Genomic DNA, 56,574 nt, shown 5'->3' with positions numbered 1-56,574 from the left:
CCCCCGGGCTTCGCGGTCTGTCAGCTCCTGGGGTAGGTCGCGGTGAGCAGGGGCTTTCCGGAGCCGGCCGAGGGGTCGTTGACGCAGGCGGAGCCGACGAGGTAGGCGTCCACGGAAGCGGGGTCGCCCGGGTGGGGCAGGACGACGAGGAAGACGTCCTTGCCCTCGTAAGTGCCGGACTCGAAGCCCAGGGGTGTTTCGGTTCGCCCGGTGGCTTCCTGGATGCAGGCGGGTGCCCTGGGCGCCTCGCCGTTGCCCGGGGCGAGGCTCGGTTCGGACTGAGGGCTGTTCTCCACTCCGAAGGTGTTGTTCTGCTCCCCCGCCGCCTTGTCTCCGGGGGCGGCGGACGCGAGGAGCTGGCGCACGGTGCCGGGCAGCCCCTGAGCGGTGTACTCGGGGGTGCCGGATCCGGACTGCGCGGTGGATGTGTCGCTCTTCAGGGAGTCCTGGCCGGGGTGGTCGCCGGACGCCAGGCTGAACACCAGGACGCCGGCGGCGCAGGCCGCGAGCAGTCCGCCGGCGAGGGCGATCCGGCGGCGTGCGCGACGCCGTCCGGGGCCGGTTGGGCCGGCCGGGTGACCGGAGGGCCGCAGGGCGGCGGTTTCCCCGGGCGGGGCGGAGGACGTTTCACGTGAAACAACGGGACCGGGGGCCCCGGCGGCCGTCCGGGCGGGGCCGGCGGGTGCTGTGAGGTCGGTGGATTCGGGCTCCCCGTGCGGGGTGGTGGCGTCGAGGAGCGCTTCGGCGGCGAGGGCCGCGTCGATCCGGCCGGCGATGTCGACGGGCATCCGGGCGGGGCCGGGCAGGGTGCCGAGCAGGGCCCGGATCTCCTCCAGGGAGGCGCGGACGTCCGCGCACAGGGGGCAGCCGCCGAGATGGCTGCGGACCTCCGCCGTGCGGGACGGGGAGAGGAGGCCTTCCGCCAGCTCGGAGATCTCCGAGACGTCGGGGTGCCCGATCGTGCCGGTCGTGCCGGTTGTGGGGCTCACGCTCGTCCACCTCCGCCCTTCACTGCGTTGGGATCCCGGTCCGGGTCCTCGCGGTCTGCCGCCGGTGGGACGGTTGTCCCCGGTGTCCGGTTCCTTCCCCGCTCGGTATCGGTGTTATCCCCGGTATGTGTGCGCAGATGAGTGAGGAGCGGGACGAGTTTCGCCCGGCCCCGGGCGCAGCGGCTCTTCACGGTGCCGACGGGGACGTCGAGGACGAGTGCGGCCTCGGCGACGGGATAGCCCTGCATGTCGACGAGGATCAGGGCGGCCCGCTGATCGGCCGGGAGGGTGCTCAGGGCCGCCAGGAGCTGCCGGTGGAGGTCCTGGCGCTCTGCGGGCGCCTCGGCGGACTCGTGGGGCTCCAGGAGGCGCTCCAGGCGGTCCGTGTCGTCGAGGGGGGAGGTCCTGCGGGAGGCGGCCTTGCGGGCCCGGTCCAGGCAGGCGTTCACGGTGATCCGGTGCAGCCAGGTCGTGACGGCGGATTCGCCGCGGAAGGTGTGCGCGGCCCGGTAGGCGGAGACGAGGGCGTCCTGGACGGCGTCGGCGGCCTCCTCCCGGTCGCCGAGGGTGCGCAGGGCCACGGCCCACAGCCGGTCGCGGTGCCTGCGTACGAGCTCACCGAAGGCGTCCGGGTCTCCGGCGGCGTGCAGCGCCAGGAGTTCCTGGTCGCTGCGGCCGCCGATGGGTGTTGCCTCGTCCAACGCCGCCCCCTTCGCTGCTGCCGGTCAGCCTGTGAACTTCACGTCGGTGATGGCCTGCTTGTACCCGGCACCGCTGCCGCCCTCGGCGGGAGCCCACGGCATGGCGGTCATCCACAGCAGGATGTACCGGGTCTTGACCGGCTTGTTGACGGTCAGGGTGAAGCTGCTGTCGGAGGTTTTGGCCGTGGCCAGCCTCGGCATGGAGGAGACCGTGCCGGAAGGGTCGAGGGAGTTGGCCGCGTAGAGCGTGGTGGTGGTGTGGTCGCCCGCGAACCGCAGCGCTATGGAGGCACTGGTGACCTCTTGCTCGGATCCGAGGTCGTAGACGATGCCGACGCCGGTCTTGATGGACGGCTTCAGATCGGGACCGTCGAGGTAGTACATGGTGCGCCAGTGCGTGGAGGAATCCCCGTCGTAGGTGTTCTTGACGGATCCCGCGCTCTGGGGCCTGCCATCGGGCGCGTACTCGCGTGCATCGGTGATGGTCAGGGGTACCGGTACCTTCTTCTGCTCGATGTCCTCGGGCTTCTGCTGGGCGTTCTGGCTGCCGCTGCTGCTGCCCTGGTTGTTCCGGTTGAGCAGGGTGTCGGCCAGCTGCCAGCTGCCCAGTCCGAGGGCGGCGATCAGCAGGGCCGCGACGCCCCACTTGAGGACGCGGCCGGTACGGCTCTGCAGGGGCGGCGGCGGAGGGACGACGGTGAGGACCTGGGCGGTGGGCATGCCGGGGCCCTGGGGCCTGCCGTAGCTGCCCTGCTGGTACGTGGTGTGCTGGTACTCCGGAGGGGCCGTGAAGGTGGGCTCCGGCGGGCGGATGCGGGGCATCGCGGCCACCGCCTTGGAGAGCTCCTCCGGGGTGGTGCAGGCGGGCTCCTGCCGCGAGGCGGTGGCTCCGTCGTTGGCGAGGGCGCGCATGGCCAGCTCGCCCAGCCCCCGGTGCACGCCCGCGCGGACCTGGTCGGGGGCGATGAGACCGACGCCCTTGGGCAGGCCGGTGAGGCCGTAGGCGTCGTTCTCGTACGGCCAGCGCTGGGTCAGCGCGGCGTACAGGAGGGCGCCGATGGCCTCGGTGTCCGCGCGTTGCGGGGTCTCGCTGGTGATGCCGCGCAGGGCGGCGTTCACGGCGAGGCCGCGGATGCGGTACTGGCCCGTGGAGGTGCGCAGTATGGCGCTGGGGGTCAGGCGCAGGTGTGCCAGGCCCTCGCGGTGCGCGGCGGCCATGGCCTGGGAGACCTGGCTGACGAGCTGGTAGGCCTCGTGCGGCTCCATGGGGCCCGCGGCGAGGACCGCGGTGAGCTCCGTGGCGTCGGGGAGCCACTCGTGGACGACGTAGACGAGGTCGTTCTCCTCCACGGCGTCGAGGACCTGGACGAACCGGGGGTCGCCGAGCAGGGCCGAGGAGCGGGCGGCGGCCAGGACGGACCGGGCCCGCGCGTGGTCGGCGGGCAGCAGGTGGACGCCCACGGCCCGGCGCAGCTTCTCGTCCATCGCACGCCAGCTGCTGAATCCGTCCAGACGGGTGACGCACTCTTCGAGCCGGTAGCGTCTGGCCAGCTTGTGGCCGCTGTGCAGCTCGGGCGCGGCGGTGGGTGCCGGGTTACCGCGCTCGCCGTCCTTCTCGGGCATGGTTCCGTCCGCGGCTTGTCCGTTCTGGGTGTCCACCCCGTCGGCCGTGGCCTGGACCGTCTCCGCGGCCAGCGGCTCGTCGCCGCTGTTGTCGGCCACGTCGACGGCAGCCGTGCTACGTTCCGCCACCGTCGTCCCCGCCTCCCCATCCGTTGCGCGCTGTCGGCCAGTCTGCGAAGCCATGCCAATTGTGCCCACAGTCCACCGATCTGCACGACACGCCAGGGACGGGGAAGGTTGTACGCATCAGCGTCCCAGGCGCCCGCGGACCATCCCGACCATGGCGTTGAGTTCCTCGATGCGCATGCGCTTGGCGGCGACGAGGAACACGGCCGCCAGGGCGATGCCGCCGGCCACCAGGGCGGTGAGGGAGCCGAGGGCTCCGCTGCCGATGAACCGCAGGACGGCGAAGGCCACGGCGCCCGCCACGGCGGCGGCGGGGACGCAGGCGCCGATGAGGCGGGTGTAGGTGCGCATCACGTGCGCCCCGTCGAGGTCGCCGCCCAGGCGGGTGCGCAGCCGGCGCCAGGCGACACCGACGCCCACGACGTAGCCGAGGCCGTAGGCGGCCGCCATGCCGACGACGGCCCAGCGGGCGGGGAGCACGAAGAAGGCCACCGCGGACATGCCCGCGTTGACGGCGGCCACGATGACGGTGTTGTAGAAGGGCGTCCGGGTGTCCTCGTAGGCGTAGAAGCCGCGCAGGACGACGTACTGGACGGAGTAGGGGATCAGTCCGAGGCCGAAGGCCATCAGGATGAAACCGATGTTCTGGGCGCTCTGCGTGCCGGAACCGGCGTAGAGCAGGCCGGCCATGGGGACGCCCAGGGCGAGGAAGGCGAAGGCGCAGGGCACGATCGCGACGGCCGAGGTGCGCAGTCCGTAGGAGATGTCGTCGCGGACCGCGGCGGCGTCGCCGTCGTGAGCGGAGCGGGAGATGCGCGGCAGGACGGCGGTCATGACGGAGACGGTGATGATGGCCTGCGGCATCTGCCAGAGCAGCAGGGCGTAGTTGTAGCCGGTGATGCCGGTACCGCCGTGGCCCTGCTTGTCGGCCACCTCGCCCGCCCAGGTGGCGAGCTGGGTGACGACGATGAGGCCGAGCTGGTTGGCGAGGACGAAGAAGAAGGTCCACTTGGCCAGTCCGGCCGCCTTGCCGAGGCCGTGGCCCTTCCAGTCGAAGCGCAGGCGCGGCCTGAAGCCGGCGTCGCGCAGGTAGGGGAGCATCGCCAGGGACTGGACGACGAGGCCGAGCAGGGTGCCCAGGCCCAGCAGCCGGACGCCCTCGGGGGTGATGCCGGCCTCGGTGACGCCGGTGGTGGTGAAGCCGCCGAAGGCCCAGATGAAGGCGCCGAAGGTGGCGATGACGACGATGTTGTTGAGGACCGGGGTCCACATCATCGCGCCGAACCGGCCGCGGGCGTTGAGGATCTGACCGAGGACCACGTGCACGCCCATGAAGAACATGGTGGGCAGGCAGTAGTGGGCGAAGGCGACGGCGACGTCCATCCGGGCCGGGTCGTTGGCGATCTTCTGCGACATCATGCCGATGAACAGCGGTGCCGCGAGCACGCACACCACGGTGACGGCGCCGAGCAGGACCATGACGAGGGTCAGCAGCCGGTTGGCGTAGGCCTCTCCCCCGTCCTCGTCGTTCTTCATCGCGCGCACCAGCTGCGGGATGAAGACGGCGTTGAGGGCGCCGCCGCCGACCAGGACGTAGATCATCGTCGGCAGGGTGTTGGCGACCTGGTAGCTGTCGTTGAGGGTGGCGACGCCGATCGCCCCGGCGATCACCAGGGTCCGCAGGAAGCCGGTGATGCGGGAGACGATGGTGCCGGCTGCCATCAGGGCGCTGGACTTGAGCAGGCTGGAGGCGCGTCCGGCGGGCTTGCTCGGTGCCGGGGCGGCGACGGGCGCGTCCTCGGCGGGGGTGCGGGGTGCCGCGTCCTGGTCCCGGTAGAGGTGGGCGAAGGCGTCGGGGCGGGGGTCCTGGTCCTGGTCGGCGGCCTTGGTCACGAGGGAGTCCACGCCGACGAACTGCGTGGTCGTGGCGTGGTCCCCGTAGGGCAGGTGCCGGGACGGGCCGTCCGGTTCGGGCGGCGGGGTCTGGGCCCACACCCGCGGGTCCGGGGCGTACGAGGGGGCCGGCGGGGCCGCGTAGAGCGGACCGGGCTCCTGGAAGGTGCCGGGCGGCGGTGGCGGGTGCGAGGCCCGGTCGTAGAGGACCTCCGCCACCGGGTCCTGGGCGGAGAGGTCCTGGGCCCGGTACGGGTCGTAGGCGTAGGCGTCCTGGACATACGGGTCGTGGTCCGGTGCCGGCGCGGGTGCGGGCACCTGTCCCGGCACCGGGGCGCCGGGGGCAGTGCCCTGGGAGGGCGCGGGCCCGCCAGTGCCCTGCGCGCGGTCACCTTCGTACGGCGCGTTCATCGAAACCCCACCTCATCGTCCCCAGGCCGACCGGCCACGGCATCGCTCAACGGTCCACTGTCTCACCCGTGCCGGACGGGTCCGCGCTTTGCGGTCCGGTGTCCGGGGACTCGTCACTCTGCTGCGTGTTCTCCTCGGCGGCGGCGCGTGCTGCGACACGCTTGCGGGTGGCGTACATCTTGATGCCCGCCAGCACGAGGAGGAGGACCCCGCCCGCGATGACGAGCATGACGGTCGGGGTGACCTCGGTGGCTTCGACGGTGAACTTGCGGGCCTTGCCGTAGGGCACGCCGTCGGTGGTGAAGAGCTGGGCCGTGACCTCGACCGGGCCGCTCGCCGTGGCGTTGGCGGGGAACTTCACGGTCTGGCTGTGCCCGCCCTGGATGGAGACCTCCTGCTGGGCCTCCCCGCTGTCGCCGAACATCAGCCGGGTCGGGTTGGCGGAGCGCAGCCGGAGGACCAGGTTGTGGGTGTCCTGGACGAGGCCGTTCTGGACGGTGACGGGGATGGTCGCGCTGTGTCCGGAGAGGGTCGCGTCGGACTTGGGGATGATCTTGACCTTCTCGGTGAGCCGGACCAGGTACTGCTGCACCTGGTCCCGGTACTCCCGGGCCGCGTCGGGGCGGCCGCGCCAGGAGGTGGACATCTCCCGGTTGGTGGTGTTGCCGAAGGGGATCTCCACGCGGTCGGGCGCGGTCAGGATCACCTTGAAGTGGTCGAGGGTGGTCTCGGTGGCGCGGATCTTCTCGAAGGCGGAGACCGGCAGTTCCTGCTTGCTCAGCGCCTCGGGGTACTGGCCGGCTCCGGGGACCTGGGTGGCGGCGCGGGGGTCGGGAGTCGCGGCGGCCGCCGCCTCCAGGTCCACGGCCTGGCTCCAGCGGCCCGACTGCAGACCCCGTATGGCGGCGGCCATCGTCTGTGCCTGACTGGCGCTGGGCGTCCGCTGCGGGGCGACGACGAAGCTGCGCTGGCTGTCGGCCTTCTGCAGGTTCAGGGCGAGGGTCTGGGCGAGGAACTGCTGCACCGAGAGGGTGGAGTTCCCGGCGCGGAGCATGTCGCCCTCGAACGCGGTGGAGAGGTCGGCGTCGGCGACCACGGCCGTGGTGCCCGCGCCGATGGGCCGCGCGGCCGACGGGGTGTAGCCGAGGGCGCCGGTCTCCTGGAGGCTGTCGCTGCGGGTGAGGACGTTGTGGGCGCCGGCCGACGTCGCGACGTTGACGATCGAGGGGTCGATCGCCCCGTTCACGGGCCAGGAGAAGTCGGTGCTCGCGGGGACGTGCAGGACGGTCTCGACGGCGTCCTTCGCCTTGTCGGTGGCCGGCCGCAGCTGTCCGAGGGTGCCGGAGACGTCCTTGCCGCGGTGGGCGAGCGAGGCGATGTCCGGATCCGCGAAGGGCAGCGCGACGACCTTCTTGCCCTGGACGGCGTTCTCCAGCGAGCTCAGCCACTGCTCGGCGATGGCCTTGTTCTTGCCCGCGACGGTCCGGCCGTCGGGGGTGCGGACCCGGTAGCCCTTGGTCATCGCGTCGACGGTGTAGAGCAGGTCCGGGTCGATGACCCAGGTGATGGGAAGGTCCTTGCCGAGGGTGACCATCTGTTCCAGGCGGCCGCCCGGCTTCAGCTCGTCGGCGAGGCCGTCGTCGAGGAAGACGGGGGTCTGCAGCTCGTCCGAGCCGGTCTCCGAGGTCAGGTGCGTGGTGGAGATCAGGGGCCAGACGTACGCGAGCTGGGAACGCTTGGCGGCGGCCTCCGGCTGCCAGGGCAGGAAGGTCCGCTTGATGCCGAGGACCTGCTCGTACTGGCGGCTCGCGGTCTCCCCGGACAGGGAGACGCCGAGCTGGTAGACGCCGTCCTCGTCCAGGTCCAGCTTGTTCACCGGAACCTTGAGGGTGAACGGCTGGCTGACCTTCGAAGGCAGCGAATCGATCTTCACGGCGAACTCGGCGCCGACCTCCGCAGGGTCGGTACCGGCCCGGAAACCGCCGCGCTCGGCGGCTTCCTCGATGGAGGTGCGGTCCCCCAGCGCCGGCCCGACCCGCAGACCCACGTGCGCGTCGGTGATCTTCTCGGTGCCGTTGTTGGTCACGGTGCCCGAGATGGTGAGGGTGTCGCCCTTGACCGGGGCGCTCGGCGTCAGCCCGTCGAGCTGGACGTCGACGGCGGCGGCCGCCGTGTCGGCGGCCTGGGCTTCGGGAGCGTGCGAGTAGACCAGGCCGGCGAGGACCGGCGTCCCTGCGAGCAGGACGACCGCGCGCCGCAGCCACCGTCGCCGGGCAGGAGCGAGGGGCGCCCCCTGGATGTCTGCCGCCTCGGCCAACGCGCTCGTCCGTCCCTCGGAGTGTCAGTGGTCGTCGTTTGTGCGTCCACGCATGGTAACGAGGCCCGCTGTGCGCGAGTGCCGCGCCTTGCTCCACATGATCGGCTCCGCCCCGGAGCGGCCGGGGGCCGGGGTGGCCGCGAAACACGGGAGCTCCGGGCGGGCCGGGCACGTACCCTTTTCTGTTGTGCCGAACGCCAACGAAGACAACCCCAGTGTCCTGAATCACGGGCAGGCCCGCGCGGTGAGTGAACTGCTGCGGATCGCCCCTGTCGCCGACGAGCTCGGCCGCCGTTTCCAGGAGGCGGGTTTCCGTCTCGCCCTGGTCGGCGGGTCCGTCCGCGACGCGCTGCTCGGGCGCCTCGGCAACGATCTGGACTTCACCACCGATGCCCGCCCCGAGGACGTTCTCAAGATCGTCAGGCCGTGGGCCGACTCGGTCTGGGACGTCGGCATCGCCTTCGGCACGGTCGGTGCGCAGAAGGACGCGCGCGTCGGGGACGTGGATCGCAGCTTCCAGATCGAGGTGACCACGTACCGCTCGGAGTCCTACGACCGGACCTCGCGCAAGCCCGAGGTCTCCTACGGCGACTCCATCGAGGAAGACCTCGTCCGCCGTGACTTCACGGTGAACGCGATGGCCGTCGCGCTCCCCGAGAAGGAGTTCGTGGACCCGCACGGCGGTCTGGAGGACCTCCGGGCGGGCGTGCTGCGGACCCCGGGCACGGCCGAGGACTCCTTCTCCGACGACCCGCTGCGGATGCTGCGGGCGGCACGGTTCGCCGCCCAGCTCGACTTCGAGGTCGCCCCGGACGTGGTGACGGCGATGACGGAGATGTCCGGCCGCATCGAGATCGTCTCGGCCGAGCGGGTCCAGGGAGAACTGAACAAGCTCCTGCTCTCCGCGCACCCGCGCAAGGGCCTGGGCCTCCTCGTGGACACGGGGCTGGCCGAGCACGTGCTGCCGGAGCTGCCGGCGCTGCGTCTGGAGAGCGATGAGCACCACCGGCACAAGGACGTCTACGACCACTCGCTGATCGTGCTGGAGCAGGCGATCGCGCTGGAGGACGAGGGCCCGGACCTGGTGCTGCGGCTCGCGGCCCTGCTGCACGACATCGGCAAGCCCCGGACCCGCAGGTTCGAGAGCGACGGACGGGTCTCCTTCCACCACCACGAGATGGTGGGCGCGAAGATGACCAAGAAGCGCATGACCGCGCTCAAGTACTCCAACGACATGGTCAAGGACGTGTCCCGGCTGGTGGAGCTGCACCTGCGCTTCCACGGGTACGGGGACGGGGAGTGGACCGACTCCGCCGTGCGGCGCTACGTCCGTGACGCCGGTCCGCTGCTGGACCGGCTGCACAAGCTGACCCGTTCCGACTGCACCACGCGCAACAAGCGCAAGGCGAACGCGCTCTCCCGCACCTACGACGGGCTGGAGGAGCGCATCGCCCAGCTGCAGGAGAGGGAGGAGCTGGACGCGATCCGGCCCGACCTCGACGGCAACGAGATCATGCGGGTCCTCGACGTGGGCCCCGGCCCGGTGATCGGCAAGGCCTACGCATTCCTGCTGGAGCTGCGGCTGGAGAACGGCCCGATGGAGCACGACGCGGCGGTGGCCGCGCTCAAGGAGTGGTGGGCGGCACAGGGCTGAGGGCCGGGGTGGGCCGATGTTTCCCGTGAAACATCGGCCCACCGGTCGTGCTGCGGCCGGTGGTCTGCGGTCAGGGCGATGTTTCACGTGAAACATCGCCCTGACGCGTATCGCTCTGACGCATGAGGAGTGCCGCGGTGGCGGTGTAGAGCACCGTCACCCCGAGGACCAGGGGGACGGAGTGCCCGTCGAGGGGGAGCACGAGAGCGGCCACCCCAGCGGCGCCCACGAAGGCGGCGTTGAAGAGCACGTCGTAGACGGAGAAGACGCGGCCGCGGAAGGCGTCGTCCACCTGGGACTGCACGACGGTGTCGGTGGAGATCTTGGCCCCCTGGGTAGCGAGGCCCAGCACGAAGGCGGCCGCCAGCATCGGCCCGGGCGCGAAGAACAGGCCGAGTGCGGGCACCAGCACCGCGGCGCCCGCGGCGCACAGGGTGATGGAACCGAGGGCGCCCAGCCAGCCCACCAGCCAGGGAGTGACGACGGCGGCGGCGAAGAACCCCGCCCCGGAGACGCCGACCGTGACGCCCAGCAGCGCCAGCCCGTCGGCCTCGGTGTCCGACCAGGCGTAGCGGCAGAGCATGAGCAGCATGACGAACAGGGCCCCGTAGCAGAAGCGCATGACGGTCATGGCGGTGAGCGCCCGGGCCGCCTCGCGCCGGGAGGCCAGGTGCCGCAGGCCCTCGGCCAGTCCCCGCAGGGTGAGGGCGACCCCCTGGCCGATCGTCGGGTTGATGCGGCCGGGAGGGTGGTCGGGTCCGAGGAGGTCCAGGGCCAGGCGCAGGGAGACCAGGGCCGCACACAGGTAGAGGCCGGCTCCGAGGAGTACGACCAGGGCGTCGGAGTCATCGGCCAGTACCCGCACGAGGAAGGCCAGGCCCCCGCCGGCGACGGCGGCGAGCGTTCCCGCGGTGGGTGAGAGGGCGTTCGCGGTGACCAGCTGGCCGGGTGCGACGACCCGCGGCAGGGATGCGGCGAGCCCGGCCAGGACGAAGCGGTTGACCGCGGTCACGGACAGGGCCGAGGCGTAGAAGAGCCAGTCGGGAACGTGCGCGACGATCAGCATGCCGGTGACGCAGGCGAGGAAGGCCCGCAGCAGGTTGCCGTAGAGGAACACCTGGCGGCGCCGCCAGCGGTCAAGGAGGACTCCGGCGAAGGGGCCGATCACCGAATAGGGCAGCAGGAGCACCGCCATGGCCGAGGCGATGGCGGCCGGCGAGGCCTGCTTCTCCGGGGAGAAGACGACGTAGGCGGCCAGCGCGACCTGGTAGACCCCGTCGGCTGCCTGGGAGAGCAGCCGTACGGCGAGCAGATTGCGGAAGTCCCGCAGACGCAGGAGTACGCGCAGATCACGTACGACAGCCATGAGGGAAAGGGTCACACACGCGGAGGGTCCCCGGGCGCATTGCCCGGGGACCCTCCGCGGAAGAACCGCCGAAGTCCAGGCGTCCTGGAGGACGCCGGGGTTCGACTAGCGCTCGACCTCGCCCTTGATGAACTTCTCGACGTTGGCCAGGGCCTCGTCGTCGAAGTACTGCACCGGCGGGGACTTCATGAAGTAGCTCGAGGCCGACAGGATCGGGCCACCGATGCCGCGGTCCTTGGCGATCTTCGCGGCGCGCAGGGCGTCGATGATGACACCGGCCGAGTTCGGGGAGTCCCACACCTCGAGCTTGTACTCGAGGTTCAGCGGGACGTCGCCGAAGGCACGGCCTTCGAGGCGGACGTAGGCCCACTTGCGGTCGTCGAGCCACGCCACGTAGTCGGACGGGCCGATGTGGACGTTCTTCTCGCCGAGCTCGCGGTCGGGGATCTGCGAGGTGACGGCCTGAGTCTTGGAGATCTTCTTCGACTCGAGGCGGTCGCGCTCCAGCATGTTCTTGAAGTCCATGTTGCCGCCGACGTTGAGCTGCATGGTGCGCTCAAGACGGACACCGCGGTCCTCGAACAGCTTCGCCATCACGCGGTGCGTGATGGTCGCGCCGACCTGCGACTTGATGTCGTCGCCGACGATCGGGACACCGGCCTCGGTGAACTTGTCGGCCCACTCCTTGGTGCCGGCGATGAAGACCGGGAGGGCGTTGACGAAGGCGACCTTGGCGTCGATGGCGGCCTGGGCGTAGAACTTCGCCGCGACCTCGGAGCCGACGGGGAGGTAGCAGATCAGGACGTCGACCTGGCGGTCCTTGAGGATCTGGACGATGTCGACCGGGGCCTCGGCGGACTCCTCGATGGTCTGGCGGTAGTACTTGCCCAGGCCGTCGTGGGTGTGGCCGCGCTGAACGGTCACGCCCGCGTTCGGGACGTCACAGATCTTGATGGTGTTGTTCTCGCTGGCGCCGATGGCGTCCGAAAGGTCGAGGCCGACCTTCTTCGCGTCGACGTCGAACGCGGCGACGAACTCGATGTCGCGCACGTGGTAGTCGCCGAACTGGACGTGCATCAGACCGGGGACCTTGGCCGCCGGGTCGGCGTCCTTGTAGTACTCGACGCCCTGCACCAGCGAGGCGGCGCAGTTGCCTACGCCGACGATGGCTACGCGAACCGAACCCATTCCGGTTGCTCCCTGTTTGTTCTCGGACGAGGCCTGCGAGATGCAGACCTCACTTTGCAGTTTCGTCGGACGGACCGGGTCGTCTCTGATCCCGTCCCGCCCGCTCACTCTCGATGAGCTCGTTCAGCCAGCGCACTTCGCGCTCCACGGATTCCATGCCGTGGCGTTGCAGCTCGAGCGTGTAGTCGTCGAGCCGCTCGCGTGTGCGAGCCAGCGAGGCGCTCATCTTCTCCAGGCGCTCCTCAAGGCGGCTGCGACGGCCCTCCAGAACCCGCATGCGTACGTCTCGTTCGGTCTGGCCGAAAAAGGCGAAGCGGGCGGCGAAGGACTCGTCCTCCCAGGCATCGGGGCCCGTGTGGGAGAGGAGCTCCTCGAAGTGCTCCTTACCTGCTGCCGTCAACCGGTAGACGATCTTGGCGCGGCGCCCTGCGAGTGAAGCGGCGAGAGCGTCCTCCGGGGCATTGCCCGGCTCTTCGATCAACCAGCCGTTGGTGACGAGCGTCTTGAGGCAGGGGTAGAGCGTCCCGTAGCTGAACGCTCTGAACACCCCCAGTGAGGTGTTGAGCCGCTTGCGCAGCTCGTAACCGTGCATGGGGGATTCGCGAAGCAGGCCGAGAACAGCGAACTCGAGGATGCCTGAGCGCCTGCTCATCCGCTTGCCCTTCCCCCGCCTCGGAGTCTTTATGTCGAGCTGATGTATCGACTCGATACATCCAGACGATAGAACGGGTAGCCGTCCGCTACAAGTGGTGACACGGTGACCGGCGTCACATCACCGATTTGCACGAGGCAAGTTGCCTGATTTGGGGTGAACTTCGGCACTGATTGGCTTTTGCGTCTGCGTAGTCTGTGCGCCATGACACCGGGGGGACCGGAACTCACCTGCCGCTTCCAGGCCACTCGCCTGCCCGAGGAGTAGTCGTTCGATGAGCGAGCACCGCCGCAAACAGCAACAGCCCCAGGGCGGCGGCCGCGCAGCCGCCCGCAAGGCCGCCCAGCAGCGCCCTGCCAGGGGCGCCGGTTCCGGGCGTGACGTCCCCACCGGGTCACCCAGCGGCCCGTACGGACAGCAGCCGCCTCACGGCAGCCGGTCGGAGGCCCGCAGAGCCGCCGGCCGAGCCCCGGCGGGCCGGGGCGCCGGCCGCCCCAAGCGGTTCATCAACTATCCGCGCGGCGAAAAGGTCGGCTGGAAGCGCTTCGTCCCGTCCTGGAAGCTCGTCAGCGGCACGACCCTGGGCTTCTTCGCGATGATCACCCTGGGCGCCGGCATCGGCATCGCCATGGTGGACAAGCCCGACGCGAACAAGACGGCCAAGGCACAGAACAACGTCTTCTACTGGTCCGACGACACCCAGATGGTCGCGACCGGCGGCTCGATGAACCGACAGATCGTCCCCATCGGGAAGATCCCCCGGTCGATGCAGAACGCCGTGATCGCGGCGGAGAACGCGTCCTTCGAGTCGGACAAGGGCGTCGACCCGATGGGCATCGCCCGCGCCGTGTGGAACATGGCCAAGGGCGGATCCACCCAGGGCGGCTCCACGATCACCCAGCAGTTCGTGAAGAACACGTACCTGGACGCCGACCAGACGCTCAAGCGCAAGGTTACCGAGCTCTTCATCTCGATAAAGCTGGGCGTGAGCGAGGAGAAGAACACGATCCTCGCGGGCTACCTGAACACCGCCTACTACGGCCGTGACGCCTACGGGATCCAGGCGGCGGCGCGCGCCTACTTCGGCAAGGACTGCGACCAGCTCACTCCCTCCGAGAGCGCGTTCCTCGCCGCCGTGCTCAAGGGCCCGAACCTCTACAACCCCGACGGCGGCATCGGCTCCGCGGCCACGCCCGAGGCGAACAAGGACCGGGCCGTGAAGCGCTGGGCCTGGGTGCTGGACCGCGAGGTCGAGGTGGGCCGCATGCAGAAGGCCGAGCGCGACCAGTACACGGCCTTCCCCACCCTGATCGAGGCCCCCGAGGCCGCCGGCATGTCCGGCCAGATCGGCTACCTGGTCGAGACGGCCAAGCTGTACATGCTGAAGAAGAACGGCATCAAGGTCGAGGACCTGGCCAAGGGCGGCTACCGGATCTACACCACCTTCGACAAGACGAAGGTGGACGCGCTGGTCAAGGCCGTCGAGGGCACCCGCGACGGGATGCTCGACGAGAAGAAGCGACCCGACACCGACACCTTCGTGCAGTTCGGCGCGGCCTCGGTGGACGTGAAGACCGGAGCCCTCGTCGCCCTGTACGGCGGTCCGGGCATCGACAAGAAGCACTTCAACAACAACGCCAACACCTCGGGCGTCCAGGTCGGCTCGACCTGGAAGCCCTTCGTGCTCGCGGCCGCGATGGAGTACGGCACGCAGAACTCGAAGGGCAAGGGGATCTCGGCCGACAGCAAGTACATGGCCAGCGACCTCACGGTGATCAACAACCGTGCGGGCCAGCCGCTGCGCGACGGCTCCGGCAAGCCCTTCCGGCAGAAGAACGAGAGCCCGACCGACTACGGCTACGTGACCCTGAACAAGGCGATGGAGGACTCGATCAACGTCCCCTTCGCCCAGCTCGTCTTCGACGTCGGCCACGACAAGGTGAGGGAGGTCGCCAAGTCGACCGGCATCCTCGAGGAGTCCTTCGACCCGAACCCCAACGCCTCCTTCGCCCTGGGCACCTCGACCCCCAGCGCCATCCGGATGGCCAACTCATACGCCACCTTCGCCGCCTCCGGCACCCACCACGAGCAGTACTCGGTGCGCAGCGTCAAGAAGGACGGCAGGGACGTCCCCGGCTTCGACCCGCCCAAGGCGCAGCGCGCCATGGACAACTCCGTCGCGGACAACATCACCAAGGTGCTGCGCAACGTCGTCGAGAACGGCACCGGTACCAAGGCCAAGAAGCTCGGCCGGCCCGCCGCGGGCAAGACCGGTACCACCGACAAGAACATGTCGGCCTGGTTCGTCGGCTACACCCCCGAGCTGTCCACCTCCGTGGCCCTGTTCCGCTCGGACCCGAACGCGGAGAAGAAGGAACTCATCTCGATGAGGGGCGTGGCGGGCATTCCCTCCCTCCACGGTGGTGACATCCCGGCCGAGATCTGGACCAAGTACATGAAGGAGGCGCTGAACGGCGTCCCGGAGTCGAAGTTCCCGGAGCCCGAGGAGATCGGCGTCATCGCGGACGCCTCCGGTGCTCCCTCGCCCTCCCCGTCGCCTTCCCCCTCCCCCTCGCCGTCCCCGTCGAACTCGCCGTCGCCGACCCCGTCGCCCAGCCCGAGCCCCTCGCGCACCGGCGGCAAGCCGACCTGCAAGCCGTGGGCCATCTGCGAGCCGGACCCCAGCCCCAGCTCCTCCCGGTCGCCCTCGCCCTCGCCCAGCAAGTCGGGCGGCAGGCCCGGCGGAGCGACCAACGGCGGGAGCGGAGGCTTCCCGATAGGGGGCTCCACGGGCGGCTGACCGTACGCCCCACGACACGGTCGAGAGGGCCGTCGCACCCGGTGCGGCGGCCCTCTCGCACGCTCTCATGGGCGGCGGCCCCGCCGTACGGCAGGATGTGCGCATGACGAAGGTGCACGAGGACAGCCCCGTACTGCCCCCCGTACTGCCCACCCGGCAGGACGAGGTGGCCGCCGCGGGGAGCGAGTTCATCGGCGGCCCGCTGGGCCGCTACGCCCGGCTCGGCGGCCACTGGCTGAACCCGGTACGGGTCGTCGTCCTCGTGACGCTCGGGATGTTCGCGCTGGGCATGGCGCAGAAGCTGCCCTGCTACAACTGGGCGTGGTTCCGCGGGGCCGGCTCCCAGTACACCCACGCCTGCTACTCGGACATCCCGCACCTCTTCGTCGTACGCGGCTTCGCCGACGGCCTCACCCCGTACTTCGACCGGATCCCCGGCGACATGCAGTTCCTGGAGTACCCGGTGCTCACCGGGCTCTTCATGAAGGTCGCCTCCTGGATGACCCCCGGCAGCGGCTCCATGCAGCACCGGGAGCAGATGTACTGGATGGTCAACGCGGGCATGCTGATGGTCTGCGCCGCGGTGATCGCGGTGTGCGTGGCCCGCACCCACCGCCGCCGGCCGTGGGACGCCCTGCTCTTCGCGCTCGCGCCCGGTTTCGCACTCACCGCGACCATCAACTGGGACCTGATGGCCATCGCGCTGACCGCTGCCGCGATGCTCATGTGGTCGCGGAGCCGTCCGCTGGCCTTCGGTGTCTTCCTGGGCCTGGCCACCGCGGCCAAGCTCTACCCCGTCCTGCTGCTCGGGGCCGTGTTCGTGCTCTGCTGGCGGGCCGGGAAGTGGCGTGCCTTCGGCGCGGCGGTCGGCGGCACCGCGGCCTCCTGGCTCGCGGTGAACCTGCCCGTCATGCTCTTCGCGTGGGAGGGCTGGACGAAGTTCTACACCTTCAGCCAGGAGCGGCCGATCGACTTCGGATCGGTGTGGCTGCTGATCTCCCAGCGCTCCGGGAACCCGCTCGAAGACGCCAACACCTACGCGACGGGCCTGACGCTCCTGCTGTGCGCGGCCATCGGCGCGCTCGCGCTCACCGCACCCCGCCGCCCCCGCTTCGCCCAGCTGGCCTTCCTGCTGGTGGCCGCCTTCATCCTGCTCAACAAGGTCTACTCGCCCCAGTACGTGCTGTGGCTCATCCCGCTCGCCGCGCTGGCCCGGCCGCGCTGGCGGGACTTCCTGATCTGGCAGACCGGCGAGGTCATCTACTTCCTGGGCATCTGGTTCTACCTCGCCTACACGACCAGCGGCGACAAGCACCAGGGCCTGCCGCTGGAGGGCTACCAGCTGGCCATCACGGCCCACCTGCTGTGCACGCTCTACCTGTGCGCGGTGGTCGTACGAGACATCCTGCTGCCCGACCGGGACGTGGTGCGGCGCGACGGCTCGGACGACCCCTCGGGGGGTGTCCTGGACGGTGCCGAGGACGTCTTCACGCTCGCGCAGACGCCGAAGGCGCCGCAGGACGCGGCGCCTTCGGAGGGTCAGCGGGTCGACTGGGGCGCACGCCCCGGGGAGTGACTCAGGCGTCGAGCACCCGGTCGAACTGCGTGGTGGTGTGGCGCAGGTGCGCCACCAGTTCGTCGCCGACCTTCGGCTCGGGAGAGTCCGACGGCACGAACAGGATGGACACCTGCATGTGCGGCGGCTCGGCGAACCAGCGCTGCTTGCCCGCCCAGACGAACGGCGACAGGTTGCGGTTGACGGTGGCGAGCCCGGCCCGGGCGACGCCCTTGGCACGCGGCATCACCCCGTGCAGGGCCTTGGGGGCCTCCAGGCCGACGCCGTGGGAGGTGCCGCCGGCGACGACGACCAGCCAGCCGTCGGAGGCGGCCTTCTGCTGCCGGTAGCCGAACCGGTCGCCCTTGGCGACGCGGGTGACGTCGAGCACCGCACCGCGGTACTCGGTCGCCTCGTGGTCGCCCAGCCACAGCCGGGTGCCGATGCGGGCCCGGAAGCGCGTCTGCGGGAACTGCTGCTGCAGCCGTGCCAGGTCCGACGCCTTCAGGTGGCTGACGAACATGGTGTGCAGCGGCAGCCGGGCGGCGCGCAGCCGGTCCATCCAGGCGATGACCTCTTCGACGGCGTCCGTGCCGTCCGGGCGGTCCAGCGGCAGGTGCAGGGCGAAGCCCTCCAGCCGGACGTCCTCGATCGCCGAGTGGAGCTGGCCGAGCTCCTGCTCGGAGATCCCGTGCCGGCGCATCGAGCTCATGCACTCGATGACCACACGGGCACCGACCAGGCCGCGGACCCCGTCGAGCGAGGACACCGAGCGGATGACCCGGTCCGGCAGCGGGACCGGGTCCTCGCCGCGCCGGAACGGGGTCAGGACGAGCAGGTCACCGCCGAACCAGTCCTTGATGCTGGCGGCCTCGTACGTCGTGCCGACCGCGAGGACGTCGGCGCCCATCCGGGTCGCCTCCTCGCAGAGCCGCTCGTGACCGAAGCCGTAGCCGTTGCCCTTGCAGACGGGGATCATCCCGGGGAACTGGTCCTGGATCTGCTTCTGGTGCGCACGCCAGCGCGCGGTGTCGACGTAGAGCGTGAGCGCCATGCCCGTCCGGAGCCTCTCTCGAAAAGCTGCGTGGTGCAGCGGTGCGGTGCGGTGCGTGTGGGGGTTCGGTGGGGTCAGCGGCGCGACATGTAGATGTCGAGCGCCTTGTGCAGCAGCTTGTTGAGCGGGAAGTCCCACTCGCCGACGTACTCGACGGCCTCGCCGCCCGTGCCGACCTTGAACTGGATCAGCCCGAACAGGTGGTCGTTCTCGTCCAGGGTGTCACTGATGCCGCGCAGGTCGTAGACGCTTGCGCCGAGCGCGTAGGAGTCGCGCAGCATCCGCCACTGCATCGCGTTCGAAGGGCGGACCTCGCGCTTGTGGTTGGCGGAGGCGCCGTACGAGTACCAGACGTGCTGCCCGACCGTCAGCATCGTGGCGGCGGCCAGCGGCTCCCCCTCGTGGGTGGCGATGTACAGCCGCATCCGGTTGGGGTCCTCGGAGTTGAGGGCCGTCCACTGGCGCTGGAAGTAGCTGAGCGGGCGCGGGCGGAACTTGTCGCGCTCGGCGGTGATCTCGTACAGCTTCTGCCAGGTCGGCAGGTCCTCGTAACCGCCCTGCACGACCTCGACGCCGGCCTTCTCGGCCTTCTTGATGTTGCGGCGCCACAGCTGGTTGAAGCCCTTGAGGACGTCGTCCAGCGAGCGGTTGGCCAGAGGCACCTGGAAGACGTACCGGGGCTGGACGTCGCCGAAGCCGGCTCCGCCGTCCTCGGCCTGCTGCCAGCCCATCCGGCGCAGTTTGTCGGAGACTTCGAAGGCGCGGGGCTCGATGACGGAGGCCTCGACGTCGCGCAGGCGCTTGACCTCCGGGTCCTGGATACCGGCCTTGATGGCGGTGGAGTTCCAGCGGCGGATGACGACGGGCGGGCCCATCTTCACGGTGAAGGCACCCTGCTGCTTGAGGTGCGTCAGCATCGGCTGGAGCCACTCTTCGAGGTTGGGGGCGTACCAGTTGATGACCGGGCCCTCGGGGAGGTACGCGAGGTACCGCTTCACCTTGGGCAGCTGTCGGTACAACACGAGTGCGGCACCGACGAGTTCGCCGGACTGGTCGAACCATCCGAGGTTCTCGGAACGCCACTCGTTCTTCACGTCGGCCCACGCCGGGACCTGGCAGTGGCTAGCCGAGGGCAGGCTCTGGAGGTAGCCCAGGTGCTGCTCTCGGCTGATGGTCCTCAGGGACAGGCTCATGCGGGGCGTCTCCTCGGCGGCTTCGCTGGCTATGGCGCGAAGCCTACTGCGACGGGGGCGCCACCCATCTGGGGGACAGGCCGGGCCCGGGCCGGTGGGAGGCCGGCGCCCCGTCGCGGAGGCACCCGGTCAGCCCAGCCAGCCGCCGAAAAGACCGCCGTGGGCCATACCGAGGAAGAACCCGATGGCCGAGGCTCCGAGGCCGATGATCAGTGCTGTGCGTTCGCGTGTCGTGGCGGAGATGAACTGGCCGTAGAGCCCGGTGATGATCCCGATCAGCCCGGTCCACGAGCTGAGCAGGTGCAGGTTGTGGAAGAAGGCCGTGATGAACGCCACGGCGCCGAGGATCAGGGTGACCGCCACCAGGGTGTCCTGGAGCGGATGGGGCTTGCCGTCGGTCGCGAAGAGCGAGATGGACTGGCGTTGCATTGCCTGTGCCATGGGAAGGCACCTCCTGGCTGCAGCAGAGCGGTGCTGCGGGCCGCCTCCGGCAGGTGCCGGGGGCTTAGCACCGAGAACACCCGATGCATACAGATTGTGGCCTCCTGGTGCCGGATTTCAACCGGAAGGAGTCGAGGAGGTAGTCTGTACAGCTGCGCGGTGTCTGCTCTGCAGATGCCGTGCGCACGCATCACGACCCTCCTGCCACGGAACGACCGTGGCCGCTGAGTCCAAAGGAGGTGGGTTCCACATGCGTCACTACGAAGTGATGGTCATCCTCGACCCCGATCTCGAGGAGCGCGCTGTCTCCCCGCTGATCGAGAACTTCCTTTCTGTCGTCCGTGAGGGCAACGGAAAGGTCGAGAAGGTCGACACCTGGGGCCGTCGTCGTCTCGCTTACGAGATCAAGAAGAAGCCCGAGGGCATCTACTCGGTCATCGACCTCCAGGCCGAGCCTGCGGTCGTCAAGGAGCTTGACCGACAGCTGAACCTGAACGAGTCGGTTCTCCGGACCAAGGTCCTTCGCCCCGAGACCCACTGAACTTCGGTTCAGCGGTAATCGGGACCGAGTAGCACAGCAGCCCAGCAGCAATCCCCGCCGAGAGGTTCATCCATGGCAGGCGAGACCGTCATCACGGTCGTCGGCAATCTCGTCGACGACCCCGAGCTGCGCTTCACCCCCTCGGGTGCGGCGGTCGCGAAGTTCCGTGTCGCGTCCACTCCCCGCACCTTCGACAAGCAGACCAATGAGTGGAAGGACGGCGAAAGCCTGTTCCTGACCTGCTCGGTCTGGCGCCAGGCGGCGGAGAACGTCGCCGAGTCCCTTCAGCGAGGCATGCGCGTCATCGTGCAGGGCCGGCTGAAGCAGCGGTCGTACGAGGACCGTGAGGGTGTCAAGCGCACGGTCTACGAGCTGGACGTCGAGGAAGTCGGCCCCAGCCTGAAGAACGCCACGTCCAAGGTCACCAAGACCACGGGTCGCGGTGGCCAGGGTGGATACGGCGGCGGTGGCGGCGGTCAGCAGCAGGGCGGCGGCGGTGGCAACTGGGGCGGAGCCCCCAGTGGCGGCGGCCCCCAGGGCGGCGGAGCTCCCTCCGACGACCCCTGGGCGTCCAGCGCGCCGGCCGGCGGCCAGCAGCAGGGCGGCGGCGGTGGCGGTTGGGGCGGAAGCTCCGGCGGCTCCGGCGGTGGCTACTCGGACGAGCCGCCCTTCTAGGGCAGCTCGCACCCCCACTTCTTGATTTCACAGGAGAGACACAATGGCGAAGCCGCCTGTGCGCAAGCCTAAGAAGAAGGTCTGCGCGTTCTGCAAGGACAAGACCGCGTACGTGGACTACAAGGACACGAACATGCTGCGGAAGTTCATTTCCGACCGTGGCAAGATCCGTGCCCGCCGCGTCACCGGCAACTGCACGCAGCACCAGCGTGACGTCGCCACGGCTGTGAAGAACAGCCGTGAGATGGCGCTGCTGCCCTACACGTCCACCGCGCGATAAGGAAAGGGTGACCGAATAATGAAGATCATCCTGACCCACGAGGTCTCTGGCCTCGGCACCGCCGGCGACGTCGTCGACGTCAAGGACGGCTACGCCCGCAACTACCTGGTCCCGCGTGGTTTCGCGATCCGCTGGACCAAGGGTGGCGAGAAGGACGTGGCGCAGATCCGCCGCGCCCGCAAGATCCACGAGATCGCGACGATCGAGCAGGCCAACGAGTTCAAGGCCAAGCTCGAGAACGTCAAGGTCCGTCTGGCCACCCGCGCGGGTGACGCCGGTCGTCTGTTCGGTTCCGTCACGCCCTCCGACATCGCCACGGCGATCGAGGCGTCCGGTGGCCCGAAGGTCGACAAGCGCCGCGTGGAGCTGGGCTCCCCGATCAAGACCCTCGGCTCGTACCAGGTCTCCGTGCGTCTGCACGCTGACGTGGCCGCGACCGTCGGCATCGAGGTCGTCGCCGCCTAAGGGCTGCGCATGAAGGGCCGCACCCCTGTGGGGGTGCGGCCCTTCTTCGTTGTTTCACGTGAAACATCGCTGCGGGCTCCGCGGCGGGTACCGGGTGCGGGCTGCCGGGTAGGGGCCGTCGCGGGCCGGCTACCGCGTGGCTCCGGCGACCAGCCAGCGGCCCGAGCGGGCGCGCAGCTGGAGGGTGACCATCCGGACCAGCATCATCAGGGTCATGGCGCACCAGAGGGCCGTCAGCCCGCCGCCCAGGGCCGGTACGAGCAGGGCCGCCGGGGTGAAGACGGCGAGGGTCAGCAGCATGGCCCAGGCCAGGTAGGGACCGTCGCCCGCGCCCATCAGGACGCCGTCGAGCACGAAGACGATTCCGGAGACGGGCTGTGAGAGGGCCACCACGAGCAGGGCCGGCAGGAGGGCGTCCTCGACGGCGGGGTCGCTGGTGAAGAGCGGGATGAACAGCGGGCGGACCGCGATCACGAGGAGCCCCAGGACGATGCCGGAGATGATCCCCCACTGCACCATGCGGCGGCAGACCGCCTTGGCCCCCTCGGTGTCTCCCGCGCCGAGGTAGCGGCCGATGATGGCCTGCCCGGCGATCGCGATCGCGTCGAGGGCGAAGGCGAGCAGGCTCCACAGGGAGAGCAGGATCTGGTGGGCGGCTATGTCGGCGTCACCCAGCCGTGCGGCCACGGCGGTGGCGATCAGCAGGACGGCCCGCAGGGACAGGGTGCGGACCAGCAGGGGGGCACCGGCCTGCGCGCAGGCCCGGATGCCCTCGGCGTCGGGCCGCAGGGAGGCGCCGTGCTTGCGGGCGCCCCGGACCACCACGACCAGGTAGGCGGCGGCCATGGTGCACTGGGCGATCACCGTGCCCCAGGCGGAGCCGGCGATGCCGAAGCCCGCCCCGTAGACGAGGGCGACGTTCAGGGCGCCGTTGAGGGCGAAGCCGCCGATCGCGACGTAGAGGGGGGTCCGGGTGTCCTGGAGGCCGCGGATGACGCCGGTCGCGGCGAGCACCACGAGCATCGCGGGGATGCCGAGGGCGGAGATCCGCAGGTAGGTGATCGCGTACGGGGCGACGGTGTCGGAGGCCCCGAAGAAGGAGATCAGGGTGGGGGCCGTGGGCAGCACGACGGCGACGACGGCCGCACCGAGGAGCAGGGCGAGCCAGATGCCGTCCATGCCCTGCCGGATGGCGGCCTGGAGGTCGCCCGCGCCGACGCGGCGGGCCACGGCTGCGGTGGTGGCGTAGGCGAGGAAGACGAAGATGCTCACGGCGGTGGTGAGCAGTGCGGCGGCGATGCCGAGACCGGCCAGCTGAGGTGTGCCGAGGTGTCCCACGATGGCGCTGTCGGCCATCACGAAGAGGGGTTCTGCGACGAGGGCGCCGAAGGCGGGGACGGCGAGCGCGAGGATCTCGCGGTCGTGTCGTCCCGGGGCAGCCTTCGGTGCGGTGGGGGCCAGTCTCATGTGCTCAATCTAATCTTCCACAGGTAATAGACACAAGGGTCTCTGGATCCTTACCGATACGCCGATTCGAGCGTTCGTCCCACCTCGTTGGAGGCGATCTTGAGACAGTGGCGAATATTTTTCTCCCCCACAGCCGGTGGAGGGAGAAAGGCCAGGTCAAGTGAGGTAGGTGGAGGGGGCAGGTGATTTTGTCCACAGCACCGTCCCCCGGTCCGTGCACAGCTTCCGGGGAGTTGTCCACAGCATTGGCGCCGTCATCCACACCTCATGCACACAGCCTGTGGATAACAGGATTGGCTGACGTCGCTCGCGGCCCTACCGTTGTTCGTTGTCCGACTCGCCGAGAGCCGATTCGGGTGCCCCAAATGTCAGAGCCGTGTCGTAGAAAGAGTGACACGGCAAGGTCCGCGTTGCGGACGGGAGGAGGCGGCCCGGTGAGCATGTCCGAGCCCATGGACGACCCCTGGGCCGACAGCGGTCCAGGTGACCGTCTGCCCGCCCGTCCGCGCCGGGGCGGCGAAGGCCGCGGCCGCGGGGACGAACAGAGCGACCGGGGCCGCGAGGGCGGCTCCTGGGACGGCGGAGGCGGCGGCTTCGAGCGGGTCCCGCCCCAGGACCTCGACGCCGAGCAGTCCGTCCTGGGCGGCATGCTGCTGTCCAAGGACGCCATCGCCGACGTGGTCGAGGTGCTCAAGGGCCACGACTTCTACCGTCCGTCGCACGAGACGATCTACCAGGCCATCCTCGACCTGTACGCCAAGGGAGAGCCGGCCGACCCGATCACCGTCAGCGCCGAACTGACCCGGCGCGGGGAGATCAGCAAGGTCGGCGGGGCCCCCTACCTGCACACCCTGGTCCAGTCGGTCCCCACGGCGGCGAACGCCGAGTACTACGCGGAGATCGTCCACGAGCGGGCGGTCCTGCGCCGGCTCGTCGCCGCGGGTACGAAGATCACGCAGATGGGCTACGCCGCCGACGGCGACGTCGACGAGATCGTCAACAGCGCCCAGGCCGAGATCTACGCCGTCACCGAGCAGCGGACCTCCGAGGACTACCTGCCGCTCGGCGACATCATGGAAGGCGCCCTCGACGAGATCGAGGCGATCGGTTCGCGCAGCGGGCAGATGTCGGGAGTCCCGACGGGCTTCACGGACCTGGACTCGCTGACCAACGGTCTGCACCCGGGCCAGATGATCGTCATCGCGGCCCGACCCGCCATGGGTAAGTCCACCCTCGCGCTGGACTTCGCCCGGGCCTGCTCCATCAAGGCCAACCTGCCCAGCGTCATCTTCTCCCTCGAAATGGGGCGCAACGAGATCGCGATGCGCCTGCTCTCGGCGGAGGCCCGGGTGGCCCTACACCACATGCGCTCCGGCACGATGACGGACGACGACTGGACCCGGCTGGCCCGCCGGATGCCGGACGTCTCCGCCGCCCCGCTCTACATCGACGACTCCCCCAACCTGTCGATGATGGAGATCCGGGCGAAGTGCCGCCGCCTGAAGCAGCGCAGCGACCTGTCGCTCGTCGTCATCGACTACCTCCAGCTGATGCAGTCGGGCGGTTCGCGCCGGCCCGAGAGCCGCCAGCAGGAGGTCTCGGACATGTCCCGAAACCTCAAGCTGCTGGCCAAGGAGCTGGAGGTCCCGGTGATCGCGCTGTCCCAGCTGAACCGTGGCCCCGAGCAGCGCACCGACAAGAAGCCGATGGTCTCCGACCTGCGTGAGTCCGGCTCGATCGAGCAGGACGCCGACATGGTGATCCTGCTGCACCGCGAGGACGCCTACGAGAAGGAGTCCCCGCGAGCGGGTGAGGCGGACCTGATCGTGGCCAAGCACCGTAACGGCCCGACGGCCACCATCACCGTGGCCTTCCAGGGCCACTATTCGCGGTTCGTGGACATGGCCAACACGTAGCGTCCGCCCCGGCGCGCGGGTGCTGCGCTCAGCGCCTGGTCCCGTACCTGGCCAGGACCACGCCGCCGGGAAGGGTCCGCGTCTCCAGCAGCTTCAGGTTCACCCAGCTGTCCAGGGCGGTGAAGAACGGGGTGCCGCCGCCCACCAGGACCGGATGGGTGGCGATCGCGTACTCGTCGATCAGCCCGGCGCGCATGGCCGCCCCGGCGAGCGTCGCCCCGCCGATGTTCATCGGGCCGCCGTCCCCGGCCTTGAGCCGGGTGATTTCGGCGACCGCGTCGCCGGTGACCAGGCGGGCGTTCCAGCCGACCTCGCCGATCGTCGAGGAGAACACCACCTTCGGCGTGTCCCGCCAGTTCCGCGCGAACTCGATCTCCGCCGCAGTGGCGCCCGGCTGCTGGTCGCCGGTCGGCCAGTAGGAGCTCATCGTCTCCCACAGCTTGCGCCCGTACAGCGACAGGCCGCACGCCTGCTCGTGCTCGAGCCACCACTGGAACAGCTCGTCGCCCGGCGGCCCGCCCCAGCCGATGTCGTCACCCGCCGCGGCGATGTAGCCGTCCAGAGTCAGGTTCATTCCGTAGATCAGCTTGCGCATGGCCCGGCCTTCCGTCCGTGGGTGATGCGGGCATCGGTTCCGTCGAGGACTGTGCCAGGGTCGGAGCATGGATGCTGCGATGGAAGACCTTGAACTCCTGCCCTCGACCAGGCGGGCACTGAAGCACCGGATCGCGGTCGCGCAGCGCGAAGGCCGGGCGCCGTCGCTGGTGGCGGCCGTGGTGCGGGGCGGGGCGGTGGTCTGGGAGGGTGCCCGGAGCATGGTCGAGGGGCATGGGCCCGACGGGAACGTGCAGTACCGGATCGGGTCGATCACCAAGACGTTCACCGCCGTGCTCGTACTGCGGCTGCGGGACAAGGGGCTGCTGGAACTGGGCGACCCGATCGAGAAGTTCCTTCCCGGGACCGGAGTCGGCGAGGTGACGGTGGGGCAGTTGCTGTCCCACACCTCCGGGCTGGCGGCGGAGACGCCCGGGGAGTGGTGGGAGCGTACGGCGGGCACGCTGCGGCCGGAGCTCTCGGACGTGCTGGGCGAGCGCCCCTTCCGCTTCGAACCCGGACGGCGCCACCACTACTCCAACCCCGGTTACACCCTGCTCGGTTCGCTCGTGGAGGCCGTCCGGGGGAAGCCGTGGGAGGACGTGCTCCGTGCCGAGGTGCTGGAGCCGCTGGGGCTGGAGCGCACGAGCGCGCAGCCGGTGGCACCGCACGCCGGCGGCTGGGCGGTGCACCCCTGGGCGGACGTGATGATGCCGGAACCCCTGGAGGACCTCGGGCTCATGGCACCGGCCGGCCAGCTGTGGTCCACCACCGGTGATCTGGCGAAGTTCGCCGCCTTCCTCGTACGGGGCGACGAGCGCGTGCTGAACGCCGGCTCCGTACGCGAGATGCGGACGTCGGCCACTCCCCCGGAGCCGGGCATCGCCGAGCTCGGATACGGGCTCGGGACCCAGCTGACGCGGAGCGGCGGGCGCCTGCTCGCGGGTCACAGCGGCTCGCTGCCGGGCTTCCTCGCCGGGCTGTGGCTGAGCGAGGCGGACGACGTCGCCGCGGTGGTACTGGCCAACTGCACCTCGGGGCTGCCCGTTTCGACGCTGGCGGCCGAACTGGTGGGCATCGTCGCCGAGGCGGAGCCGTGGATCCCCGAGCCGTGGCGGCCGTTGCGGGAGGCCGATCCCGTCGCCCTAGACCTGTGCGGCCCCTGGTACTGGGGCACGTCGGCCCAGGCCGTACGGCTGACCCACGACGGATTCCTGGAGCTGGGCCCGGTGGGCGGGAGCGGTCGCTCCGCGCGGTTCCGGGCGGAGCCGGACGGCAGCTGGACCGGACTGGCCGGCTACTACGCGGGTGAGTCGCTGCGGGCCGTACGGCGGCCGGACGGATCGGTGAGCCACCTCGACCTGGGCTCGTTCGTGTTCACCCGCGAGCCCTACGATCCGCAGGCCCCGGTGCCCGGCGGGGTCGACCCGCAGGGCTGGCGGGGCATCGGCTAGCACACCGCCGTCAGCCCGCGGTGAGTTCCCGCTCCAGCGGGGTGCGGAAGCGCGGGGTGATGCGGGCCTCCCCCACCCAGGCGGCGAGCCGGGCGGCCTCGGCGGCGATGGCCCGCTCGGCTTCGCCGCCGGGGTCGCCCAGCAGCCGGTGGACGATCTCTCCGTCGGCACGCTGGGCCCAGCCGCCGACGATCTCGCCGTTCCACCACACGGTGGGGCCGATGTTGCCGGAGTAGTCGAAGAGGGCCGGGCGGTGGGCGGGGTCGAGGTGGAAGCCCCGGTCCGCCCAGCCCATCGCGCTCGGATCGAGGGCGGGCAGCAGGGCGGCCCAGGGCTCCTGCGCCGGTTCTGGTCCGGTGTCGCCCGGGCTGACGAGCGCGGTGGTGCCGTCGTCGAGCCGGACCGTGTCGGGGCCGACCGCGGCGAGGGCCTTGCGCGCGTCCGTGAGGGTCCAGCCCGTCCACCACTTGAGGTCGGCCTCGGTGGCCGGACCGTAGGACAGCAGCCAGCGGCGGGCGAGCTCGGCCCGGGCCTCGGCCGGTGCCATGGCGGGCCAGGGCTCGGTGTGGACCCAGCGGTACTGGCTGGAGGTCCACGATCCCCGGGGCCGGTCCCGGCGGATGCGGCCGTCGGCGGCGAGCAGCCGGATGACGCGGGTGGCGACGCCCATCTCCGTCTCGTACTTCTTGCCCCGCTCGACGGTCATCTTCCGGCGCAGTGCGGGGACGGCCGCCGAGAGCTGGCTGCCGGTGGAGGGGCCCGTGCTGTCCAGGGCGTCGAGCGCGGCGCTCTCCGCCCCGGCGAGCCAGTCGGCGTCGAGGCCCTGACCGTCCTCGGCGAGCTGCTTGAGGAAGTGCCTCCGCTCCTTCGCGGCGATGGCCCGCGCGGTGGAGGAGTCGACGTACGGGGCGAGTCCGGTGGAAACGGCGAAGAGCGTGCGGCGCATGCTGAGCAGCCGTACGAGGCTCACGTCCTCGTACAGGGCCCGTTCGACCACGTCGGGTCCGCCTTCGCCCAGCCGGGCCCGGACCGAGAGGAAGACCGTGGAGGCGTCGGTGGCGTGCAGGCCGATCACGGCGTCCGCGGCCTCGGGCACGCCGGCGGCGCGGGCCGACGGTGCGAGGCGGTGCCGGCGGCCGAGGCGGCGGCGGCGCTCCACGGTGCTGATGAGGGGAAGGCTGCTCATCCTCCCGATCGTAGGCCGGGCCGCCGGCAGCGGCCCGGCCTACGGCCGGTGACTCAGAGCTGGAGTTTGAACCCGACGTGGGAAGCGGTGAATCCGAGCCGCTCGTAGAAGCGGTGGGCGTCGACGCGGGTCACGTCCGAGGTGAGCTGGACCAGTGCGCAGTTCTCGGTACGGGACCGCTCGATCGCCCATTCGATGAACCGGGTGCCCAGTCCGCTGCCGCGTTCGTCGGCGTGGACGCGTACGCCCTCGATGATCGAGCGGGTGCTTCCCCTGCGGGAGAGTCCGGGGACGATCGTCAGCTGGAGGGTGCCGACGACACGGCCGGCCCGGACGGCGACGACCACGTTCTGATGGGGATCGCCGGTGAGCCGCTCGAAGGCCTCCAGGTACGGGGTGAGGTCGTCCGTGGACTCCCTCGCCGCGCCCAGCGGGTCATCGGCGAGGAGCGCGACGATGGCGGGCAGGTCGGCCTCGGTGGCCGGGCGGATGAGCAGCTCGGAGCTGGTGTCGGTCATGGCCGGATCCTCCCGGCTCAGCCGGCCGCGACGGTGAGCGGGGCCCACCGGCGGGTCCAGTCACCGGGCAGACCGGGGATGTCCCGGGTCATGACGGCGTTGAAGGCCACGGAGCCGAGACCGCGGTCCTTGAGCCAGCCGAGCAGCTCTTCGTGGCGTACGTCGACATCGGTGCGCAGGGGCCGGTCGGTGGCCGCCGCGAGGGCGGTGACCAGGGCGCGGGCGGTGCCGGTGTCGCGGGCCACCAGGGGGCCGATGACATGGGTCTCCATGTTCGGCCAGATGGCTCCGTAGCCGATCAGTGCGCCGGAGGGGTCCTCGGCGATGAGCAGCCGGTCCGTGAAGGCCGGCAGCCGGGTGACCAGATGGGTCCGGTCGGCGCCGAAGACCTCGGCGTCCAGGCGGAGGATCCGCGTGATGTCCTCGGCGCCGGCGGGCCGGACGCGGACCGCGTCCGGCGCGGGACCGGCGGGGTCCGGGGTGAAGGAGCCCCGCAGCATCTCGGCGCGGCCGGTGGTCTCGAAGCCGAGCTCCTCGTAGAGCGGGCGTCCGTACGGCGTGGCGTGCAGGGTGAGCGGTACGCCCTTGAGGACCTCGTCGCAGATGTACGTCATGAGGCGCCGGCCCAGGCCCTGACGGGCATAGCGCTCGGCTACCAGGACCATGCCGATGGCGGCGAGTTCGGGGCCGGCCGACGGAGGGCCGTACCGGGTGACCACGCAGGCCGTGGCGAGCCCGCGGCCGTCGGGGGCGTCGATGCCGTAGCCGTGTCCGGCGGCGAGCAGCAGCCCCCACTTGTGGTCCTCGCGGGGCCAGCCGCGGTCTTCGGAGAGATCGGCGCAGTGGTGGAGGTCGTCCACGGTCAGTGCGCGGATGGGGAGGTCGGTGAGGTGGGGTGGTGTCACGGCCTCAGAGTGGTTCATGGACCGGGACCCGGTCCAGAGGATTTGGGGTGGATGTGGTGCGGGCCGATGTTTCACGTGAAACATCGACCACTGTTTCACGTGAAACGTCCGTACTAACCTCGACGGCTATGACCCGACTTCACCTGTTCGACCTCGATGGAACGCTGATGTACGGCACCTCCTCGCCCGTCGAGATCTCCCGGCAACTCGGGCTGAGCGAGGAGATCGCCGCTCTGGAGCGGTCCTTCGCCGCGCTGGAGCTCCAGCCGCACCAGTTCGCGACGGCCGTCCAGCGGCTCTGGGCAGAGCTGACCCCGGCGCACGTGCGGGCGGCGTTCGACGCCGCTCCGTGGCTGCTGGGGATCCAGGAGGTCTGGCAGGAGATCCGGGGACGCGGGGACTACTGCGCGGTGATCTCCCTGTCGCCGTCGTTCTTCGTGGAGCTCCTGCTGGAGTGGGGCGCGCACGCCGCGCACGGCTCCGTCTTCCCGGAAGTGCCCTTCACCCGGCCGGTGGACGTGGCCGGGATCCTGACGCCGGAGCGGAAGGTCACGGTCGCTGACCAGCTGTGCGCGCGGTTCGGCGTGACCCGGGCCGACTGCGTCGCGTACGGGGACTCCAGCACCGACGTGGCGCTCTTCGAAGTGGTCCCGGTCTCGGTCGCGGTGAATGCCCGGCCCTACCTGGTGGAGCGGGCGACGCACGTCTACGAGGGGCGGGACCTGCGCGAGGCATACCAGCTGACAGGGGTGGCGCGCACGGGAGTTGAGGCATCTTAAGGGGAAAGTGGGTTCGAAACGCGGAATTCCCGCATTTCCCCACAGGCTCTGGGGGAGGACTGGCACGCTGTGAAACCCGGAACCACGGATTCGAAGGCCGTGGCGTGTGCAGACCTACCGAGATGCTCGAAGCGAGGCACCGCATGGACGCTCCGCCCACCAGATCGGCAAGACCGGGGCCGTCCCGGATACCGTCCGGGGACGGTGCGCCCGAGCCCTCCCCCGATGCCGTCCTCATCCGCCGGACCCTCGCGGAGATCGCACCCGTCGCCGACAAGGTGACCTCCTACTTCTACGCCGTCGTGTTCACGGGACACCCGGACCTCCGGGGGCTGTTCCCCGCGGCCATGGACGTGCAGCGCGACCGGCTGCTGAAGGCGCTGCTGACCGCCGCCGAGCACATCGACAACCCCGAGGTGCTCACCGCCTACCTGCGCCGGCTGGGCACGGGGCACCGCAAGTACGGAACCAGGCCCGAGCACTATCCGCCGGTCGGAGAGGCCCTGATCGGGGCGCTGGCCAAGTACGCGGAAACCGTCTGGGGGCCGGAGACCGAGGCCGCCTGGGCCCGGGCGTACACCGCGATCTCCCAGATCATGATCGACGCGGCGGCCGAGGACGAGCCCAAGGCTCCTCCGTGGTGGCACGCGGAGGTGGTCTCCCACGACCTGCGCACCTCGGACATCGCGGTGATCACCGTTCGCCCCGACCAGCCCTACCCCTTCCTCGCCGGCCAGTACGCGAGCCTGGAGACCCCGTGGTGGCCGCGGATCTGGCGGCACTATTCCTTCGCCTCGGCGCCGCGCGCGGACGGACTGCTGTCCTTCCACGTGAAGGCCGTTCCGGCGGGATGGGTGTCCAACGCGCTCGTCCGGCACGCCCGGCCCGGCGACGTCCTGCGGCTCGGCCACCCGGCGGGATCGATGGTGGTCGACCACAGCACCGACAACGGAATGCTGTGCCTGGGCGGGGGCACGGGCATCGCCCCGATCAAGGCGCTGATCGAGGACGTGGCCGAGCACGGGGAGCGGCGTCCGGTGGAGGTCTTCTTCGGGGCGCGCAGCGACGACGACCTGTACGACAAGGACACGCTGCTGGGGCTGCAGCGCTCGCACCCCTGGCTGTCGGTGCGGCCGGTGGTCTGCGACGAGGGCCTCGCCGGACAACTGCCGCAGGCCGTCGGCACGCACGGGCCCTGGAGCTCGTACGACGCCTTCGTCTCGGGACCGGCCGCGATGATCCGCAGCGGGGTGGACGCGCTGAAGAGGATCGGGATCCCCGGTGAGCGGATCCGGCACGACGAGGTGGAGGAACTGGCGGGCGTCGCCGGCTGACTCCGGCGGCGGCGCCCGCGTGCGGTGGGTCAGCCCAGGTCGGGGGCGTGCATCGCGCGCACGCCCTCGATGTTGCCGTCGAGGTAGTGGCGCAGCGACAGCGGGACGAGGTGCACCGCGGCGATGCCGACGCGGCTGAAGGGCACGCGGACGATCTCGTACTCGCCCTCGGGCTCGTCGATCTCGGGGCCGTGCCGCTGGCTGGGGTCCATGGATGCGAGGTGGCAGACGAAGAAGTGCTGCACCTTGACGCCGGTCACTCCCCTGTCGGCGATGTGCTCGATGGTGTCGACGAAGCAGGGCACGACATCGGTGATCTTCGCGCCGAGCTCCTCGTGGAGTTCTCGGTGGAGGGCGTCGACGACGGTCAGGTCCGTGGGCTCCACGCCCCCGCCGGGGGTGAGCCAGTACGGGTCGACTCCGGGTTTGGTCCGCTTGATGAGGATCAGGTCGTCACCGTCGAGCAGGATCGCGCGGGCGGTGCGTTTGACCACTGGACGTTCGGTCATGGGAGAAGAGTGGCCCAGACTTCCGCTTCTGAAACGCCTGCCGGTGAAACCCGCCGGGCGGGGAGCCTGGCGGTCCGAGCCGCCGCAGGGCCTGCTCGGACCGCCTTCGCGAGGCCGGTCAGCCGGTCGCGGCCGCCGCGTCGAGGGCCCGCAGCACGTCCGAGACCAGGTCCTCGGTGTCCTCGGCCCCTGCGGAGAACCGGATGAAGCCCTCCGGGACGGCGTCTCCGCCCCACCGCCGGCGGCGCTCCGCGGTGGAGCGCACCCCGCCGAAACTGGTGGCGTCCTCGACGAGCCGCAGGGCGGCCATGAACCGTTCCGCGTGCGCGCGGTCGGCGAGGGTGAAGGAGACGACGGAGCCGAAGCCCCGCATCTGGCGGGCGGCCAACTTGTGGGACGGGTCCGACGGCAGGCCCGGGTAGCGCAGCCCGGTGACGTCGGCGCGGTCGGCGAGGGCCTCGGCGACGGCGAGCGCGTTGGCCCACTGGCGCTGGGCGCGCAGCTGGATGGTGGACAGGGACCGGTGGGCGAGCCAGGCCTCCATGGGGCCGGGGATCGCGCCGATCACCTTGCGCCAGCGGCGGATGCCCGCGGCGAGACCGGCGTCGCGGCAGACGACGTAACCGAGCAGCAGGTCGCCGTGGCCGGTCAGGCCCTTGGTTCCGCTGGCCACCGAGAAGTCGGCACCCAGTTCGAGGGGGCGCTGGCCGAGCGGGGTAGCGAGGGTGTTGTCCACGGCGACGAGGGTTCCGCCGGCGTGCGCGGCGTCCACGAGGCGCCGTACGTCGCAGACGTCGAGCCCCGGGTTGGACGGGGTCTCCAGCCACAGCAGCCGGGCCCCGTCGAGAGCCGCGAGCTGGGCGTCCTCGGCCGTGGGGGCGGTGCGCACGTGCACCCCGTAGGCCTCCAGCTGTTCCCGTACGAGGGGCAGCAGCTGGTAGCCGTCGTCCGGCAGGACCACGGTGTCGCCGGCGCGTGCCTGGGAGAGCAGCACGGCGGAGACCGCGGCCATGCCGGAGGCGAAGACGACCGTGTCCACCCCGTCCAGGCCGGGGGCCTCCAGCTCTCCGATGGCCTGCTCCAGCAGGGTCCAGGTGGGGTTGGTGTCGCGGCCGTAGACGTAGGGGCCGTCGGGGTCGCCGGGAAGGTGGAAGTGGGCGGCGAAGACGGGGCCGGGAAGCGGCGGCTCGTTCTTGACGGGCTCCGGCAGCCCGGCGCGGACGGCGACGGTGCCGTCTCCGAGGCGCGTTTCCCTCGGGGGCACGGGGTCGGGGGCGCTCATGGGGTGTGCTCCTTCACGGCTTCGCTGACGGCGGCCAGCAGGCCGGGGCTCGCCGCCTCGACCAGGTGCAGGCACTCCTCGAATCCGTCGAGGGGGCCGTAGTAGGGGTCCGGTACGTCGGTCTGGGCGGCGGAGGACGCCGGGTCGTAGGACCGCAGCAGCCGGACCTTGGCGGCGTCCTCCGGGGTGGGGGCGAGCGCCCGCAGGTCGCGCAGGTGCCCGGCGTCGAGCGCGATGACGAGGTCGAGGCCGGCGAACCAGGAGGCCCGGAACTGCCGGGCACGGTGGCCCGGCTCGTATCCGGCGGCCTCCAGGACGGCCACGGTGCGCGGGTCGGCTCCGTCCCCCTCGTGCCAGCCTCCGGTACCGGCGCTGTCGACCTCGACCAGGCCCGAGAGCCCGGCGTCGGCCACGTGGGAGCGGAAGACCGATTCGGCCATGGGCGAGCGGCAGATGTTGCCGGTGCAGACGAAGCAGACGCGGTACATGGGCGCCCGGCTTCAGTTCTTGTCGGGCAGGACCATGTTCACGGCCCAGGAGACGACGGAGATGATCAGGGCGCCGACGAGCGCGGTCCAGAAGCCGTCGACGTGGAAGCTGAGGTCGAACTGCTTCGCCAGCCACGAGGTCAGCAGCAGCATCGCGGCGTTCACCACGAGGGTGAACAGGCCGAGGGTGAGGACGAAGAGGGGCAGCGAGAGCAGCCTCACCACGGGCTTGACGATGAAGTTGACCAGGCCGAAGATCAGCGCGACCAGGATCAGGGAGAGCGCGCGGTGGCCCATGCTGGTGCCGTCGTCCAGCGTGATGCCCGCGAGGAGCCAGATGGCGACGGCCAGGGCTGCCGCGTTGGCGAGGGTCTTGACTACGAAATTCGTCATGTGTCTGATCGTTGCAGAGATGATCCCGGTGGAACATCAGCTGATCTGCGCATGCGTGCCGGACGAGAGAGCACAAGGGGTACGAAGACGATGAAGGCCTTCCGGCTGGACGAGCTCGAGGCCGAGCGGGCCGCGAACAAGGGTGCCTACCTGCAGTTCCTGCGCGAGCGGAACATGTCGGTCGGGCTGTACGCACTGGACGCGGGGCAGAGCGATCCCCAGCAGCCGCACGGCCAGGACGAGGTGTACTTCGTGGTGAGCGGCCGGGCCTCGATCACCGTCGGGGAGGAGACGACGATGGTCGCCAACGGGAGCGTGGTCTACGTGCCGGCCGGGGTGCCGCACAAGTTCCACCACATCACCGAGAACCTGAAGGTGATGGTGGTCTTCTCTCCGCCGGAAGGGTGAACGGCCCCCCGGGACTGCGGGGCGCTGAGGGTTCGCAGCCCCCTCCCCCTAGGGGTCGGATCAGGGGACTACGGGGGCTCGCGGGCCCCCACCGGGGGCCGTGGCCTCCTAGCATCGAGAGCAGGAAGTCACGGACTAGGTAGAAGAGGTCGAGGACATGGAAGGCATCCGAGCGATATTCGAGGGCATGCCCTGGTGGGTCAAGTGGGTCGCCGTCCCGCTGCTGGTGCTCTTCGTCTTCGGCGGCGTGATCACCAGCATCATCGGTGCGCTGATCGGCTTCCTCTTCAAGGCCCTGCTCCTCGTGGCCCTGGTCGGAGGCCTGATCTTCGTCGTCAGGAAGTTCAAGGGCGCCGGGTCGAAGTCCTCCGCCGGGGAGTGGTAGAACTGGCGCAACCAGGGTCACAGCGGGATTAACCCAGCTGAGGGAACGTGAAGCGCTAAACCGCTCACAGCCCGGGAATCGGCGGATAGAGTGGCAATCTGTGCCGTTCCCTGGGCACCGAACGCCGGTACTACCGCTCTGACCTGCGGTTCTTTGTTACAGCCGCCGAGCACGACCCCCAGGAGCCACGGCACGCGCGGGGGCGGCCCCCGCAGGGCGGGCCCCCCCAAGGCCCGCCGCCACGCCTGGGGGTGAGCTTTGTCTTCGGTTCACAATGCCGGTGTGCCGACTCTGATCGGTTCGGTGCAGCGGGCACTGAGGCTGCTCGAAGCGGTGGGTTCCCATAGCGAGGGAGCCCCGGCGAAACAACTGGCACGTGAGGCCGGGCTCCCGCTCCCCACCGCGTACCACCTGCTGCGCACCCTGACGCACGAGGGCTATCTGCGACGGGAGAGCGGGGTCTTCGTCCTCGGGGACGCCGCGGGCCGGCTGGCCGGTGGCGGACTTCAGCAGAAACGTCGCAGCATGATCCTCGACTCCCTCGCGCACTTCCGCGACGCGGTAGGGGCCCCCGTCTACTTCGCGGTCTACCGCGAGGGTGAAATCGAGGTAGTGGGTGTCTCGGACACCCCGGCGAACCCGGCCTGCGAGGAGTGGGCCGATTTCCGCGAGACCGGCCACGCGCACGCCATCGGGCAGTGCCTGCTCGGCCAGCTCGACGAGAAGGCGCGCAAGGACTACTACGATCGTCATCCGGTCGAGGCCATCACCTCCTACACCGTGCGGGACATGCGGGCTCTGGAGCAGCGGATCGGCTCCATGGGGCGGATGCAGCCGGTGACCGAGCGGCAGGAATACGCCCTGGGCACGGTGTGCGCGGCCATCCCCATCACGGCCGGCGACACCGCAGCGACCATGGCGATTTCTCTTCCTCTGCACCAGGAAGACCGATTGCTCTATGCGGTCGATCGGCTACGGAGTGAAGTAGGCGCGCTGTTGAGCACCCTCTCGTTCTCTATCAGTATCTGAAAACTCACTCCTTGTGATCTGCTAGCGCTTCCACCACTCTTGTCAAGAGGGCCTTGGGGGATCATTCCTGGCCACTTCCACTACAGCGGGGTAGGCAATGCGCGAGTCGGTACAGGCAGAGGTCATGATGAGTTTCCTCGTTTCCGAGGAGCTCTCGTTCCGGATCCCGGTGGAACTCCGGTACGACGCTCGTGACCCCTACGCAGTTCGCCTGACCTTCCACCTTCCCGGAGACGCGCCTGTGACCTGGGCGTTCGGCCGGGAGCTCCTTCTCGACGGCATCAACAAGCCGTGCGGTGACGGCGATGTCCACATCGCCCCGACCGATCCGGAGGAACTGTCCGATGTCCACATCCGGCTGCAAGTAGGCGCAGACCGGGCCCTTTTCCGTGCGAGCGCGGCGCCCCTCGTGGCGTTCCTCGACCGCACCGACCGGATCGTGCCGCTCGGCCAGGAGCGCAACCTCGGGGACTTCGAGGAGAACCTCGACGAGGCGCTCGACAAGATCCTTGCGGAATCGCAGCAGAACGAGCAGAACGCGGGCTGACCGAAGCCCGGCCGGACGCCTGCCGACCAGGGTGAGCCGGCGAGCACCACCGCACTACAGCACCACCGCACCACAGCACTTACGCATCACGGCTCAGCGTGCCGACGCGCTGAGCGCTCCATCGTGCCGTTCCACACGACCGGCCGTGCGCGCGAACTGACCGCTCGCGCCCGCCGGTCCGCCTTTCAGCGCTTGCGCCGCCGGCCCCGGCCGCCGCGCAGCGGCCCCGAGGCCGCTGTGGCCGCCGGGGATTCCGTGCGGTCCGCGGACACCACCAGTGCGGCCAGCGCCGTCGTCACGGGCACCGAGGCGACCAGTCCGATCGAGCCCACGAGGGTTCGTACGATCTCTTCCGCGACCAGCTCGCTGTTGGCCACCGAACCCATGCTGCTGTTCGCGATCGAGAACAGCAGCAGCAGGGGCAACGCCGCGCCCGCGTACGCCAGTACCAGCGTGTTCACCACCGAGGCGATGTGGTCTCGCCCGATGCGGATGCCCGCCCTGTAGAGCCCGCGCGGGCCCATCGTCGGGTCTGCCTGGTGGAGTTCCCAGACCGCCGACGTCTGAGTGACGGTCACGTCGTCGAGTACGCCGAGCGATCCGATGATGACACCCGCAAGCAGCAAACCGCTCATGTCGATGTTCGGGTAGAGCCCGTGGATCAGCCCGGTGTTGTCGTCCGTGTTGCCGCTGAGGAAGGCCCAGTCGATGAACAGCGAGCCCAGCAGGCCGATCAGCAGCAGCGAGACGAGGGTGCCGAGCACCGCGACCGAGGTGCGGGCCGTGAGCCCGTGGCACATGTAGAGCGCGATGAGCATGATCGCGCTGGCTCCGACCACGGCTACGACCAGCGGATTCGACCCCTGCAGGATCGCCGGGAGGATGAAGAGGGTCAGCACCGCGAAGCTGACGACGAGGGCGATGAGCGCGAAGAGCCCGCGCATCCGCCCGACGAGGACGACCGAGAGGGCGAAGATGCCGGCGAGCAGGGCCATCGGCAGCTTGCGGTTCACGTCGATCACGGAGTACTGGAGGTCCTGGGGCGCGTCCGGGGAGTAGGCGACCACCACGTCCTGACCGTCCGCCAACTGCCGTGGTGCGCCCGGCTGGACGATCTCGACGAACTCGCGGCCCTTGTCGGGACCGCTGCCGACCCTGACGGTGGCCTTCTTGCACTCGCCGGTCTGCGCGGCGAGGGCCTCGCGGCCCTCCGGGGTCGAGGTGTCGCCGGTGGCCGGCACCTGCGCGGCATTCACGGATTTGCAGTCGACCTGCTGGAGCGCGACGACCGTGCCCTGCTGGGTCTGCCGGTCGAAGCCGACCCCGGTGCGCTCGTGGCCCGGAGCGCCACCCGGCCAGAGCACCACCATCCCGATCACGACGGCAGTGGCGAAGGGGATCAGGACGGCGGCGATCACCTTGCGCAGGTGCTTCGAGACGGGGGCCGCCGGACCGTGGCTGTGCGCATGGCCGTGTGAGTGTCCGGCGGAGGGCGCGGGCGAGTGACCGGGGTCCGCGTGCGCGTGGCCTGCGTGACCGGCATGACCGGCGGGGTCGGTGGGCTCGGTGGGGGGGTGCGGCGAGGACGTCACTGACTGATCATCGCAACAGATGAGGGGGCCCACTGTTCAGCACGCCACACATGACGCTAGCGTGGGGGCTACTTTGCACAACGCGGGAGCTCGGAGCACCGGGCTGAGAGGGCGCTGATCACCGTTCGCATTCGAATATGCGTACGGGAGGAGGCTGCGTCGACCGCCGAACCTGTTACCGGGTAATGCCGGCGTAGGGAGATTAGGTCTCATGACCATTCAGGACGCACGCACGCCTGCCGTCAGCCAGGACGCCGACGGCCAGACCGAGCGCCAGCCTGGCTGGCACAAGGGATACGTGGCGGGCTCCCGCCCCGACATCCGGGTGCCGGTTCGCCAGGTCCACCTCACCAACGGCAAGGACGTGACGCTCTACGACACGTCCGGTCCGTACACCGACCCGCAGATCGAGACCGACGTGCGCCGGGGCCTGCCGCCGCTGCGCGAGAACTGGATCATCGGCCGCGGCGACACCGAGGAGTACGCGGGCCGCCCCGTGCGCCCCGAGGACGACGGCATCAAGCACACCTCGCCGCGCGGTGGCCTCAAGAACCTCGACGCGGTCTTCCCGGGCCGTCCGCGCCTGCCCCGCCGCGGCCGTGGCGGCGCCGCGGTCACGCAGCTCGCGTACGCCCGCCGGGGCGAGATCACCCCGGAGATGGAGTACGTCGCGATCCGCGAGAACGTCTCCCCCGAGGTCGTCCGCGAGGAGATCGCCGCAGGTCGCGCGGTCATGCCGGTCAACGTGAACCACCCCGAGATCGAGCCGATGATCATCGGCAAGCGGTTCCTGGTGAAGGTCAACGCCAACATCGGCAACTCCGCCGTCACCTCCTCGATCGAGGAGGAGGTGGACAAGATGACCTGGGCGACCAAGTGGGGCGCCGACACGGTCATGGACCTCTCGACCGGCCGCAACATCCACACCACCCGCGAGTGGGTGCTCCGCAACTCCCCCGTGCCGATCGGCACCGTGCCGCTCTACCAGGCGCTGGAGAAGGTCGACGGCCGTGCCGAGGACCTGACCTGGGAGATCTACAAGGACACGGTCATCGAGCAGGCCGAGCAGGGCGTCGACTACATGACGGTCCACGCCGGCGTGCTGCTGTCGTACGTGCCGCTGACCGCCCGCCGCAAGACCGGCATCGTCTCGCGCGGCGGCTCGATCATGGCCGCGTGGTGCCTCGCGCACCACAAGGAGAACTTCCTCTACACGAACTTCGAGGAGCTCTGCGAGATCCTCGCGACGTACGACGTCACCTACTCGCTGGGTGACGGCCTGCGCCCCGGTTCCATCGCGGACGCCAACGACGCGGCGCAGTTCGCGGAGCTGAAGACGCTGGGCGAACTCAACACGATCGCCAAGCGCTACAACGTGCAGACGATGATCGAGGGCCCCGGGCACGTCCCGATGCACAAGATCAAGGAGAACATCGACCTCCAGCAGGAGATCTGCGAGGAGGCGCCGTTCTACACGCTCGGCCCGCTGACCACGGACGTCGCGCCCGCCTACGACCACATCACCTCGGGCATCGGCGCCGCGATGATCGCCTGGTGGGGCACCGCGATGCTCTGCTACGTCACGCCCAAGGAGCACCTGGGCCTGCCGAACCGCGACGACGTGAAGACCGGTGTCATCACGTACAAGATCGCGGCCCACGCGGCGGACCTGGCCAAGGGCCACCCGGGCGCCCAGGAATGGGACGACGCCCTGTCGGACGCGCGCTTCGAGTTCCGCTGGGAGGACCAGTTCAACCTGGCCCTCGACCCGGACACGGCCCGTGAATTCCACGACGAGACCCTCCCGGCCGAGCCGGCCAAGACCGCGCACTTCTGCTCCATGTGCGGTCCGAAGTTCTGCTCAATGAAGATCTCCCAGGACATCCGCCGCCAGCACGGCGGCGACCTGGGCGCCGAGGAGATCGAGGCGGGCATGGCGGAGAAGTCCGCCGAGTTCGCGGCCGCGGGCAACCGCGTGTACCTGCCGCTGGCCGACTGACCCCGCGCCGCAACGCACGAACGGCCCGCGACACCATGGGGGGAGTCGCGGGCCGCCGTTGTGTACCTCGTGTCAGCGTCTCCGGGGCCTCGGGCTGCGGCTCAGGCGAAGACCCGGGACTCCGCGCCCAGCTTGCGCCGCGCGAACTCGAGGTTCGCGAGGATCCGGTCCTGCTGGTCGGCGGGCAGCTTGCCGTCTTGGAGGAGGAGTTCGCAGCAGTCCGAGGACTCCTGGTACTCACCGGTCCAGTAGGCGGCCACGGCGAGTTCGTCGAGTGCGCGCCAGTCGTGCCAGGCGAACTCGACGAAGAGGATGTCGTCCGGATGCGGCACCCGGACGGCTTGCCGGGCGAACAGGTAGGCCAGGGGCCAGCGGCTTTCGAGGCGGCAGAGGCGGGCGAGGTCGCCCAGGGCCTCGGCGCGCGAAGGCCGGCTCTCGTGGGCGCGGAGGTAGCGGTCCATCACCTCGGCCGAGGGCCTGTTGAGGGTGGCCGCGAGCCGCGCGGCGTAGAGCCGCGCGCAGTAGACCTCCTCGGCCCAGCCGCCCATGGCCACCCGGTGGTCGTAGGCGGCCAGGGACTTCTCCGGCTCTCCCGCATCGCGCCAGCTCTGGGCCAGGTAGAAGGCGTAACGGGCGTTGTCGGGTTCCTTCGCGAGGCCTTCGGTGAGGACTTCCGCGTCGCGCAGGTACTTCGCCCGCTGGCCCTCTTCCCGGAGGCGGCCCCCACCGCCGACGGAGAGGATGTTGAAGCCCTCGATCACGTCGCGGCTGTACTCGGTGCCGCTGTCGATGTACTCGTGGAGTACGCCCACGTACTTCCAGGGCAGCCGGGTGGAGACCAGTGCCGGCCGCCAGTGGACGATCGGACCGTCGTGCAGGGCGACCTGGTACGCGTCGAGCGTCAGGTCCGGCATGCGGAAGCCGGGCTGAATCTGCATCTCGTCGTCGCCGTCGATGAACAGCAGGTAGTCGGCACGGGAGAGGGCGAGTTCGACGGCCTCCGTGCGGCTGCCGTCGAAGCCCTTCCAGGGCCGTTCGTGGAGTGTTCCGGGCAGATCGGCGAAGCAGTCCCGGATGACGTCCTGGGTGCCGTCGGTGGAGCCCGTGTCCACGATCACCCAGGTGTCGATCAGGGGACGCACCGACTCCAGGCACTTCCGGATCGTCGGCGCCTCGTTCTTGACGATCATGTTCAGACAGATGGTCGGCCTCACCGCAGCACCCTCTCGTCGGACGGATCGCGGGCGACCTTAGGGATTGCAGCTGTCGAAGGGGTGGCGGCACGCCGGTGGCAGTACCGCCGGGCGGTCGCCGACGCATCCATTGGCGGGGCCCGATGGGCCGATCTGCTGACGCGTGCCGGAAACCCTCAAGGTCTCGCAGGGGCTTGCGCTCGAGTGCGCTCCAACTCCTACGGTGCGGTCCATGAGCATGCGATACCGAATTCTGGGCGGGACCGGCATCGAGGTCAGCGCGCACTGCCTCGGCACGATGATGTTCGGTGCGGTGGGCAATCCGGATCACGAGGAGTGCGTGCGGATCATGCACGCCGCACTCGATCACGGGATCAACTTCGTGGACACCGCGGACATGTACTCCGCCGGGGAGTCCGAGACGATCGTGGGCAAGGCCCTCAAGGGCCGGCGGGACGATGTCGTCCTCGCGACCAAGGTGCACTTCCAGATGGGCGAGGGCCGCAACCGCAGCGGGAACTCCCGGCGCTGGATCGTGCGTGCCGTGGAGGACTCCCTGCGCCGGCTGGACACGGACTGGATCGACCTCTACCAGGTGCACCGGCCCGATCAGAGCACGGACGTCGAGGAGACCCTGTCGGTCCTCGGCGACCTGGTGCGGGCGGGCAAGATACGGGCCTTCGGGTGCTCCACCTTCCCCGCCGAGGAGATCGCCGAGGCGCATCACGTCGCCGAGCGGCGGGCCCTGCCGAGGTTCCGGACCGAGCAGCCGCCGTACTCCATCCTCGCGCGCGGGATCGAGGGCGGGGTGCTGCCGGTGGCCCGGCGGTACGGGATGGGCGTCCTGACCTGGAGCCCGCTGGCGTCGGGGTTCCTGAGCGGGAAGTACCGGCTCGGTGGGGCCATCGATCTGACCTCGGGGCGCGCGGCGCTGACACCGGCCCGCTTCGACCCGGCGATCCCGGGCAACATCGCGAAGCTGGAGGCCGTGGAGCAGCTGGTCGAGCTCGCCGACTCCATCGGCTGCACGCTGCCCGAACTCGCGGTGGCCTTCCCGCCGGCGCATCCCGCCGTCACGTCGGTGATCATCGGGCCGCGGACCATGGAGCAGCTGGAAGCGCTGGTGAAGGGCGCCGGTCTGGTTCTCGACGACGCGACCCTGGACCGGATCGACGAGATCGTGGAGCCGGGCCGGAACCTGTACCACCCGGACGGCGCCTGGAAGTCGCCGGCTCTGACGGATGTCGGGCAGCGGAGGCGGGTCCTGGCAGACCGGTCCGCGGGCTAGGAGGGCTGGGGGCTGCGGGGCTATGGGGCTGCTCCGATGTTTCACGTGAAACAGCGACGGATGTTTCACGTGAAACATGGAGCCTTGCGCAGACTCGTGTGGCCGTGCGGCAGACCGCCAAGTGGCGGTGCGCACTGCGCCGTTCCGCTGACGGGCGGGCGCGTCGGACGGGCTCGTGGGTGCGGGGTCCTCAGGATGGCCCGCGGAGCCCGGTCTTATTTCCGGACTTCGCAGGTCGATTCGATCCGGTGTCTGCGAGGAGCGGTACATGAGTTCTGAGAACAAGGCCCGTACCTACCTGGGGCCCTTGCCCCGACGGGCCGGCTGGCTGACCGGAGGCACGCTCGCCTCGGTGGCGCTGGTGCTGGCGGGCCTGGCGTCCCCGGCGGTGGCGCTGGCCGCGACGCCGGTGAATCCCGACCGCTGCAAGTCCAACCACCACAGACCGGACAACCGGACCCAGGAGGCCGCGGATCTGATCGCGCAGCCGTCTCACGAGGACGACTGCAAGGTGGGCCCGACGGGCCCGCGGGGTCCGCGCGGCCCCAAGGGACACACGGGAGCGACGGGCCCGACGGGTCCGACCGGACCTAGGGGTGCGACCGGTGCGACGGGTGCGACGGGCGCCACCGGGCTGCGTGGTGCGACGGGTGCCACCGGAGCCACGGGTGCCACCGGAGCGACGGGCGCGACCGGTGCCACGGGTCCGACCGGGCTGCGTGGTGCGACGGGTGCGACCGGCGTGACGGGTGCCACCGGAGCGACGGGCGCGACCGGTGCCACTGGTGCGACGGGTGCAACCGGTGCCACGGGTCTGACCGGGCCGACGGGTCCCACCGGGCCGCGAGGTGCGACGGGTCTCACGGGTGCCACCGGACCGACCGGCCCCACGGGTGCCACCGGCGCGACGGGTGCCATTGGGCCGTGCAACGACATCGACAGTTACGCGCCTTCCGGCACCGAGGACTTCCACGCCGCGCTCAACAACGGCCACACCTTCGCCGGCCGGGCGGACACCGTAGGTGGTGCACCCGTCTGGCAGGACGTCTCCGGACTCGCCAACTACCCCAACAGCGCCGCCACTGGATTCCCCTGCGGAGTCTCCATGGCAGGGAACGACAACGAGGCGCAGGTCAAGGTGCTGACGACCACCGGCAGGGTGTTCCAGCTCACCATGACGGTCAACGGGCAGAACTTCGACCCCGACCCGGCCGGCTGGGTGGAACTGACGCCGGCGCCCGTCCCCGTCCTCCGTGCCAAGGGCGTGGCCAAGGGTGACGTCGACTGGAAGGGGGACCTCGGCTACGCGGGTCCCCCGAACAGCCTCTCCACGAAGTAGCCGCTACTCCGGCTCGGTCTCCGGGCCGCCGAAGTCCGGACTGGTGAAGTCCGGAGACGTGTAGCCGGGACGGGGCCCCTGAGTCGGGGGCCCCGGACTGGTGAAATCGGGCCGGGTGTATCCCAGGTTGGGGATGCGCCCGGCTCCCGGCTTTCTGGGGGCCGGGAAGCCGGCCCCCACGCTGGGATCGGCCAGCGCGTCCCGGAGGAACGGCACGATGCCCCGCTCCAGCAGGGCGTTGCGCCAGGCCTCCCGGGCCCGTGCCACCTCGTCGGGCACCGCCTCGGTCTCGTCCGCCGCCACCTCGGTGGAGCTGTTGCGGACGGCCGTCACGAGCAGCCCGATCACGGCGAAGAGCAGTGCGGCCGCGGTGAGTCCGCCGAAGAGCCAGCCCGCCGTGAGCATCGTGTCGGCGAAGGCCGGTTCGGGCTCGATCATCTTCAGGATGTAGCCCACCAGCAGGAAGATCAGCATGGCGGTGCCCGCCAGGACCGGCGCGAGCACCGCGACCACGGCGCTGACGCCCGCGCCGCCGCCCTGCTCCTCGTCCTCCTCCCCCGCCGTTCCGGGGGTGGACAGGATCTCGTCCTGCCGCTCTTTGCGGACCTTCACGTAGTGCTCGTACTCGGCCGCGGCCGCGGCCGTCAGTATTCCGGTGGCCCCGATAGCCATGGTGCGCAGCTGTTCGGCGTTCAGGCGTTCGCCCAGTGCGGCGAGTTCGGGCCTGGCGTTCGCCGTGCGCAGCGCCTCGTCGAGGAGCCGATCGAACTCCGGTCGGTCTTCGGTGAGCAGGTGCGGAGCGCTGGTCATGTGCATCCCCCGATGCTCCGTAGGGACCGGTATGCCCGCGTAGAACGGGGCGCCGGCACAAACGGAGGAGAGCCTGCTACGGATAGAGCGATGGTAGAGCGCCCACGCCGTACGGTGACAGGGGCTTTCCGGAAATACCCAGCTCCGGGAAGCCTCAGTCGTTCAGCGGGAGTTGCACGACGAGAAGTTTGCCCGCCATCGTGACGCCACCGTCCATCGCGATGGCCAGGCCTTCCGCGTAGACGTGCGGGCCGACGACGGCCTCGGGGCCGTGCGCACCGTCACCGTCCTCGGTGCCGACCTCGCCCAGCAGGTACGGGATGGGGCTGTGTCCGTGCACGACGCGGCTGCCGCCGTAGGTGCCGAGGAGTTCGCGCACCGCCTGGGGGCCGGTCTCCTCGTCCCGGAAGGCGAAGCGCTTGGTGAACTTGCGGAACAGGTCCCACGTGATGTCGGCGTCGTTGCGGTTGAGCAGCTCGTGGATGGTGTCGTTGACGTCCTCGACCGAGTCGCCGTAGTCGAGGTAGGCGGTGGTGTCGGAGTGGAGGAGCAGGTGGTCCTCGACCAGGACCGCCGCGTCCAGCCGGGACATCCACTGGAGGTGGACGTCCTGCAGCCGGTCCATGTCGGTGCGCTGGCCGCCGTTGAGGAGCCAGGCGGCCTGGAAGGTGGCGGTGCCGGCGCCGGAGACGACGGGGGTGTCCCCGAACCGCTTGGCGCCGATGAGCAGCAGCTCGTGGTTGCCCATGAGGGCCTTGCAGTAGCCGCCGGCGGCGGCGGCTTCGGCGGAGAGACGCATGACGAGGTCGATGACCCCGATGCCGTCGGGACCGCGGTCGGTGAAGTCGCCGAGGAACCAGAGCCGGGCGTTGCCGGCGGACCAGTTGCGGTCGGCGTCGATGAGTCCCTGGAACTGCAGTTCGGCGACGAGTTCGTCGATGTAGCCGTGGACGTCGCCGACGACGTAGAGCGGGCCGGGGCCCTCGCCGGGGGTCTCCTGGGGGACGTACTGGACCTGGACGGTGTCGCCGGGGCCGCCGAGGGCGCCGCGCCCGATCACGGGGAGGTCGCGCTGCGTCGGCGTGTACCCCTCGGGGTCGCTCTCCTCGGTGGCGTGGCCCATCGGGAGCCCGCCGTGCTCGCCGAGGCCGCCGGTGGCGCCGTACGGGGGCTCGTGGCCGTAGCCGTGCTGAGCGGGGACGGGAGCCGGGCCCGCTCCGTAGTAGGCGGGGTACTCGCCGTAGACGGGGGCGTCCGCCCCGAGCCCGGGGGCGCCGGGCCCCGCGTCGCCGGCCGTTGCGGCTGACGTCGCTCCGGGGAGCACGGTATGCGAGGCGGGTCCGGCGACCGGCAACCGGAAGTCCCGCTCGGTGTCCGTCCGCACCGCGGGTCCCTGACCGGCCCCCTGAGTCATCGACCCCTCCACCACCGTCGCGCTGCCGTACACCTGCGGACCCGCCCGCCTCTGGGGCGGAGGGTCCGTGATGTCGTGCGCCCATCATAGGAATGCAGCTCGCGCTCTGTGACGCACCAGGGGTGGTGAATCCTGGTCGGAGCTGGTCCTTCCTACCGGTTTCTCCCGATATAGGTGTTGCTGAAATCCTCGGCGGGACCGGCGGGACCGGCTGTCCCGCCGTCGGACCGGCGTGGTGGTCAGTCCTGGGCCGGGGATCGGGGCGGGCTGACGGTCGTACGGGGCTGCCTGCGCTGGGACGAGGTACGGATGATCAGCTCGGTCGGGATGACCTGTTCGACGGGGCCGCCCGTGTCGACGCCCTCGATGGCGTCGATGAGCAGCTGGACGACGGCGGTGCCGATGCGGCGCGGTTTGAGGGACAGGGTGGTGATGGGCGGTTCGGTGTTGGCGTACACGGTGGACTCGCTGCAGCACACGAGCAGCAGGTCCTCCGGAACGCGCAGGCCGTAGCGCCGGGCGGCGGCGAGCAGGTCGGTGCCGTTGGGGTCGAACAGACCGTAGACGGCGTCGGGCCGGTCGGGCCGGGCGAGCAGCCGGTCGGCGGCGACGGCGCCGGCGCACGGATCGTGGGCGGGGTAGGACTCGTAGACGGGGTCCTGGCCCACGCGCTCGCACCAGCGCAGGTAGGCCGTGGTCGAGAGCCGGGTGTAGGTGTCGGTGGTGGTGCCGGTCAAAAGCCCGATGCGGCGTGCTCCGGCGGCGGCGAGGTGGTCGAGGAGGCCCAGGACGGCGGCCTCGTGGTCGTTGTCGACCCAGGCGGTGACGGGGAGTGAGCCGGCGGGGCGCCCGTCGGAGACGACGGGCAGACCCTGGCGGACCAGTTCGGTCACGACGGGATCGTGGTCGGAGGGGTCGATGACGACGGTGCCGTCGAGGGCCACGTTGGACCAGACGTCGTGTCTGGAGGTGGCGGGGAGGATGACGAGGGCGTACCCGCGGGCGAGCGCGGCGGAGGTGGCGGCCCTGGCCATCTCGGCGAAGTACGCGAATTCGGTGAAGGTGAAAGGTTCATCCCCGTACGTCGTCACGGTCAGGCCGATGAGGCCCGACTTGCCGGTACGGAGGGTGCGGGCCGCCGCGGAGGGGCGGTAGCCCAGCCGGTCTGCGACCTCGCGAACGTGGCGGCGGGTGGCGTCCGGCAGACGTCCCTTCCCATTGAGGGCGTCGGAGACGGTCGTGATCGAGACGCCCGCCGCGGCGGCCACGTCCCTGATGCCCGCCCGGCCTTGTCGGCCGGCGGCCCGCCGGGTGGTCTCGGTCCGGCTCACCTGATGCTTCCCTGCTGCTGTCATGGCGAGCCGATAGTAGGGCTCGGTGGGCAGGGCGGTCCGGATGCATATGCACGGGTTGACAGGCACGATTCTGCACGGTTCGCCACCCCCAATGACCTTGGAAATGAAGGTGTTTGGTGGAGGAGGGTGTCCGGTGTCCTTGTCGGCGGGACCGTGCATGCCAAAACGGGGCCCTCCGGCCCTCTGCTCAACTCACCTGTACGAGGGACGCGCGCCACGGCGCAGGCCACCGGCGCACGCATATATGCGTGCGCTCTCCCGCATTCCAGGCGCCTGCCGTTCTCGGATGGACGGAATCCTCATAAGGTGAGGAGTATTGAGTCGACGGCGACGTCGTACGGGACGGTCGAGGAGGACCTGCGGTGAGCGAGAAGAGCCCGAAGCTGCGCGCCGAGCTGGACGGCATCCCCACCTACAAGCCCGGGAAGCCCGCCGCTGCGGGCGGTCCGGTCGCGTTCAAGCTGTCCTCGAACGAGAACCCGTACCCGCCCCTGCCTGGGGTCCTGGAGAGCGCGGTCGCGGCGGCCGGCCACTTCAACCGGTACCCGGACATGGCGTGCACGGGTCTGGTGAACGAGCTCGCCGAGCGGTTCGGGGTCCCGGTCGAGCACATCGCCACGGGCACCGGCTCGGTCGGGGTCGCGCAGTCGCTGATCCAGTCGACGGCGGGTCCGGGCGACGAGGTCATCTACGCCTGGCGGTCTTTCGAGGCTTATCCGATCATCGTTCAGATCTCGGGTGCGACGTCCGTCCAGGTGCCGCTGGCCGAGGGGGACGTGCACGACCTGGACGCGATGTTCGAGGCGATCACGGAGCGGACCCGCCTGATCTTCGTCTGCAACCCCAACAACCCCACCGGCACCGCCGTGCGCCGTGCCGAGCTGGAGCGGTTCCTGGACCGGGTGCCCTCCGACATCCTCGTCGTCCTCGACGAGGCCTACAAGGAGTTCGTCCGCGACGTCGAGGTCCCGGACGGCATCGAGCTCTACCGCAGCCGTCCCAACGTCGCCGTACTGCGTACGTTCTCCAAGGCGTACGGGCTCGCCGGCCTGCGCGTCGGCTTCGCGGTGGCGCACGAGCCGGTGGCCGCGGCGCTGCGCAAGACCGCGGTGCCCTTCGGCGTCAGCCAGCTCGCCCAGGACGCGGCGGTCGCCTCGCTGCGGGCCGAGGACGAGCTGATGGGCCGGGTCGGGTCGCTGGTGGGCGAGCGCGCTCGGGTCTACGGGACCCTGCTGGCCCAGGGCTGGACCGTGGTGCCCGAGACGCAGGCCAACTTCGTGTGGATGCGGCTCGGGGAGCGCACCGCCGACTTCGCGGCGGCCTGCGAGAAGGCCGGCGTGGTGGTCCGGCCCTTCGCGGGCGAGGGCCTGCGGGTCACGATCGGTGAGCCCGAGGCGAACGACCTCTTCCTGCACACGGCCGAGGCGTTCTTCAAGGAGATGTAGCGCGCCCGGCCCGGTGGGGCCGGTGGGAACGGTGTCAGGCCAGTTCCACGCGGATGGGGTCGCCGTCGCGGACGGTGGCCAGCAGGCGGGGGTCGCCGTCGAACGAGCCGAGCACGTTGCACGGGCTCGCCAGGCGGCTCTCGCCCCCGCGGGAGATCGGAGTGGGGCCGTAGGGCAGCGCGAGCGCGTCGCCCTCGGTCCAGAACGCGACCGTGCCGGGCTCGACGACCTGCTGGGCGTCGTGCTCCAGGGCCACGGAGACGCCGGTGTCGAAGTAGACCTCCTCCCCCCAGGTGTTGGCGGAAGCGGAAATGGGGAGGGCGTCGGCGAGCGCCTTGGCGGTCGGGGTCTCGTCGAGCGTTGCGGTGAGCTGGCCGGCGGGCCAGAGGAATCGAATCTTCATGGTTCGCATTCAACAATCTGTTGAATTTATTCGCTAGGGGGGACCCCCCTGAAAGATGCCGACAGCGGTACGACATAATGCTTGTGAATGTGAACGCGTTCACAAGCGTGTCCTGCTTCCTCCCGGATTGAGTGGGATACACGAGGCAAACTGCGGCTGTGACCACGGCGAAACGAAGGAGACGACGACGTGGACCTAGCTTTGGCGCCAGAGACCCTGGCGCGATGGCAGTTCGGTATTACCACCGTCTATCACTTCCTCTTCGTTCCCTTGACGATCTCGCTGGCCGCGCTCGTCGCGATCCTGCAGACCGCCTGGGTGCGTTCGGAAAAGGAGAAGTACCTCAAGGCCACCAAGTTCTGGGGCAAGCTCTTCCTGATCAACATCGCGATGGGTGTCGTCACGGGCATCGTCCAGGAGTTCCAGTTCGGCATGAACTGGTCCGACTACTCGCGGTTCGTCGGTGACATCTTCGGAGCCCCGCTGGCCTTCGAGGCCCTCATCGCCTTCTTCTTCGAATCCACCTTCATCGGCCTGTGGATCTTCGGCTGGGACAAGCTGCCGAAGAAGATCCACCTGGCCTGCATCTGGATGGTCTCGATCGGCACCATCCTGTCCGCGTACTTCATCCTCGCGGCCAACTCCTGGATGCAGCACCCCGTCGGCTACCGGATCAACGAGGAGCGCGGCCGGGCCGAGCTCACGGACTTCTGGCTGGTGCTCACGCAGAACACCGCGCTGACCCAGTTCTTCCACACCATGACGGCGGCCTTCCTGGTCGGCGGCGCGTTCATGGTCGGCATCTCGGCCTTCCACCTCGCCCGCAAGAAGCACATCCCCGTCATGCGGACCTCGCTGCGCCTCGGCCTGGTCGTCATGATCATCGCTGGTCTGGGCACCGCGATCAGCGGAGACCTCCTCGGCAAGGTCATGTTCAAGCAGCAGCCGATGAAGATGGCCGCCGCCGAGGCGCTCTGGGACGGCGAGGCGCCCGCGCCCTTCTCCCTCTTCGCCTACGGAGACGTGGAAAAGGGCCACAACACGGTCGCCATAGAGATCCCGGGCCTGCTGTCCTTCCTGGCCAACGACGACTTCAGCTCGTTCGTCCCGGGCATCAACGACGTCAACAAGGCCGAGCAGGAGAAGTTCGGTCCCGGTGACTACCGGCCCAACATCCCGGTCGCCTACTGGGGCTTCCGCTGGATGATCGGCTTCGGCATGGCCTCGCTCGGAGTCGGCGTGCTGGGGCTCTGGCTGACCCGCAAGAAGTTCATGCTGCCGCCCGGGCTGCGGACCAGTGAGGAAGAGGTCCCGCACCTGGTCCTCTTCAAGAAGGCGCTGAGCCCCAAGTTCACGAACTGGTACTGGATCATCGCGCTCTGGACCATGGGCTTCCCGCTGATCGCCAACTCCTGGGGCTGGATCTTCACCGAGATGGGCCGCCAGCCCTGGGTGGTCTACGGGGTCCTGCGCACCCGCGACGCGGTCTCGCCGAACGTCTCCCAGGGTGAGGTGCTCACCTCGATGATCGGCTTCACGCTGCTCTACGCCGTGCTCGCCGTGATCGAGGTCAAGCTCCTCGTGAAGTACGTCAAGATCGGCCCGCCCGAGCTCACCGAGGCCGACCTCAACCCGCCGACCAAGATCGGCGGGGACGACAAGAACCCCGACCGGCCGATGGCCTTCTCGTACTGAGGCTGAGGAGACCACACCATGCAACTCCACGACGTCTGGTTCGTGCTCATCGCCGTTCTGTGGATCGGCTACTTCTTCCTGGAGGGCTTCGACTTCGGAGTCGGCGTCCTGACCAAGCTGCTGGCCCGCGACCGCACGGAGAAGCGGGTCCTGATCAACACGATCGGGCCCGTGTGGGACGGCAACGAGGTCTGGCTGCTCACCGCCGGCGGCGCGACCTTCGCCGCCTTCCCCGAGTGGTACGCCACCCTCTTCTCCGGGTTCTACCTGCCGCTCCTGATCATCCTGATCTGCCTCATCATCCGCGGGGTCGCCTTCGAGTACCGGCACAAGCGCCCCGAGGACAAGTGGCAGACCAACTGGGAACACGCGATCTTCTGGACCTCGCTGATCCCCGCGTTCCTGTGGGGCGTGGCCTTCGCCAACATCGTGCGCGGAGTGAAGATCGACCAGGACATGGAGTACGTCGGAAACTTCTTCGACCTGCTCAACGTCTACTCGATCCTCGGCGGCCTGGTCACCTTGACCCTGTTCACCTTCCACGGCGCGGTGTTCACCTCGCTCAAGACGGTCGGGGACATCCGGGACCGCTCGCGCGCGCTGGCCATCCGGCTCGGGGTGGTGACCGCGGTCCTCGCGCTCGCCTTCCTGATCTGGACCCAGCTCTCGCGCGGTGACGGCTGGAGCCTGATCGCCATGACCGTGGCGGTCCTCGCCCTGGTCGGGGCCCTCGGCTTCACCTTCAGGGGCCGGGAGGGCTGGGCGTTCGCCCTGTCGGGAGTCACCATCGCGGCCGCCGTCGCGATGCTCTTCCTGACGCTGTTCCCGAACGTCATGCCGTCCTCGCTGGACAGCGCCTGGAACCTCACGGTCACCAACGCCTCGTCCAGCCCGTACACCCTGAAGATCATGACCTGGTGCGCGGCGGTGGCGACCCCGCTCGTCCTGCTCTACCAGGCGTGGACCTACTGGGTGTTCCGCAAGCGCATCGGCACCCAGCACATCGTCGACGCGCACTGAGACCGCTCCGCCCGTCCCGCCCCGCCTGATCCTGCCTGGGGATGTTTCACGTGAAACCGATCGACCCGCGCCTGCTCCGGTACGCCCGGTCCACCCGACTCTTCCTGGGAGCGGTGGTGGCCCTCGGGCTCGCCGGGGCGGGACTGGTCGTCGGCCAGGCGATGCTGATCGCCGAGATCGTGGTCGGCGCCTTCGAGGACGGACTGGACGGCGCGGCCCTGCGGACGCCCCTGCTGCTGCTCGCGGCGGTGGCGCTCGGCCGGGGCCTGGTCGCCTGGCTCACCGAACTGGCCGCGCACCGGGCGAGCGCGGCGGTCAAGTCGGAACTGCGCGGCCGGCTGCTGGAGCGGGCCGCGGACCTCGGCCCCGGCTGGCTCAGCGGACAGCGGACGGGCTCCCTGGTGGCCCTGGCCACCCGGGGCGTGGACGCCCTCGACGACTACTTCTCGCGGTACCTGCCCCAGCTCGGGCTCGCGATCGTCGTCCCCGTGGCGGTGCTCGCGCGGATCGTCACCGAGGACTGGGTGTCGGCGGCCATCATCGTGGTCACGCTGCCGCTGATCCCCCTCTTCATGATCCTGATCGGCATGGCCACCCAGTCCCGGATGGACCGCCAGTGGCGGCTGCTGTCCCGGCTCTCGGGACACTTCCTCGACGTGGTGGCCGGCCTGCCGACCCTCAAGGTCTTCGGCCGGGCGAAGGCCCAGGCGGAGTCCATCCGCAAGATCACCGATGACTACCGGCAGGCCACGATGCGCACGCTGCGCATCGCGTTCCTGTCCTCCTTCGCCCTCGAACTGCTGGCGACCCTGTCGGTGGCGCTGGTCGCCGTCACCATCGGCATGCGGCTCGTCCACGGGGAGCTCGACCTCTACACCGGACTGGTCATCCTGGTCCTGGCACCCGAGGCGTACCTGCCCCTGCGCCAGGTCGGGGCCCAGTACCACGCGGCGGCGGAGGGACTGGCCGCCGCGGAAGAGATCTTCGAGGTGCTGGAGACCCCGGTTCCCGCATCGCCGGGGACGGCCGCCGTTCCCGCCTCGGGTCTGCGGATCGAGCTCGACGGGGTGGCCGTCCGGTACGAGGGCCGGGGCGAGGACTCCCCCGGACCCGTCTCGCTGACCGTGGAACCGGGCGAATGCGTGGCCCTCACCGGCCCGAGCGGCGCGGGCAAGTCCACGCTCCTGCAGGTGCTGCTGGGCTTCGTGACCCCCCGTACGGGCGTGGTCCGTGTCGCGGGCACGGACCTGGTCGGTCTGGCGCCCGAGCAATGGCGCGAGCGCATCGCCTGGGTGCCGCAGCGGCCGCACCTGTTCGCCGGGACGATCGCCGAGAACGTCCGCCTGGCGCGGCCCGGCGCCACCGATGCCGAGGTGACCGCCGCGCTGGCGGACGCCGGGGCGTGGGAGTTCGTACGGGCCCTGCCGCGGGGGGCGGACACCCTCCTCGGTGAGGGCGGGGTCGGACTGTCCGCGGGGCAGCGGCAGCGCCTCGCGCTGGCCCGGGCGTTCCTGGCGGACCGGCCGGTGCTCCTGCTCGACGAGCCGACGGCGGCGCTGGACGGCGAGACCGAGGCGGCCGTCGTGGAGGCGGTACGCCGCCTCGCGGTCGGGCGGACCGTCCTGCTCGTGGTGCACCGGCCGGCGCTGCTGGCCCTGGCCGACCGGGTCGTACGGGTCGGGGCCGGCCCGGCCGGGCCCTCCCCCGCCGCGCCCCTTCCTCCCGTCCGGGCAGCGCAGCCGGGACCGGCGCCGCGCGATCCCGGGGAGTGGATCCTCGGGGACGCCCCGGAGCGTGCGGGCAGTACCCGCGGCGGCGACGCCGGCGGCGGCGATCCGCTCAAGCGGGTGCGGGGCGTGGCCAGGGCCTGGCAAGGACGGTTCAGGCTCGGGCTGTTCCTCGGGGCGCTGGCCGTCGGGTGCAGCGTCGGGCTGATGGCCGTCTCCGGGTGGCTGATCTCGCGCGCTTCCGAACAGCCGCCCGTGCTCTACCTGATGGTGGCCGTCACCGCGACGCGGGCCTTCGGCATGGGAAGGGCCGTCTTCCGCTACGCGGAGCGGCTGGTCTCCCACGACGCGGTCCTGCGGATGCTCGCCGACCTGCGCGTCTCGGTGTTCCAGCGGCTGGAGCGCATCGCGCCCGCCGGGCTGCGCACCCATCGGCGCGGGGACCTGCTGACCCGGCTGGTGGCCGACGCCGACGCCCTGCAGGACTACTGGCTGCGCTGGCTGCTGCCCGTCGGCACCGCGCTGCTCGTGGGCACCGGCTCGGTGGCGTTCACCGCCTGGCTGCTGCCCGAAGCCGGGGCGGTGCTCGCCGCCGGGCTGCTGGCCGCCGGTGTCGGGGTGCCGCTCCTCAGCGCGGTCTGCGCCCGCCGGACCGAACGCCGGCTCGCGCCCGCCCGGGGAGAGCTCGCCACCCGTGTGGCGGATCTGCTCACCGGAACCGCGGAGCTCACCGTCGCCGGAGCGCTCGGCGGGCGCAAGGCCGCCGCGAAGGACAGCGACCGCACGCTGACCGGGATCGCGGCCCGCGCGGCCGCCGTCACCGGGCTCGGGGGCGGGCTGTCGGCCCTGGTGACCGGAGTGACCGTGGTCTGTGCGGCCGCCGTCGGGGCGGACGCCGTCGCCGGGGGCCGGCTGTCCGGGGTGGCCATGGCCGTGGTCGTGCTGACCCCGCTGGCCGCCTTCGAGGCCGTCAGCGGACTTCCGCAGGCCGTCCAGTACCGCCAGCGGGTCCGGCGCAGCGCCGAGCGGGTCTACGAGGTCATCGACACTCCCGTCCCGGTCACCGAGCCGGAGCGGCCCGAGGCCCTGCCCGCCTCGCCCTTCCCGCTGCGGCTGACGGGGCTCCACGCCCGCCACCCCGGGCAGGAGACGGACGCGCTCGGCGGGCTCGACCTGACCCTGGAGGCGGGCCGCCGGATCGCGGTCGTCGGGCCCTCGGGTGCCGGCAAGACCACGCTGGCACAGGTCCTGCTGCGCTTCCTGGACCAGCACGAAGGCGCGTACACCCTGGGCGGGACCGACGCGCGCGCCCTCGACGGGGACGACGTGCGCCGGGTGGTGGGCCTGTGCGCCCAGGACGCGCACATCTTCGACAGCTCCGTACGGGAGAACCTGCGGCTGGCCGCCCCGGGGGCGAACGAGGCCCGGCTGCGGGAGGCCCTGGCCGCGGCGCGGCTGCTGGAGTGGGCCGAGGGGCTCCCGGATGGGCTGGACACGCTGGTCGGCGAGCACGGCGAGCGGATCTCCGGCGGTCAGCGCCAGCGTCTCGCCCTGGCCCGGGCCTTGCTCGCGGACTTCCCGGTCCTCGTCCTGGACGAGCCGGCCGAGCACCTGGACCTGGCCACCGCCGACGCGCTGACCGCGGACCTGCTGGCCGCGACCGAGGGCCGTGCCACCGTGCTGATCACGCACCGGCTGGCCGGCCTGGAAGCGGTCGACGAGGTGCTCGTCCTCGACGGCGGCAGGGTGGTCCAGCGCGGTGCGTACGCGGAGCTGGCGGCGGCCCCCGGTCCGCTGCGCGGGCTGCTGGAGCGGGAGCGGGAAGCGGAGGAGACGGGCGGCTCCACACAGGCTCGACTTTCCTCGCTAAAGGGGACTAACTAGGCTCAAGGGCATGTCAGCGCAGGAGTCCCAGGAAACGCCCGAGCAGCCGTCGGAGCCCTCACCGGAATCGCCCGACCCGCTGGAGGCCGCCACCGCCGCCACCCGGAGTCTCCAGGGGCTGTCCACCGAGCTCACGGCCCGGGTGCCGCAGCTCCTGGAGGCCATGCGGTCGGTGGGCACCGGCCTCGAACTGCACTCCACGCTGGACCGGATCTGCGAGACGGCCGCCGAGCTCGCGGACGCCCGGTACGCGGCCATCGGCGTGGTCGACACCGAGGGCCGCGGGCTCTCG

49 protein-coding genes and 1 riboswitch (1 of these 50 running past the window's edge) are annotated in these 56,574 nt (G+C 70.4%); of the genes, 23 read left to right on the top strand and 26 right to left on the bottom strand.

Annotation, left to right across the window (positions count from 1 at the left end; all coding sequences use genetic code 11):
- Positions 1-20: 20 nt before the first annotated feature.
- The 5 genes from NLX94_RS09050 to NLX94_RS09030 all read right to left on the bottom strand — a co-directional run bounded on the left by NLX94_RS09050 (position 21) and on the right by NLX94_RS09030 (position 8,060).
- The gene (locus NLX94_RS09050) at positions 21-989 is read right to left on the bottom strand and encodes a zf-HC2 domain-containing protein (protein ID WP_254382090.1); all 969 of its coding nucleotides are present in this window, start codon (positions 987-989) and stop codon (positions 21-23) included.
- Entirely contained in the window at positions 986-1,690 is a 705-nt protein-coding gene (sigM, locus tag NLX94_RS09045; protein ID WP_254382089.1) for an RNA polymerase sigma factor SigM, read from the bottom strand. Before sigM ends, NLX94_RS09050 begins: the two co-directional genes overlap by 4 nt.
- Positions 1,691-1,714: 24 nt before the next feature.
- Positions 1,715-3,442 carry a protein kinase family protein gene (locus NLX94_RS09040; protein ID WP_254382088.1) on the bottom strand — a complete coding sequence of 576 codons (1,728 nt, stop codon included), beginning with the start codon at positions 3,440-3,442 and terminating at the stop codon, positions 1,715-1,717.
- Positions 3,443-3,559: 117 nt separating this feature from the next.
- Positions 3,560-5,743 (bottom strand): murein biosynthesis integral membrane protein MurJ, encoded by a 2,184-nt coding sequence (murJ, locus tag NLX94_RS09035; protein WP_254382087.1) that lies wholly within the window; start codon positions 5,741-5,743, stop codon positions 3,560-3,562.
- 46 nt (positions 5,744-5,789) lie between these two features.
- The gene (locus NLX94_RS09030; protein ID WP_254382086.1) at positions 5,790-8,060 is read right to left on the bottom strand and encodes a DUF6049 family protein; all 2,271 of its coding nucleotides are present in this window, start codon (positions 8,058-8,060) and stop codon (positions 5,790-5,792) included.
- Positions 8,061-8,247: 187 nt separating this feature from the next.
- Here NLX94_RS09030 and NLX94_RS09025 point away from each other — a divergent pair, with 187 nt between their 5' ends.
- Positions 8,248-9,714 (top strand): CCA tRNA nucleotidyltransferase, encoded by a 1,467-nt coding sequence (locus tag NLX94_RS09025; RefSeq protein ID WP_254382085.1) that lies wholly within the window; start codon positions 8,248-8,250, stop codon positions 9,712-9,714.
- 70 nt (positions 9,715-9,784) lie between these two features.
- Here NLX94_RS09025 and NLX94_RS09020 read toward each other — a convergent pair whose 3' ends face one another.
- The 3 genes from NLX94_RS09020 to NLX94_RS09010 all read right to left on the bottom strand — a co-directional run bounded on the left by NLX94_RS09020 (position 9,785) and on the right by NLX94_RS09010 (position 12,920).
- Entirely contained in the window at positions 9,785-11,080 is a 1,296-nt protein-coding gene (locus NLX94_RS09020) for an MFS transporter (RefSeq protein WP_254382084.1), read from the bottom strand.
- Between the two features lie 105 nt (positions 11,081-11,185).
- Positions 11,186-12,268, bottom strand: a complete 1,083-nt coding sequence (locus tag NLX94_RS09015) for an inositol-3-phosphate synthase (RefSeq protein WP_254382083.1) — start codon at positions 12,266-12,268, stop codon at positions 11,186-11,188.
- A gap of 49 nt (positions 12,269-12,317) precedes the next feature.
- Positions 12,318-12,920, bottom strand: a complete 603-nt coding sequence (locus NLX94_RS09010) for a PadR family transcriptional regulator (protein ID WP_250738617.1) — start codon at positions 12,918-12,920, stop codon at positions 12,318-12,320.
- 274 nt (positions 12,921-13,194) lie between these two features.
- On the opposite strand from NLX94_RS09010, the gene NLX94_RS38870 reads away from it, so the two are divergent.
- Both NLX94_RS38870 and NLX94_RS09000 read left to right on the top strand, forming a co-directional pair.
- Positions 13,195-15,720, top strand: a complete 2,526-nt coding sequence (locus tag NLX94_RS38870) for a transglycosylase domain-containing protein (protein WP_302169039.1) — start codon at positions 13,195-13,197, stop codon at positions 15,718-15,720.
- Positions 15,721-15,823: 103 nt separating this feature from the next.
- Positions 15,824-17,296, top strand: coding sequence for a glycosyltransferase family 87 protein (locus tag NLX94_RS09000; RefSeq protein WP_254382082.1), 1,473 nt, complete (start codon positions 15,824-15,826; stop codon positions 17,294-17,296).
- 1 nt (position 17,297) lies between these two features.
- Here the strand turns inward: NLX94_RS09000 and NLX94_RS08995 are convergent, their stop codons facing one another.
- From NLX94_RS08995 to NLX94_RS08985, 3 genes are all read right to left on the bottom strand, one after another.
- Positions 17,298-18,329, bottom strand: coding sequence for an alanine racemase (locus tag NLX94_RS08995; protein WP_254382081.1), 1,032 nt, complete (start codon positions 18,327-18,329; stop codon positions 17,298-17,300).
- 74 nt (positions 18,330-18,403) lie between these two features.
- On the bottom strand, positions 18,404-19,522 hold the full coding sequence (locus NLX94_RS08990) for a peptidoglycan bridge formation glycyltransferase FemA/FemB family protein (RefSeq protein ID WP_254382080.1): 1,119 nt from the start codon (positions 19,520-19,522) through the stop codon (positions 18,404-18,406).
- Between the two features lie 129 nt (positions 19,523-19,651).
- Complete coding sequence (locus NLX94_RS08985) at positions 19,652-19,963, bottom strand: hypothetical protein (protein WP_254382079.1); 312 nt, start codon at positions 19,961-19,963, stop codon at positions 19,652-19,654.
- 250 nt (positions 19,964-20,213) lie between these two features.
- Between NLX94_RS08985 and rpsF the strand changes: the two genes are divergently transcribed.
- From rpsF to rplI, 4 genes are all read left to right on the top strand, one after another.
- Positions 20,214-20,504, top strand: coding sequence for a 30S ribosomal protein S6 (gene rpsF / locus NLX94_RS08980; protein ID WP_015034882.1), 291 nt, complete (start codon positions 20,214-20,216; stop codon positions 20,502-20,504).
- Between the two features lie 72 nt (positions 20,505-20,576).
- Positions 20,577-21,179, top strand: a complete 603-nt coding sequence (locus tag NLX94_RS08975; protein ID WP_254382078.1) for a single-stranded DNA-binding protein — start codon at positions 20,577-20,579, stop codon at positions 21,177-21,179.
- A 43-nt stretch (positions 21,180-21,222) separates the two neighbouring features.
- Positions 21,223-21,459, top strand: a complete 237-nt coding sequence (gene rpsR / locus NLX94_RS08970; protein WP_005315025.1) for a 30S ribosomal protein S18 — start codon at positions 21,223-21,225, stop codon at positions 21,457-21,459.
- Positions 21,460-21,477: 18 nt separating this feature from the next.
- Positions 21,478-21,924, top strand: coding sequence for a 50S ribosomal protein L9 (rplI, locus tag NLX94_RS08965; RefSeq protein ID WP_243331152.1), 447 nt, complete (start codon positions 21,478-21,480; stop codon positions 21,922-21,924).
- Positions 21,925-22,053: 129 nt separating this feature from the next.
- Here rplI and NLX94_RS08960 read toward each other — a convergent pair whose 3' ends face one another.
- On the bottom strand, positions 22,054-23,391 hold the full coding sequence (locus tag NLX94_RS08960; protein ID WP_254382077.1) for an MATE family efflux transporter: 1,338 nt from the start codon (positions 23,389-23,391) through the stop codon (positions 22,054-22,056).
- A gap of 452 nt (positions 23,392-23,843) precedes the next feature.
- On the opposite strand from NLX94_RS08960, the gene dnaB reads away from it, so the two are divergent.
- Positions 23,844-25,307 (top strand): replicative DNA helicase, encoded by a 1,464-nt coding sequence (gene dnaB, locus NLX94_RS08955; RefSeq protein WP_254382415.1) that lies wholly within the window; start codon positions 23,844-23,846, stop codon positions 25,305-25,307.
- A 28-nt stretch (positions 25,308-25,335) separates the two neighbouring features.
- On the opposite strand, the gene NLX94_RS08950 is transcribed toward dnaB, so the two are convergent.
- The gene (locus tag NLX94_RS08950) at positions 25,336-25,902 is read right to left on the bottom strand and encodes a dihydrofolate reductase family protein (protein WP_254382076.1); all 567 of its coding nucleotides are present in this window, start codon (positions 25,900-25,902) and stop codon (positions 25,336-25,338) included.
- A 79-nt stretch (positions 25,903-25,981) separates the two neighbouring features.
- Here NLX94_RS08950 and NLX94_RS08945 point away from each other — a divergent pair, with 79 nt between their 5' ends.
- Positions 25,982-27,355 carry a serine hydrolase domain-containing protein gene (locus NLX94_RS08945; protein WP_374683929.1) on the top strand — a complete coding sequence of 458 codons (1,374 nt, stop codon included), beginning with the start codon at positions 25,982-25,984 and terminating at the stop codon, positions 27,353-27,355.
- A 10-nt stretch (positions 27,356-27,365) separates the two neighbouring features.
- Here the strand turns inward: NLX94_RS08945 and NLX94_RS08940 are convergent, their stop codons facing one another.
- Genes NLX94_RS08940 through NLX94_RS08930 form a run of 3 tightly spaced genes read right to left on the bottom strand, consistent with a single transcriptional unit; the run spans position 27,366 to position 29,964 of the window.
- Positions 27,366-28,541 (bottom strand): winged helix DNA-binding domain-containing protein, encoded by a 1,176-nt coding sequence (locus tag NLX94_RS08940; RefSeq protein WP_254382074.1) that lies wholly within the window; start codon positions 28,539-28,541, stop codon positions 27,366-27,368.
- A gap of 53 nt (positions 28,542-28,594) precedes the next feature.
- Positions 28,595-29,059 carry a GNAT family N-acetyltransferase gene (locus NLX94_RS08935; RefSeq protein ID WP_254382073.1) on the bottom strand — a complete coding sequence of 155 codons (465 nt, stop codon included), beginning with the start codon at positions 29,057-29,059 and terminating at the stop codon, positions 28,595-28,597.
- A 17-nt stretch (positions 29,060-29,076) separates the two neighbouring features.
- The gene (locus tag NLX94_RS08930) at positions 29,077-29,964 is read right to left on the bottom strand and encodes a GNAT family N-acetyltransferase (RefSeq protein WP_254382072.1); all 888 of its coding nucleotides are present in this window, start codon (positions 29,962-29,964) and stop codon (positions 29,077-29,079) included.
- 128 nt (positions 29,965-30,092) lie between these two features.
- Here NLX94_RS08930 and NLX94_RS08925 point away from each other — a divergent pair, with 128 nt between their 5' ends.
- Together NLX94_RS08925 and NLX94_RS08920 are read left to right on the top strand one after the other, a co-directional pair.
- Entirely contained in the window at positions 30,093-30,743 is a 651-nt protein-coding gene (locus NLX94_RS08925; RefSeq protein ID WP_254382071.1) for an HAD family phosphatase, read from the top strand.
- Between the two features lie 143 nt (positions 30,744-30,886).
- Positions 30,887-32,077: a globin domain-containing protein gene (locus NLX94_RS08920; RefSeq protein ID WP_254382070.1), complete on the top strand. Its 1,191-nt coding sequence runs from the start codon at positions 30,887-30,889 to the stop codon at positions 32,075-32,077.
- A 29-nt stretch (positions 32,078-32,106) separates the two neighbouring features.
- On the opposite strand, the gene NLX94_RS08915 is transcribed toward NLX94_RS08920, so the two are convergent.
- The 4 genes from NLX94_RS08915 to NLX94_RS08900 form a co-directional block, all read right to left on the bottom strand.
- A complete protein-coding gene (locus NLX94_RS08915; protein ID WP_254382069.1) occupies positions 32,107-32,586 on the bottom strand; it encodes an NUDIX domain-containing protein in 480 nt (159 codons plus the stop codon).
- A 118-nt stretch (positions 32,587-32,704) separates the two neighbouring features.
- A complete protein-coding gene (locus tag NLX94_RS08910) occupies positions 32,705-33,868 on the bottom strand; it encodes a cystathionine gamma-lyase (RefSeq protein WP_254382068.1) in 1,164 nt (387 codons plus the stop codon).
- Positions 33,865-34,356, bottom strand: a complete 492-nt coding sequence (locus NLX94_RS08905; RefSeq protein WP_254382067.1) for a low molecular weight protein-tyrosine-phosphatase — start codon at positions 34,354-34,356, stop codon at positions 33,865-33,867. Before NLX94_RS08905 ends, NLX94_RS08910 begins: the two co-directional genes overlap by 4 nt.
- Positions 34,357-34,368: 12 nt before the next feature.
- Positions 34,369-34,749, bottom strand: a complete 381-nt coding sequence (locus tag NLX94_RS08900) for a phage holin family protein (protein WP_254382066.1) — start codon at positions 34,747-34,749, stop codon at positions 34,369-34,371.
- Between the two features lie 90 nt (positions 34,750-34,839).
- Between NLX94_RS08900 and NLX94_RS08895 the strand changes: the two genes are divergently transcribed.
- The 4 genes from NLX94_RS08895 (at position 34,840) to NLX94_RS08880 (ending at position 37,118) form a co-directional block, all read left to right on the top strand.
- A complete protein-coding gene (locus NLX94_RS08895; protein ID WP_250738593.1) occupies positions 34,840-35,157 on the top strand; it encodes a cupin domain-containing protein in 318 nt (105 codons plus the stop codon).
- Positions 35,158-35,323: 166 nt separating this feature from the next.
- Positions 35,324-35,542 carry a DUF5326 family protein gene (locus tag NLX94_RS08890; RefSeq protein ID WP_254382414.1) on the top strand — a complete coding sequence of 73 codons (219 nt, stop codon included), beginning with the start codon at positions 35,324-35,326 and terminating at the stop codon, positions 35,540-35,542.
- Between the two features lie 291 nt (positions 35,543-35,833).
- On the top strand, positions 35,834-36,571 hold the full coding sequence (locus NLX94_RS08885; protein WP_302169120.1) for an IclR family transcriptional regulator: 738 nt from the start codon (positions 35,834-35,836) through the stop codon (positions 36,569-36,571).
- 97 nt (positions 36,572-36,668) lie between these two features.
- The gene (locus NLX94_RS08880) at positions 36,669-37,118 is read left to right on the top strand and encodes an SsgA family sporulation/cell division regulator (protein ID WP_243331178.1); all 450 of its coding nucleotides are present in this window, start codon (positions 36,669-36,671) and stop codon (positions 37,116-37,118) included.
- Positions 37,119-37,303: 185 nt separating this feature from the next.
- Here the strand turns inward: NLX94_RS08880 and NLX94_RS08875 are convergent, their stop codons facing one another.
- Positions 37,304-38,710: a YibE/F family protein gene (locus tag NLX94_RS08875; RefSeq protein WP_374683928.1), complete on the bottom strand. Its 1,407-nt coding sequence runs from the start codon at positions 38,708-38,710 to the stop codon at positions 37,304-37,306.
- Between the two features lie 72 nt (positions 38,711-38,782).
- Positions 38,783-38,927, top strand: a riboswitch (TPP riboswitch).
- On the opposite strand from NLX94_RS08875, the gene thiC reads away from it, so the two are divergent.
- Positions 38,922-40,709, top strand: coding sequence for a phosphomethylpyrimidine synthase ThiC (gene thiC, locus NLX94_RS08870; RefSeq protein ID WP_254382063.1), 1,788 nt, complete (start codon positions 38,922-38,924; stop codon positions 40,707-40,709). Its footprint overlaps the riboswitch before it by 6 nt.
- A 101-nt stretch (positions 40,710-40,810) precedes the next feature.
- Here the strand turns inward: thiC and NLX94_RS08865 are convergent, their stop codons facing one another.
- A complete protein-coding gene (locus NLX94_RS08865) occupies positions 40,811-41,899 on the bottom strand; it encodes a glycosyltransferase (protein WP_254382062.1) in 1,089 nt (362 codons plus the stop codon).
- Positions 41,900-42,140: 241 nt separating this feature from the next.
- Here NLX94_RS08865 and NLX94_RS08860 point away from each other — a divergent pair, with 241 nt between their 5' ends.
- Both NLX94_RS08860 and NLX94_RS38865 read left to right on the top strand, forming a co-directional pair.
- On the top strand, positions 42,141-43,190 hold the full coding sequence (locus NLX94_RS08860) for an aldo/keto reductase (RefSeq protein WP_254382413.1): 1,050 nt from the start codon (positions 42,141-42,143) through the stop codon (positions 43,188-43,190).
- 268 nt (positions 43,191-43,458) lie between these two features.
- Positions 43,459-44,529, top strand: coding sequence for a hypothetical protein (locus tag NLX94_RS38865; RefSeq protein WP_302169026.1), 1,071 nt, complete (start codon positions 43,459-43,461; stop codon positions 44,527-44,529).
- A gap of 3 nt (positions 44,530-44,532) precedes the next feature.
- Here the strand turns inward: NLX94_RS38865 and NLX94_RS08845 are convergent, their stop codons facing one another.
- The 3 genes from NLX94_RS08845 to NLX94_RS08835 all read right to left on the bottom strand — a co-directional run bounded on the left by NLX94_RS08845 (position 44,533) and on the right by NLX94_RS08835 (position 48,108).
- The gene (locus NLX94_RS08845) at positions 44,533-45,345 is read right to left on the bottom strand and encodes a hypothetical protein (RefSeq protein WP_254382060.1); all 813 of its coding nucleotides are present in this window, start codon (positions 45,343-45,345) and stop codon (positions 44,533-44,535) included.
- Positions 45,346-45,493: 148 nt separating this feature from the next.
- Positions 45,494-46,753, bottom strand: a complete 1,260-nt coding sequence (locus NLX94_RS08840; RefSeq protein WP_302169025.1) for a metallophosphoesterase — start codon at positions 46,751-46,753, stop codon at positions 45,494-45,496.
- A gap of 239 nt (positions 46,754-46,992) precedes the next feature.
- The gene (locus NLX94_RS08835; RefSeq protein ID WP_214954921.1) at positions 46,993-48,108 is read right to left on the bottom strand and encodes a LacI family DNA-binding transcriptional regulator; all 1,116 of its coding nucleotides are present in this window, start codon (positions 48,106-48,108) and stop codon (positions 46,993-46,995) included.
- 362 nt (positions 48,109-48,470) lie between these two features.
- Between NLX94_RS08835 and hisC the strand changes: the two genes are divergently transcribed.
- Entirely contained in the window at positions 48,471-49,553 is a 1,083-nt protein-coding gene (gene hisC / locus NLX94_RS08830; protein ID WP_254382059.1) for a histidinol-phosphate transaminase, read from the top strand.
- 34 nt (positions 49,554-49,587) lie between these two features.
- On the opposite strand, the gene NLX94_RS08825 is transcribed toward hisC, so the two are convergent.
- Entirely contained in the window at positions 49,588-49,956 is a 369-nt protein-coding gene (locus NLX94_RS08825; RefSeq protein WP_243331197.1) for a cyclophilin-like fold protein, read from the bottom strand.
- A gap of 189 nt (positions 49,957-50,145) precedes the next feature.
- Between NLX94_RS08825 and NLX94_RS08820 the strand changes: the two genes are divergently transcribed.
- The 4 genes in view from NLX94_RS08820 to NLX94_RS08805 are tightly spaced (at most 50 nt apart) and all read left to right on the top strand, a layout consistent with a single transcriptional unit that may run on beyond the window.
- A complete protein-coding gene (locus NLX94_RS08820) occupies positions 50,146-51,651 on the top strand; it encodes a cytochrome ubiquinol oxidase subunit I (protein WP_254382058.1) in 1,506 nt (501 codons plus the stop codon).
- A gap of 18 nt (positions 51,652-51,669) precedes the next feature.
- Positions 51,670-52,671, top strand: a complete 1,002-nt coding sequence (gene cydB / locus NLX94_RS08815; protein WP_254382057.1) for a cytochrome d ubiquinol oxidase subunit II — start codon at positions 51,670-51,672, stop codon at positions 52,669-52,671.
- Between the two features lie 50 nt (positions 52,672-52,721).
- Positions 52,722-56,282 carry a thiol reductant ABC exporter subunit CydD gene (cydD, locus tag NLX94_RS08810; RefSeq protein ID WP_254382056.1) on the top strand — a complete coding sequence of 1,187 codons (3,561 nt, stop codon included), beginning with the start codon at positions 52,722-52,724 and terminating at the stop codon, positions 56,280-56,282.
- Between the two features lie 10 nt (positions 56,283-56,292).
- A protein-coding gene (locus NLX94_RS08805) for a GAF domain-containing sensor histidine kinase (protein ID WP_254382055.1) crosses the window boundary here: on the top strand, positions 56,293-56,574 show its beginning. It continues 1,467 nt past the right edge of the window; the window shows 282 of its 1,749 coding nt (coding positions 1-282); it begins with the start codon at positions 56,293-56,295; the stop codon falls past the right edge of the window.

Origin of the sequence: Streptomyces sp. TBY4, from assembly GCF_024213195.1 — a bacterium.
Lineage (GTDB): Bacteria > Actinomycetota > Actinomycetes > Streptomycetales > Streptomycetaceae > Streptomyces.
The sequence above is the reverse complement of the archived record's forward strand: the minus strand, read 5'-3'. Positions and strand labels throughout refer to the sequence as shown.

What these genes read in the sequence shown, in the direction of transcription:
- murJ (WP_254382087.1), bottom strand. Translation starts at nt 5,743, where the DNA reads ATGAACGCGCCGTACGAAGGTGACCGCGCGCAGGGCACTGGCGGGCCC.
- NLX94_RS09020 (WP_254382084.1), bottom strand. Translation starts at nt 11,080, where the DNA reads ATGGCTGTCGTACGTGATCTGCGCGTACTCCTGCGTCTGCGGGACTTC.
- NLX94_RS09015 (WP_254382083.1), bottom strand. Translation starts at nt 12,268, where the DNA reads ATGGGTTCGGTTCGCGTAGCCATCGTCGGCGTAGGCAACTGCGCCGCC.
- NLX94_RS09010 (WP_250738617.1), bottom strand. Translation starts at nt 12,920, where the DNA reads ATGAGCAGGCGCTCAGGCATCCTCGAGTTCGCTGTTCTCGGCCTGCTT.
- NLX94_RS38870 (WP_302169039.1), top strand. Translation starts at nt 13,195, where the DNA reads ATGAGCGAGCACCGCCGCAAACAGCAACAGCCCCAGGGCGGCGGCCGC.
- NLX94_RS09000 (WP_254382082.1), top strand. Translation starts at nt 15,824, where the DNA reads ATGACGAAGGTGCACGAGGACAGCCCCGTACTGCCCCCCGTACTGCCC.
- NLX94_RS08995 (WP_254382081.1), bottom strand. Translation starts at nt 18,329, where the DNA reads ATGGCGCTCACGCTCTACGTCGACACCGCGCGCTGGCGTGCGCACCAG.
- NLX94_RS08990 (WP_254382080.1), bottom strand. Translation starts at nt 19,522, where the DNA reads ATGAGCCTGTCCCTGAGGACCATCAGCCGAGAGCAGCACCTGGGCTAC.
- NLX94_RS08985 (WP_254382079.1), bottom strand. Translation starts at nt 19,963, where the DNA reads ATGGCACAGGCAATGCAACGCCAGTCCATCTCGCTCTTCGCGACCGAC.
- rpsF (WP_015034882.1), top strand. Translation starts at nt 20,214, where the DNA reads ATGCGTCACTACGAAGTGATGGTCATCCTCGACCCCGATCTCGAGGAG.
- NLX94_RS08975 (WP_254382078.1), top strand. Translation starts at nt 20,577, where the DNA reads ATGGCAGGCGAGACCGTCATCACGGTCGTCGGCAATCTCGTCGACGAC.
- rpsR (WP_005315025.1), top strand. Translation starts at nt 21,223, where the DNA reads ATGGCGAAGCCGCCTGTGCGCAAGCCTAAGAAGAAGGTCTGCGCGTTC.
- rplI (WP_243331152.1), top strand. Translation starts at nt 21,478, where the DNA reads ATGAAGATCATCCTGACCCACGAGGTCTCTGGCCTCGGCACCGCCGGC.
- NLX94_RS08960 (WP_254382077.1), bottom strand. Translation starts at nt 23,391, where the DNA reads ATGAGACTGGCCCCCACCGCACCGAAGGCTGCCCCGGGACGACACGAC.
- dnaB (WP_254382415.1), top strand. Translation starts at nt 23,844, where the DNA reads ATGGACGACCCCTGGGCCGACAGCGGTCCAGGTGACCGTCTGCCCGCC.
- NLX94_RS08950 (WP_254382076.1), bottom strand. Translation starts at nt 25,902, where the DNA reads ATGCGCAAGCTGATCTACGGAATGAACCTGACTCTGGACGGCTACATC.
- NLX94_RS08945 (WP_374683929.1), top strand. Translation starts at nt 25,982, where the DNA reads ATGGAAGACCTTGAACTCCTGCCCTCGACCAGGCGGGCACTGAAGCAC.
- NLX94_RS08940 (WP_254382074.1), bottom strand. Translation starts at nt 28,541, where the DNA reads ATGAGCAGCCTTCCCCTCATCAGCACCGTGGAGCGCCGCCGCCGCCTC.
- NLX94_RS08935 (WP_254382073.1), bottom strand. Translation starts at nt 29,059, where the DNA reads ATGACCGACACCAGCTCCGAGCTGCTCATCCGCCCGGCCACCGAGGCC.
- NLX94_RS08925 (WP_254382071.1), top strand. Translation starts at nt 30,093, where the DNA reads ATGACCCGACTTCACCTGTTCGACCTCGATGGAACGCTGATGTACGGC.
- NLX94_RS08920 (WP_254382070.1), top strand. Translation starts at nt 30,887, where the DNA reads ATGGACGCTCCGCCCACCAGATCGGCAAGACCGGGGCCGTCCCGGATA.
- NLX94_RS08915 (WP_254382069.1), bottom strand. Translation starts at nt 32,586, where the DNA reads ATGACCGAACGTCCAGTGGTCAAACGCACCGCCCGCGCGATCCTGCTC.
- NLX94_RS08910 (WP_254382068.1), bottom strand. Translation starts at nt 33,868, where the DNA reads ATGAGCGCCCCCGACCCCGTGCCCCCGAGGGAAACGCGCCTCGGAGAC.
- NLX94_RS08905 (WP_254382067.1), bottom strand. Translation starts at nt 34,356, where the DNA reads ATGTACCGCGTCTGCTTCGTCTGCACCGGCAACATCTGCCGCTCGCCC.
- NLX94_RS08900 (WP_254382066.1), bottom strand. Translation starts at nt 34,749, where the DNA reads ATGACGAATTTCGTAGTCAAGACCCTCGCCAACGCGGCAGCCCTGGCC.
- NLX94_RS08895 (WP_250738593.1), top strand. Translation starts at nt 34,840, where the DNA reads ATGAAGGCCTTCCGGCTGGACGAGCTCGAGGCCGAGCGGGCCGCGAAC.
- NLX94_RS08880 (WP_243331178.1), top strand. Translation starts at nt 36,669, where the DNA reads ATGCGCGAGTCGGTACAGGCAGAGGTCATGATGAGTTTCCTCGTTTCC.
- thiC (WP_254382063.1), top strand. Translation starts at nt 38,922, where the DNA reads ATGACCATTCAGGACGCACGCACGCCTGCCGTCAGCCAGGACGCCGAC.
- NLX94_RS08865 (WP_254382062.1), bottom strand. Translation starts at nt 41,899, where the DNA reads ATGATCGTCAAGAACGAGGCGCCGACGATCCGGAAGTGCCTGGAGTCG.
- NLX94_RS08860 (WP_254382413.1), top strand. Translation starts at nt 42,141, where the DNA reads ATGCGATACCGAATTCTGGGCGGGACCGGCATCGAGGTCAGCGCGCAC.
- NLX94_RS38865 (WP_302169026.1), top strand. Translation starts at nt 43,459, where the DNA reads ATGAGTTCTGAGAACAAGGCCCGTACCTACCTGGGGCCCTTGCCCCGA.
- NLX94_RS08845 (WP_254382060.1), bottom strand. Translation starts at nt 45,345, where the DNA reads ATGCACATGACCAGCGCTCCGCACCTGCTCACCGAAGACCGACCGGAG.
- NLX94_RS08840 (WP_302169025.1), bottom strand. Translation starts at nt 46,753, where the DNA reads ATGACTCAGGGGGCCGGTCAGGGACCCGCGGTGCGGACGGACACCGAG.
- NLX94_RS08835 (WP_214954921.1), bottom strand. Translation starts at nt 48,108, where the DNA reads ATGACAGCAGCAGGGAAGCATCAGGTGAGCCGGACCGAGACCACCCGG.
- NLX94_RS08825 (WP_243331197.1), bottom strand. Translation starts at nt 49,956, where the DNA reads ATGAAGATTCGATTCCTCTGGCCCGCCGGCCAGCTCACCGCAACGCTC.
- cydB (WP_254382057.1), top strand. Translation starts at nt 51,670, where the DNA reads ATGCAACTCCACGACGTCTGGTTCGTGCTCATCGCCGTTCTGTGGATC.